This window comes from Actinomadura fulvescens, assembly GCF_039533225.1.
GTDB lineage: Bacteria > Actinomycetota > Actinomycetes > Streptosporangiales > Streptosporangiaceae > Spirillospora > Spirillospora fulvescens.
The window spans coordinates 341,856-399,170 of record NZ_BAAATD010000010.1 but is presented as its reverse complement, the minus strand read 5'-3'; the positions used below and the strand labels follow the sequence as shown (position 1 = coordinate 399,170).

The following is a 57,315-nucleotide window of genomic DNA, read 5'->3' as shown; positions in this document are numbered from 1 at the left end:
GTGGAGGTCGGGTCCGCTGCGGTGGCGGACTTCGACGGTGACCGGCACGCCGACATCGCGATCGGCCAGCGTTTCGACCCGGGCCACAAGGGCGGCCAGGTGACCGTGCTCAAGGGGTCGCCGATCGGCATCACGCCCGTAGCGCGGTATTCGATCGGCCTGGACAGCGCCGGGGTGCCGGGTGTCAGCGCCAACGGCAACCGGTTCGGCGCCGACGTGGCCGTGGGCGACGTCAACAGGGACGGGAAGGCCGACCTAGCGGTGGGTGCGCCGGGCGTCACCGGCGGCTCGGGTGCGGCGCTCGTCCTGTTCGGGCGGGCCACGGGCCTCGGCGGCGCGCAGTGGGTGTCGCAGTCGACCGGTGGCGTGCCCGGCGGATCCGAACGGAACGACGGGTTCGGCTCCCAGGTCTCTCTGCTGGACCACAACCGGGACGGCCACGCGGACCTCACCATTGGCGCGCCCACCGAGAACCGCGGCGAGGGCATGGTGACGTTCGTCAAGGGCCGCGCCTCCGGAGTCGTGCCGGTCTCCGGGGCGTTCGCGTTCGGGCCCGGCTCGTTCAAGCTGTCCGGCAAGGGCGCCCAGCTCGGCCTGCGCCTCGGCGCCTGATCTCGACTGGCCCCTCCACGTACGGCGTGCGTGGAGGGGCGAGCGGGTCTTTAGCGGTCCACGGTCTCCGCTATGGCGCGGAAGGTGGGGCAGGGCCAGCGCCACATGCAGGCGCGGCAGCGGCGGATCGGGCTGTCGGGATCGCTGGTGATGCCGCCGGCGTCCTGGGGCTGGTGCAGGTCGAGGAGGCGGATGCCGAGCTCGGCGAACGCGATCACCTCGTCGCGGGCCCCGGCCAGGAACGTGAGGTCCTCGCGGGAGAGCCGGGTGCGGATCGGTACGAAACCCGTCCTGTTGACCAGGCGGGACAGATACTGCGTGGACGAACGCCACGAATTGGACTTCTCTGAGCGGACTCTGATCGCCTCCAGGCGTTCCCGGAGCCGGGTCTCTCGTGGATCGGTATGCCGATCGGCCTTCATCCGCGGCGCACCCCCCGGTGTGCGACGGTCGTCGCGTGCCTCTGCCGCTGTCTCACCTGTTCAGGTTCCCTTACTTCGGACGTCGATGAGGGCCGAATCTCCGACTCGGACGGACCGGTGACGACCAAGTGTCGGGCCGGCCATCGGCATCGCCGAATCGTGGTCGTGATAGGGGTGATAGCAAGCGATATGGCCATCATCCGGGCAAAAACGCGTGTAATCCGCGAATCACAGCGCACACGCCCGTCCCCGCCGCCCTTGGCACAAGGAAGCGACACGGGAGTTGGCGAACTCCCTGGCCCGGTGGCCGTCAGCCCGATAGTGTGCCGGACGTGGAGCTAAACGTCTCGACTTCGTCGCAGGGAGGTCACGCCGTCGTCACAGCGACCGGCGAACTCGACCTGTACACCGCGCCCCGGCTGCAGACCGCGCTGGCGGGGTTGCTACGCGATCGAGTCGACCGCATCGTGGTCGATCTGAGTGGCGTCGAGTTCTGTGACTCGACCGGCATGAACGTGCTGCTCGCCGCCATGAAGCGGCTCAAGGAACAGGGCGGCACGCTCGAACTCGCCGCCCCCCGTCCCGCCGTCAAACGCATCCTGCAGGTCACCGGGCTCGACACGGTGTTCTCCGTGACCGACGCGGTGCCCGCCATGGACGCCGGCTGACCGTTCCGTACGTCCGGAGCCCGGCCGGCGCCGCCGACACGTCCGTTCGTCCATCGATTCACGACCCGCGGGGACCCGTCTCCCGCGGGTCGTCGCCTGTTCCGGTCATGTGCTCCGGGGCTGCGTCGCTACGATCGCCACTATGCAGGATGTAGCGGTGATCATTCCGGCCAAGGACGAGTCGGAGCGGATCGCGACCACCGTCAAGGCCGCCCTCGAACTGCCCGGCGCCGACCTGGTCGTGGTCGTCGACGACGGCTCGGCCGACGGCACCGGCCAGGCGGCGCGCGCGGCCGGCGCACGGGTCGTCCGGCACAGCCGCAACCGTGGCAAGGGCGCCGCGATGGAGAGCGGCGCCGAGGCGGTCCGGTTGCTGGACGAAGGCCGTGACCAGCCTCGCCACCTGCTGTTCCTGGACGCCGATCTGGCCGAGACCGCCCGGGACGCCGCGCCGCTCGTCGAGCCGGTGCGGGCGGGCGAGGCGGACATGACCATCGCGGTGTTCACCTCGACGGTCAAGCTGGGCGGCCACGGCTTCGTCATCCGGCTGTCGCGGGACGGCATCCGGCGCGCGACGGGCTGGGTGGCGACCGCGCCGCTGAACGGGCAACGCTGCCTGACCCGGGCCGCGTTCGAGGCCGGCCGGCCGCTCGCCGCCGGGTTCGGCGTGGAGACCGCGCTCACCATCGACCTGCTCCGTCAGGGTTTCCGGGTGCGGGAGGTCGAGGTGCCGCTCACGCACCGCGCCACCGGCACCGACTGGCGGTCCCAGCTGCACCGCGCGCGGCAGTTCCGCGACGTGGCGCGCGCGCTGGCCGTCCGCGACCCCGCCGTGGTCGCACGAGCGGGCCGCCTCCTCGGCCGCCGCCCGTGACACCTCCCGGACGCGCCCCCCGCCGCCCAGGCACAGCCAGACCAGACACGGCCGACCCGGGTGCGGGCGCGCCAGATACGGCCGGACCAGATACGGGCGACTCGGGTGCGGGCGCGCCAGATGCGGGCGCGCCAGATCCGGGCGTGCCGGGTGGGGGCGGCTCAGCTGCGGGCGCGCCAGGTACGGGCGCGCCAGATGCGGGTGGGCTAGGTGCGGGTGGGCTAGGTGCGGGCGTGTCAGGTACGGGCGGCTCGGGTGCGGGCGCGCCTGGTGCGGGCGTGCCGGGTACGGACGGGCCAGATGCGGGCGTGCCGGGTGGGGGTGGCTCGGGTGCGGGCGCGCCAGGTACGGGCGCGCCAGATGCGGGTGGGCTAGGTGCGGGTGGGCTAGGTGCGGGCGCCCCAGGTACGGGCGGCTCGGGTGCGGGCGTGCCGGGTACGGGCGCGTCTGGTGCGGGCGTGCCGGGTACGGACGGGCCAGATGCGGGCGGGGCGGGCACGGGTGGCTCGGGTGCGGGCGTGCTGGGGGCGGGTGGGCTTGGGGCGGGTGGGTTGATCGCTCTTGGGTCGAGCGTTGGGTGCTTTCTGCTTACTGCGTTGCTCGGACCCTCGGCCATGGAGCCCGCGCTGCCCGGTGAGCCGGGGCAGCCTCCATACTCGTTCGCCGCGCAGCCGTCGCCCTATCTGGTGATCGGCCTCGTGGTCGTGGGCATCGCGGCGGGGGTGGCGGGCCTGGGGCTCTGTTTCGCCGCTGTCCGGCGCGGCTGGCGGCCTCGGCCGTTCCCGCTGCTCGTCGCCGGTCTGCTGGCGACGGCGGCGTTCAGCTTTCTGCCGCCGATCGGCTCCGGCGACCATCTCAACTACGCCGCGTACGGGCGCATGGTGGTCACCGGGCACGACCCGTACACGACCCGGGCGGTGGACCTGCCCGGCGACCCGGTGATCGGCGCGGTGGAGGAGTGGCGGTCGACTCCGTCGGTCTACGGCCCGATCGCGACTGCTCAGGAGGCGTTCGCGTCCTGGGTCGGCGGCGGGTCGATGCGGCTGACCGTCTTCGTGCTGTCGCTCACCAACGCTTTGGCCTTCGTGATCACGGCCTTGATCCTCTATCGGAGCGCCGGAGGCCCGCAGCGGCGGCTGCGCGGCGTCCTGCTGTGGACGTGCAACCCGCTGCTGCTCTTTCACCTGGTCGCGGGCGCGCACAACGATGTCCTGGCGATCGCGCCGATGGTCGCCGCGGTGGCCCTCTACTCGGCCCGCCGTGGTAAAGCCGCCGGTGTGCTGCGCGTAGTCGCGACCGGTGCGCTCGTGGGCGCGGGGGCGGCGATCAAGCTGCCCGCCGCTCTGGTGGGCGGCGGGCCCGCGTGGGTGCTGGCATGCCGGGGCGTGCGGGGACGTGAGCGTGGTGCGCTGCTCCGGCTCGTGGTGCTCTTCGGCGCGGCTGCGGGGACGGCGCTGGGCGCGTTCGTGATGGCCGGGCCACACGCGTTCGACCAGCTTGAGAAGGCCAGCAACATGGTCTCGTTCGCCACGCCCTGGCACCTGGTGGACATGGTGCTGGGCAGTGGCGGCCAGCGCACGATCATCAAGATCGGCTTCGTGACTCTGACGGTTGCGCTGATCTGGCTGCTCGCTCGCGGTCTGCCACGTGACGGCCTTACCGGGGAGAGCAGGCGGATCGCGGCGGCGCTGGTGCTGGCGTGGCTGTTCGCGGCGCCGTACGAGCTGCCCTGGTACGACGGGTTCGGCTGGGCGGTACTCGCATTCCTGCCGTGGTCGCGGTTCGACTGGATCTTGCTGGCGCACACCGGCGCGCTGAGCCTCGCCTACCTGCCCGCACGCGACCCCAAGCTGATCGGCCTGCCGGACGGGCTGTCGTGGCTGTTCAGCGTGGTCAGGCCGGTGGTGGTCCCGCTGGTGCTGACCGGGGTTCTGGTCGCGCTGGTCCGGGAGTGCCGCCGTTGCGCGCGTCCAGTTCCAGCGCCCGGATGCTCGCCGCGAGCATCAGCGGGATCGCCAGGCTGAACGCCACCGAGATGATCACCACGCCGGAGTCGTTCACCAGCGTGCCGATGACGCCCACGGTCAGCGAGCAGATCAGCGCCGGGCGCATGGTCCCGCTGCGCACGTACGCCCGTTCCATCAGCGAGGCCTGGCGGCTCGTCGGCCGGATCAGGACGAAGAACAGGAAGGCGACCGCGACCGCCACGGCGATCGTGTAGGGCAGGCGGTCGAGGCTGCCCACCATGGATGTGAACTTGCGGGCGACGATGCCCCACGCGTCCCCGTTGACCAGGTCCTGCCAGAACCGCCCGAGATGGGTCGGGTTGGCGCTGCGCGCGTTCACGTACGAGATCAGCAGCACCAGCACCGCCGCCACCAGGCAGAACAATCCCACCTTCAGCGCCGAGACCCGGCGGCCCGAGAGCATCAGGCCGAGGATCGCGAACCCGGGCACCATCGCGAGAACGCCGCCGAAGTCGGCGCCCCAGGCGGGCAGACCGTCGATCGCCACCGCCAGCACGCCGATCCCCGCGACGAGGGCGACCGCGGCGAGCGTGCGGCCGGCGCGCAGCGGGTACTCGGCCAGCCACGCCGCGGTGAGGATGGACGCCACCGCGAACAGCGAGAACGCCTGGTTGCCGAAGCCGTAGAAGCGTCCCGCGACCGTGGCGGTGTAGCCCATCAGCGTGTCCATCTGCAGGCGCGACCCGGTCATCACGTCCAGTGCCAGGACCAGCGCGGTGGCTCCGGCGATCACCAGGCTGGGCGCGGTCACCGATCGCCGCCACGGCCCGGCCAGCGCGAGCGCGGTCAGCAGCCCGCTGAACCCGAGCAGCGTCAGGACGAGGACGGGCGACGGATGGCTCGCCTTCCACCACGGGACGAGCCCGCAGAGGAACGAGGCGCACGGCACCGAACCGCTGAACAGCGCCATGAACCTCGTCCCGGCAAGGATCTTGGCGCGGGAGTCGGGGGCCTTCCGGCGGCGGCGCAGCACCAGCGCCGCCAGCCCGTACCCGAGGAGCTGCGTGCCGCCCAGCACCCAGAAGTACAGGCTCTGGACGTTGCGGATCGCCTGCGCCGCGACGTCCTGCTCGATGAGCGAGTCGACCCTTTCGGCGGTGCCGCCCTCGCTGGGCTCGCTCCGCCAGACCGCCCCGACGGCGGCCTGCGGTTTGGGGAGCCCGAGCAGGTGCAACGTGGTCGCGGTGAGGTCGGTCAGCGTGATCAGGGCGGTCTGCCGGGTGGCGGGCGAGGTGAGGATGCCCGGCTTGTACGAGGAACCGGCGGCGATGCCTACGCGCAGATGGGCCCTGGGACCGACGTCGGCGAGCCCGGCGACCAGCACCGTGGCGTTCGCCGGAATTCCGGCCAGGACCTTGGAGACGTGCCGGTCGGCAGTGGCCGCGGCGGCTCTGCGCTTGGCAGCCGCGACAGGCACCTGGACGCCTTCGGAGTCGACCCCGGCCGACACGAAGACGCGGAAGACGTCGTCCACGTCGACGGCGGTGAGCGCGCACCTCGTCCAGTCTGCGGCGGTGGCCTTCTCAGCCGAGGTCACGTAGTGGTCGACCTTGCCGGAACCGTTGGCCAGCCCGAACACCGCGCCCGGCCCGACCGCGGTCGTGCACTGGCCGCCCTTGTGGGCGGCGTCGCCGAGGAGCCCGACCTGGGCGTGGTAGGAGCTGTCGGCGTTGTCGTTCTTGATCGACGGCCAGCCGGGCGCGAGGGCTCCGCCCGCGGGAGGCGCCACGCCGCCGGAGGTCTGGGGAGCGACGACGGGCACGGACGGCAGCGCGCAATCGGCGTTGGCGAGCCTGGCGCGCTGACCGGCGGACAACGTCAGCCAGCCGTCCATCGGGCATGTGTTGGGCCGGGTGGTGCGCACGCTGAGCGCGCCCGCGCCGCCCTTGCCGGTCAGCCCCCAGAGCGCCGGCGTCCCGGTCTCGGTGATGTCGTTCCACCGCAGCCCCGGCACCCCGATGATCACGGTGGGCACAGGTGCTCCCGGCCGGACGGTTCCGGTCGCGGCGGCGGGCGTGGTGGTTGAGGGGGGTGTGGTGGCGGGCGCGGCGCCGGCGTGCGAGGGGGCCGGGGAGTGAAGGATCATCGTGCCCAGCCCGAGCAGCGCGGCCAGTGCGATCATGTATCTGACCACGGAGGCTCTGTCCATGCCGATTTCCGCCCCCCGTCGCGCCATGCGTCAAGGGTAGTGGGCGACTTACGCCAGGATGGGAACATGCGTGCAGGCAACGGCGTCCGCGGGGAGCCCCCACCGCCGCGGGCACCCTGGCGGCGGGGCAGCCCGGCGGATCTGGCGATCCTGCTGGCCGGGGTGGCCATCGCGGTGGCGGCGATCACACCGATCGTCGTGCACTGGCTGACCAACCCGCCCGACCAGCGCATGGTGGACCTGGAGGTCTACCGGGACGGCGGGGCCGCGATCCTGCGCGGTGCGCCGCTGTACGAGGTGCTCACGCAACCGCCGCAGTTGCTGCCGTTCACCTACCCGCCGTTCGCCGCCGTGCTGGCCGTGCCGTTCACGCTGCTGCCCTGGCGGGCGGCGCAGGGGTTGTGGACGTTCCTCATGTACGCGGCGCTGGCGATCATCGTCTGCTACGCGTTCCGCGACCTGATCCGGCGGGCCGGACGCTGGACGCCGGTGGCCGTCGGCGCGCTCGTGGGCGCGGGCGCCTGGATCTGGCCCGCGTACGACCAGATGCGGTTCGGACAGGTCGGTTTCTTCCTGATGGCGCTGTGCCTGGCCGACTGCGCCACCCGGTCGGCCCGCTGGCCGCGCGGCATGCTGGTCGGGCTCGCCATCGCGATCAAGCTGGTGCCCGGCGTCTTCCTGATCTACTTCCTGATCACCGGCCGCTGGGAGGCGCTGCGCAATGCGGTGCTGACCGCCGCCGCCGCCACCCTCGGCGCGTTCGCGTTGTTGCCGTCCGACTCGGCCGACTACTGGTTCGGGGCGCTGCTGGAGGGCGGGGAACGGACGGGGTCGATCACGGGTACCACCAACCAGGCGCTCAACGGGATGATCGCGCGGATCATCCCCGAGGGGCCGGTGCGATCGCTGGTCTGGCTCGTTCTGCTGCTGGCCGTGGCGTACGCCGGCTTCAAGCTCGCCCGGCGCACCACCCTCGCCGCCGACGACCTGGCCGCGGCGGGGCCGTTCCGCACGCGCAACCCGCGCAACCTGCACAACCCGCGCAACCCACACGGCCCGCGCAACCCGCACGGCCCGTTCCGCCGGTTCAACGGCACCGACCTGTTGCCGGCCGCCGACCCCGCGGCAGGTCCCGCGGCCTACAGCCTGCTCCTCGGTGGCATCGCGATCACCGGTCTGCTGTCGGTCCTGTTGTCCCCTGTCGGCTGGATGCACCATCTCGTCTGGATGGTCGCGGTGCTCGGGGCTTTGATCGGGGACGGGCGGGACGCGCGAAGATGTCTGATCACCGTGGCCGTCTGGATCTATTTCCTGTTTCCGCTGCCTTGGTACGGTGCCGCGATGTCGGGCACCAATCACCGTCTCATCACACGTTTCTTCGGACGTATCGTGCAGGACGCCTTCGGTCTGGCGGCGGTGGCCATGATCGTACTTCTGGGGGTCTGGCTCGTCGATCGGCTGGTTGCGGACAAGGATCAGCCAGATCCTTCTCGATCGGAGCCTCCGGTCGGTACGCTCGCCCCGTGATGCTTGTCGCGGTGGCCGTCGCCGGTTTGGTCGCCGGGGTGGCCGGACTCTCCATCGCGGTGGTGGCCCACAACAGGGTGAACCAGGTCGTCGAGGAGTGCGCCCAGGCGCTCCGGCGGCAGCTGAAGGTCGTGGACAGCCCGGTGGACGGCCAGGCGCTCCGCGATCTCGCCATCGTGCACTACGACGCCCTCAAGGAGATGTCGGGGCACCGTTCGTTCTCGCTCGCCTTGATCAACGCGGCGGGCGACGGCGTCGTGGTCAGCTCGATCAACGGCCGCACCGAGACCCGCACGTACGCCAAGGTCGTCCGGGACGGCCACGCGATCGAGACGCTGTCCCCGGAGGAGAACCAGGCCCTCCGTGCGGCCCGCCTTGGCAAGGGCCCGGTGGTCACGATGGACGATCCGCTGCCCGACTTCGGCGGCAGCCGGACGCCGTCGCCGCAGAGCTGACGCGTAGACTCGCTCATCTCGACTCGATTCCCGCCTCACACCCGCCGTGCGGTCGCACAGGCGGAGGAGTAGACGTTCATGCGATACGCGTACCTCGGGCCTCAGGGCACCTTCACCGAAGCGGCGCTGCGTTCCCTGCCGGACGCGGCAGGCGCCGAGCAGCTCCCCTACGCCACGGTGCCCGCCGCCCTCGACGCGCTCCGCCGCGACGAGGTGGACGCGGCCGTCGTCGCCCTGGAGAACTCCGTCGAAGGCTCGGTCCCGACCACCCTCGACGAACTGGCCATGGGCGACCCGCTGCAGATCGTCTCCGAGATCCACCTGCCCGTCTCGTTCGCCCTCCTCGTCCGGCCCGGCACGGGCTTCGCCGACGTCAAGACGGTCGCCTCCCACCCGCACGCCCAGCCGCAGTGCCGCCGGTGGCTGGCCGAGCACGTGCCCGACGCCGAGTGGCGCGCCGCCACCTCCAACGCCGAGGCCGCCCAGCACGTCGCCGACGGCCACTACGACGCCGCCCTCGCCGGCTCGTTCGCCGCCGCTCGCTACGGCCTGGAGGTCCTCGCGGAGGACATCCACGACGTCGCCGACGCCGTCACCCGCTTCGTCGAGCTGCGCCGCCCGTGCGCGCCGCCCGCCCCCACCGGCACCGACCGCACCACCGTCGCCGCCTTCATCGGAGAGGACCACCCGGGTGCCCTCCTGGAGATCCTCAACGAGTTCGCGATCCGCGGGATCAACCTGACCCTCATCCAGTCCCGCCCCACCGGCGCCGGGCTCGGCTCCTACCTCTTCTGGATGGACTTCGAGGGCCACGTCGAGGACGCCCGCGTGGGCGAGGCCCTCATGGGCCTGCGCCGCGTCGTCGCCGACGTGCGTTTCCTCGGCTCCTACTCCCGCGCAGACCAGGTCCGCCCAGAGATCCGCCGCGGCACTCACGACGCCGACTTCACCGAGGCCGCCGCCTGGCTCACCGCCATCCGCCAGGGCCACCCCGAACCCTGAGTGATCAATTTGTGATCACCAGAACGGTAAACCGCGCATAGTGCCCCAACGTCACCTTCATGCCGCTCATCAGCATGGAGGTCACATTGCGGAGGCTCCTCGCCGTTCTCATCGCCTTGGCCATGGTGACCGTCGCCGCCCCATCGGCGTCTGCCACAGCCGAGGACCTGACCGTCCAAGCGGTGATCCGGGACTACAGCGGCACTGCGTGGTCCGACCACCTCCTTGTCCATGTCACTTCCGGCCATGACGTGACCCAGGTCAAGATCTGGATGACGCCGGCCGGGGCCACCGAGCCCGGCACCTCCGTCGAGGGCTCCCCCCAGTCCTCGGGCACCCCGCGTGACAGGTGGTGGAAGAGCAGGGAGAGGATGGAACTGCCCTGGGGCAGAGCCGACGTCACCGTCGAGGCCCACGACGCCTCCGGTGCCAAGGTCACCAAGAAGTTCCCCGGCGCGCTCCTCACGCTGGCCCGCGCTCGCTTCAAGGACTTCACCGTCACCCCCGGCCACCTCGGTGTCGACCATGGCCCGCTGACCTTCCGCGGCCGTCTGGTCTACGAGGACCGTGAGGGCGTCGAGCATCCGCTCGCCGGCGCCCGGGTGGTGTGGATGGCCAGTCTGGGCGTCGAGGCGACGACCCGCGCGGACGGGGGATTCAGCGGCACCACCTCCCTGAAGCGCGGCGGCGATGTCGAGATCAAGTACCTGGGGTACGACTACGAGCCTGGATACTTCTCCTCCGCGTACGCCGTCCAGAAAGTGACCGTGGACAACGCGGAGACACGGCTGCGTGCGGCCTATGACCGCAAACCCACCGTGGTCGGCCAACCCGTCACCATCTCGGGCAAGCTCGAACGCAAGTCGTCCACCGGCCGATGGCTGCCCCTTCGGGGAGGAAACGTCCAGGTCAGAGACGCCTCGGGCAAGTGGCTCGCCGCTCAGTACACCTATCCCGACGGCACGTTCCGAAGTATCAAGACGCGCGCCCGGACCAAGCTGACCGTTGTCTTCGACCCGCTCGGAGACTCCTTCGTGCCCGCGCAGGTGAACCTGCCGGCAGCGGGCACACTCGCTCTTCGTTATCGCCCCCGCCTGACGAACATCACCGTGACACCACGGCCGGTCGGCCAGGGCGCACGCCTGAACATACGCGGCAGGGTCCTCCGCCAGGGCGTCGACGGCTCCTCGGAGATCGCCCACCGCACGAGGGTCGAGGCGCAGTTCTCCACCGACAAGCGGACCTGGAGTACGCGCTCGGCCGGGATCGCCGGCGCGAAGGGCGACTTCAAGCTCACTCCCGTCGCGCACAAGGACGGCTACTGGCGCGTCATCGTCAACGACCGCCGTTACCTCCCGGGCCCCAGTACCCCGACATTCGTCGACGTGCGCCACCGGACGGCCTTCATCTCGTTCAACGCGTCCCCGGAACCGATCCGGAAGGGCGCCACGCTGACGGTCTCCGGCATGCTCAACCGCCACGTCGGCTCCTGGAAGCCCGGCTCCGGCGCCCCGATCGACGTCTACTTCAAGCCCACGGGCTCCTCGAAGTGGACCCGCATGGCCGTGGTGAGGACCGACCGGCGCGGACGCTTCCTCAAGACCTTCAAGGCCTTCCGCGACGGCACTTGGCTGGCCACCTACAAGGGCGGCCCAGCCTACCTCGCCGCCTGGAGCCCTACCGACTACATCGACGTCCGCTGACGGCCGATCGCACGTTTCGGAGTAACACGTTTGAAAACCCCAGTGCGCCGTGTGATCTCTTTGGCGCTGACGTTCACCCTGGCGCTCGTACTGCTTCCGTGGGGCACCGCCGCGGCGTCCGCCGAAGGGCTCCAGGTCCTTCCGCTGATCGCTCGCAACCCGCAGGGACATTGGATGAGTCATTTCGACGTCCCCTTCCATGTGGACGCGGACGTCGCTCATGACCGGCCTGTCGAGCGTGTGGAGTTGCGGCTGTCCCGGGCGGGCACCGGCGAGGTGGTTGCCACCACTTCGATGAACTGGGCCTACGACAACGGCGGCATCTCGTCCTACATGTCCCCGTCCATGGACCCGCCTGTCGGCGATTACGAAGCGGTCGTGACCGCATGGGACGACCAGGGGAGGAGTGCCGTCAGCCCCGCCTACCGGGTCAGGAAGCGGCTCAACGCGAGCTTGGTGGACATCGCGCATGACCGGGACTGGATCGATGTCGACCACGCCCGGGTCACGTTCACGGGACGGCTCGTCCACAAATCCAGCGACGGTTCGCAGCACCCCTTGTCCGGCTTCGTCGTTGAGCATCAGTCCGGTGAGCGGACCGAGACCGGAGCGGACGGGCGCTTTTCGCTGACCGCACGTACGACGTCCTCCACGGTGGCGATTGCGACCCTTGCCCGCGGTCAGTACAGGGGTGACGTGGCTTGGCTCACCCTCGAACTGCGACGGCGGCCCGTACGGCTGAGCGTGACGGATTCAGAGACCCGGCGGGTGGGTGACAAGGCGACCGTCGCCGGACGTCTCGAACGCCGGGACGCGGGCGGTGCCTGGCGCCCGCTGGGCGCCCGGCCGGTCAAGATTTACTTCATCGGCGGCGAGAGCGCCACACCCGTCGCGCAGGCGCAGACCGATGATGACGGCCGGTACAGCGCGCAGGTCCACATGCCAGGGACCGGACGCTGGGACGTACGGTTCGGGGAAGTCCAGTACGACTCGTGGTACGAGCCCGCCACGGCCGGCACTGCGGTTCGCAACGTCCAGCACCCGACGGTCATCAGGAACCTCGACGTCGGCCCGGAGCCGGTCACCGCTGGGAGCAGAGTCACCGCGAAGGGCGAAGTCGCGCGTCCCATGGCGGATGGCGCGCAGGCCATGGTCGTCGGAGGCCCGGTCGTCCTGCAGTTCTCGACCACCGGGCACACCTGGTCGGACTTGACTAAGGGCCGGACGGACGCCCACGGCCGCTTCTTCCTCCATGGCGTTGCACGCCGTACAGGCCACTGGAGGGTCGCCTACACCGGCGGTACCGAAGGCAACGCCTCGCCGACAACCCCGGACGCAGCGGTCACCAGTTGGGCGGACCGCGTCGATGTGAAGTACCGGACGGCCTTCGCCTCGTTGAACGCCTCACCGGAGCCGGTGCGGAAGGGCCGGACGCTGACGGTATCGGGAAGACTCAACCGCCTCGTGGGCTCATGGAAGCCCGCGGGTGGTGCCACGGTCTACGTCTATTTCAAGGCCAAGGGCTCGTCCAAGTGGACGCGGATGGCCGTGGTGAAGACCGGCCGTGGCGGTTGGTTCCGGAAGGGCTTCAAAGCGTCTCGCGACGGCACGTGGCTGGCCACATACAAGGGCGGCCTGACCGATCTCGGTGTCTGGAGTCCTTCTGACTATGTGGACGTGCGATGAGTCGTCGTCCATCAGCTCTCGTTCATGGAGTACGAATGCGTAGGTCGTTGTCGTTGGCCGCCGGTGTGTGCGTGCTGGCCGGTGGGCTCATCACGGTCGAGCCGGCCGCCGCCGAAACCGCGACGACCAGGCTGGCGCTCTCGATCACCCCCGGCGGTTTCGACGGCCGGGATGTCCGTGCGATCGTGCGGCTGGAACGCAGGTCCGGAGAGAGCTGGGTTCCGCTGGGCGGAAGGCCCGTCGTGCTCGGATTCGAAGGAGCCATCCCGGCCTCGGTGGCGGGCCAGACCTCCGCGTACGGTGACTACGCCTGGGAAGTACGGCCGAAGCAGGCGAGCCGCTGGTACGCGAGGTACGCCGGTGACCAGGACCACGCACCGGCGGAGGCTTCGGCAACGGTCGCCTACCCGTACAAGACCCAGATCGTCGATCTCCGTGCCCCGGCGAAGCCGGTCGGGCGGAGAAACTTTGCGTTCTTTCATGGAAGGGTCGTTCGGCCGGAGATCGCGCCCAGTTGGAACCAGGTCTACTCGGGGATCCTCAATCTGGAGTTCTCGCGTGACGGCAAGCACTGGACGTTCGTCAACGAGAGCCACGTTCCGGGCAGCGAGCCGTTCAAGCTCGGCGGAGAGGTGAAGGGGCGCGGGTTCTGGCGGGTCCGGCTCTGGGGCGAGCCGCACGACCAGCACACGGTCAGCGCATCCCGCTATGTCGACGTGCTCCCGGAGCGTTCCAGGATCCAAAGGTTCAACGCCGGACCCGAGCCCGTCCGCAAGGGCCGGACCATCATGGTCAGTGGCCGTCTGGTCGTACACGACTGGCTGCCCCTGAAGCGGCAGCCGGTGCGGTTCTTCTTCCGTCCGAAGGGTGCCAGAACCTGGTCGTACGCGGGTTCTGCCCGCACCGATTCCACAGGATGGTTTCACAAGGGATTCAAGGCGCGCCGCGATGGCTCGTGGCGAGCGCTCTTCGTGGGAGACCGCGACCACGCCCGGGTCATTTCGGTTTCCGACTACGTGGACGTGCGGTGATCATGATGCGACGCGGACTCCTGGTGCCTTTGACCGTCCTCCTTGTGCCGCTCGGGGTGCCCCATGCGAACGCCGACGTGGACAGGTCGGCCACCCGTTTCTCCGATTTCGCCGCAGATCTTGAAGTGGCGGCGGGCATGCCCCAGGCCCGCTATCGAGGGCGACTGGTCTTCACGGGCTCGAACGGCTCAGAGCAGGGCTTGGCGGGTGCATCGGTCCGTGTGGGCAGTGAGATCGCCCGTACCGACACGCAGGGATGGTTCGCGGGGCTCGTTCCGAACCTGCGGGCCGGCGAATTCAAGGCGATGTACGCAGGCGCCGCCGAGCATTCGGCCTCCGCTTCCGCACCAGTGCCGATCATGCCCGGCCCCCTGAAGACCCGTGTGAGCGTCAATGTTCCGCGCGGGCCGTTCGAAGTGGGACAACGTGTCACCGTGAGCGGGCGACTCGAGTACGAGGATCCCCGGAACGGGTGGCGAAACCTCCCGGGAGGCGCGCTGGACGTCGGTTTCTACAAGTTCCGCTCCAACTCGCACGTCGATCCCGTCAAGGTGACGACCGGAGTGGACGGTGCCTACCGGCTCGACTACCGGATCCCGGCCAGCGGCAACTTCAACATCATGTTCCGGGAATGGTGGGCCACCTGGGAACGAGCCTATGAGCAGTCCGACAGCGAGGACGCGGGCGACCTGACGGCCTTCCGGGATGTGAAGATCAAGCTGCGCAAGGACAGGCGGGTGGAGGCCAAGGGGCGCCTGGTCCGTCCTCGCAAGTCGGGCTCGACCTACTCGGTGGCGAACGGGATCGTCTGGCTCGAATCCGCCACGGACTTCTATGCCGCCAGCGTGCGGACGGACAAGAACGGCTACTTCCTGTTCCGCTCGCACTCGCCGGTGCGCGCCGCCTTTCGGGTCGCCTACTACGGCGGGAATTCGAGCAGCAACGCCTCACGCATTGACACGGACCTGCGGGCCTACAGTGCGTCCACGTTCCTTGATGCCCGCGAACCGACGCGCTTCGTCTCTTTCAACGCTGGGCCGGAGCCCGTCCGCAAAGGCAGGGCGCTGACGCTGACCGGGCTCCTCCAGTACTCCGATCGCGGCCGGTGGTTGACGGCGGACCACAGGAGGGCGGAGATCTGGTTCCGGCCACGAGGCTCCAAGAAGTGGGTCCGCGCCGCCCAGATCAGGGCCGACAACTCCGGTGTGTTCAGGAAGGTCGTCACGGCGAGGCGCGACGGTTACTGGCGCATCGTCTTTCGAGGCGATCTCACTTTCCGCCCTGTCTACAGCGCCATCGACTACGTGGACGTTCGTTAGCTGCTTGTCGTGGCCCAGGGCTTCTCTGGGCCGCGGCTTGTTCATGGGCTGAGGCGCGGGGTGGGATTAGCCTGCTGTGTGTGACGGACTTTGATGTTTATGAGCGGGAGTTGTGGGCTGGGCGGGCTCCGGCGTATGAGCGGGGGTTCGCTCGGCTGACCTCGTACACGGTGGGGCCGCTGCTGGACGCGGCCGGTGTCGGGGCTGGGGTGCGGGTGCTGGACGTGGGGACCGGGCCCGGGATCGTGGCGGCGGGGGCGGCTCGCAGGGAGGCCGTGGTCTCGGCGATCGACGCCGACCCGGGGATGGCCGAGACGGCTCGGCGGAACGTGCCGGGCGTGGACGTGCGGGTCGCGGTGTTGCCCGAGGTGCCGTTCGAGGACGAGACGTTCGACGCGGTCGTGGGCAACTTCGTCATCAACCACGTCGGCGAGCCCGAAGTGGCGCTCAAGGAACTGCGGCGGGTGCTGCGGGTCGGTGGGCGGCTGGCGCTGACCTGCTGGCGGATGCCCGGGAGTGGGGCACTGGCGGTCGTACGGGACGCCATGGAGGTGGCGGAGGTGCCGTGGCCCGATGACATCCCGGTGACGCCGTTCATGGAGTACGGGGAGCCCGAGGCGTTCAAGGAGCTGGTGGCCGGGGCGGGCTTCGCGGACGCCGTGGTCGACGAGGTCAGCTGGGAGCACGTCGCCGATCCCGAGGAGTGGTGGGAGACGGGGGCGCTGGCCAGGGTGGGGTCGAACGGGGTGATCATCAGTCGGCAGGCGCCGGAGGTGGTGGCGAGGGTGAAGGCGGCGTACGACGAGATCATGGCGCGGTACGCGGTGGGCGAGGGGAAGGTGTCGCTGCCCGCGTTCGCGCTGCTGGCCCACGGATCGCGATGATCCACAAGGGTGAGATGCTCGATGGGTGAGCGAAGAATCCCCCTTGCGCGGCGCCGATCTCTCCACGGTGCTGCCGATCATCACGACCGAGCACTTCAACCTGCAGACCGTCCGGTCGTCCACGACGTCGGAGGCGGTCGGGCGGGCCGGCATGTTCCTGGCGACGGTCTCGACGGCGCTGGTGGCGTTGAGCTTCGCCGGGCAGGTGACCGACTTCGGCGGCTCGTTCGCCGTGTTCGGCGCCGTGACGTTCCTGTCGTTGTTCTTCCTGGGCGTGGTGACCTTTGACCGGACGCTGCAGGTCTCGATCGAGGACATCCAGGCCGCGCAGCGCATGAACCGGCTCCGGCGGCTGTACTTCGAGGTGGCGCCGGGCCTCGCCGAATACCTGGCGCCGCCGGCCGACAGCGACGATGTCGCGGAGGTGCTGCGCAGCGGCGGGATGCGGGTGGCGCGAGGACAGATGCTGCTGACCGTCGCCGGCATGGTCAGCGTGGTCAACAGCGTCATCCTGGGCGTGCTGGTGGGCACGCTCGTGGCACGGATGGACTCGGACCTGATGTGGGCGGCGGTGGTCTCGGGCGCGCTGGTGTTCGTGGCGAGCGTGACGGCCCATCAGCGGATCCAGCACGTCCGGCGCTCCCGGTCCGAACGGCTCGTGCCGTAGGGCGATACTCGCGCGCGGAGGGGGCTCCCGGGCCGGTAGCCTCGGGTCTGTGATTGACCTGCGAGCTCTTCGAGAGGATCCCGAGCGGCTGCGCGCGTCCCAGCGCGCCCGCGGCGAGGATGAGGCCGTCGTCGACACGCTGCTCGACCTGGACGAGCGGCGGCGTTCCGCGCTGACCGGGTTCGAGTCGCTGCGCGCCGAGCAGAAGAGTTTCGGCAAGTCGGTGTCCAGGGCCCAGGGCGACGAGCGGCAGGCGCTGCTGGCCCGGGCCAAGGAGCTGGCGCAGCAGGTCAAGGAGGCCGAGGGGGAGGCCGACCGGCTGGCCGCCGAGCTCGACGGCGTGCTCAGGGTCGTGCCCAACATCATCGAGGACGGCGCCCCGGCGGGCGGCGAGCAGGACTTCGTCACGCTGGAGCACGTCGGGGAGGTCCCCTCGTTCGACTTCGAGCCCAAGGACCACCTGGAGCTCGGCGAGGGCATCGGCGCCATCGACATGGAACGCGGCGCCAAGGTCTCGGGCGCGCGCTTCTACTACCTGACGGGGGTGGGCGCGCGGCTCCAGCTGGCGCTGCTCAACCTGGCCATGGAGCAGGCGATCGAGGCCGGCTTCGTGCCGATGTACCCGCCGGTGCTGGTCAAGCCGGAGGCGATGGAGGGCACCGGGTTCCTCGGCGCCCACGCCGCGGAGGTCTACCAGCTGCCGCAGGACGACCTCTATCTGGTGGGCACCTCCGAGGTGCCGCTGGCGGCGTACCACATGAACGAGATCATCGACGCGCTGCCGCGGCGGTACGTGGGCTGGTCGTCGTGCTTCCGGCGGGAGGCCGGATCGTACGGCAAGGACACCCGGGGGATCATCCGGGTGCACCAGTTCGACAAGGTCGAGATGTTCTCCTACTGCGACCCGGCCGACGCGCACGACGAACACCTCCGCCTCCTCGGTTGGGAGAAGGAGATGCTCGCCAAGGTCGAGCTGCCGTACCGCGTGATCGACGTCGCGGCCGGTGACCTCGGGGCGAGCGCGGCGCGCAAGTTCGACTGCGAGGCGTGGGTCCCGACGCAGAACGCCTACCGCGAGGTCACCTCGACCTCCAACTGCACCGAGTTCCAGGCGCGGCGCCTGGCGGTCCGGCACCGTGACGGCAACGGCAAGACCCAGCCGGTCGCCACGCTCAACGGCACGCTGGCCACCACCCGCTGGATCGTCGCCATCCTGGAGAACCACCAGCAGGCCGACGGGTCGGTACGGGTGCCGAAGGCCCTGCAGAAATACCTGGGCCTGGAGGTCCTGGAGCCGGTCACACGCTGACGAACCTGGGCCCCGCCGAGCTGCGGCGGGGCCTTTCCTCGTTATCCGGACGCGCCTTCACACGGCGACGTGGACACCTATGTGAGGTATGGGGTGTACGAGTCGCCTAGGGTAGGTTTCCGCAGCACGGATGGGGCGCACTCGGGTGCGCGGAGGGGATGCGGGGAAGATCAGTATGCGGCGAGACTGGTAGGTGTCATGTCTGATCCCACGCCGCCGCGCCTGATCGCCACCGATCTCGACGGCACGATCGTACGCTCCGACGGGACCATCTCCGCCCGTACCGTGGCCGCCCTCGCCCGCGTCGAACGGGCCGGTGCGACGCTCGTCATGGTCACCGGCCGCCCGCCGCGCTGGATGCACGAGATCGCCAACGCGGTCGACCACCACGGCATCGCGATCTGCGCCAACGGGGCCGTGGTCTACGACCTGCACACCGAGACCGTCGTCCGCGCCCACATGATCGAACCCGATGTGATCGCCAAGGCGGTGGAACGGCTGCGCGCCGCCGTTCCAGAGCTGCGGTTCGCGGTCGAGTACCCGACCGGCTTCGTCTTCGAGGCGCGCTACAACCTGGGGCGCTGGGACGCCGAGGCGCTCGGCGGGCGGCCGGTCGACGGCGAGACCCTGGTCAGCCGCGGCGGCACCAAGCTGCTGGCGTTCCACCCGAACGCCGATCCCGACGCGCTGGCCCGGCAGGCCGTGGAGGCGGTCGGCGACCTCGTGACCGTCACGCATTCCTCGGGGCGCGGGCTGCTGGAGATGAGCGCGCAGGGCGTCACGAAGGCCAGTGCGCTGGCGGAGCTGTGCGCCGAGCACCAGATCGCCGCGAACGAGGTCGTCGCGTTCGGCGACATGCCCAACGACCTGCCGATGCTCACCTGGGCCGGAACGTCGTACGGCGTCGCCAACGCCCACCCGCTCGTCCTGGCCGCGGTCACCGGCACCACCGCCCGCAACGACGACGACGGAGTGGCCGAGGTCTTGGAACGCCTGTTCCCGTGAGCCTGGGTGGGGCACCCGCGCCTTCCGCGACGCGATGCGCCTCGATGCGCCGCGACGCGACGCAACTGGACGCGGCGGGACTGGACGCGGCGGGACGCGACGCGGGGCGACGCGACGCGGCTTGACCGACGTAACGCGCGGCGACGGCCGTGATCGGAGAGATCACGGCCGTCGCGCGTACGGGTTACAGGTAGGGGCCGGAGTGGCGTGGGTTTTGCTCGGCCGCCGCGGCCGCTTCGGGCGGGACCATCCCGGCGGGCAGGGCGCGGCGCATCTGCTCAAGCTGGGCGCGGGCGGCCATCTGCTGGGCGAAGAGCGTGGTCTGGATGCCGTGGAAGAGCCCTTCCAGCCAGCCGACCAGCTGGGCCTGCGCGATGCGCAGCTCCGACTCGCTCGGCACCGTGCCCTCGGTGAACGGGAGGGACAGGCGTTCGAGCTCCTCGACCAGCTCCGGGGCCAGGCCGTCTTCGAGCTCCTTGATCGACGACTTGTGGATCTCACGCAGTCGGGCACGGCTCGCCTCGTCCAGGGGCGCGGCCTTCACCTCTTCGAGGAGCTGCCGGATCATGCCGCCGATCCGCATCACCTTGGCGGGCTGCTCGACCATGTCGGTGATCGACTTTTCGTCCCCCTCGCCGTCCCCGGGACCCTCGAGCGCGATGCCGTTCGGGCCGACCACGAGAACCTGAGGCTCCTGCTCGGACTGGTTGTTCGAAGGCTCGTTCATGATTTCTCCAGTTTCACACGGTCAGCAGAATCTTGCCGATGTGGCCGCTGCTCTCCAGGAGGCGATGGGCCTCTGCGGCGTCCGACATGGGCAGCGTGCGATCCACCACCGGCCGCACGTCCCCCGACTCGATCAGTGGCCACACGTGCTCGCGCACGGCGGCCACGATCTCGCTCTTCTGGTCCAACGGACGGGATCGAAGTCCCGTGCCGTGCACCTTGGCCCGTTTGCCCAGCAGCTCGCCGAGGTCAAGTTCGGCCTTGGCGCCGCCTTGCAGGCCGATGACCATGAGACGGCCGTCGGCGGCGAGGGAGCTGACATTGCGGGCCAGGTACTTGGCACCCATGTTGTCGAGGATCACGTTGTACGGGCCGGACGAGACGAAGTCGTCCGTACGATAGTTGATCACGATGTCGGCGCCGAGTTCGCGGCAGCGGGCGGCCTTGTCGTCGCTTCCCACCGTGCAGGCGACCTCGGCTCCCTTCGCCCGCGCGAGCTGGATGGCCATGGTGCCGATACCACTGCCGCCGCCGTGCACGAGGAAGGTCTCCCCAGCTCTCAGCTCGCCAAGCATGAAGACGTTGGACCAGACCGTGCACGTGACCTCGGGCAACCCGGCGGCCTCGACGAGATCGACGCCCGCCGGTACGGGCAGCACCTGCCCGGCCGGGACGACGACCCGTTCCGCGTAACCGCCGCCGGACAGCAGCGCGCAGACCTCGTCGCCGACCTTCCAGCCGGTCACGCCCGGGCCGAGCGCCGCGACGCGTCCGGAGGCCTCCAGCCCGGGATGCTCGGGCGCGCCGGGCGGCGGCGGATAGAAGCCGAGCCGCTGCATGACGTCCGCCCGGTTGACGGCGCTCGCCACCACGTCGATAAGGATCTCGCCAGGTCCCGGCTCCGGATCGGGCACCTCGGTCCACTGGAGAACGTCGGGCTCTCCCGGCTCGCGAATCACGATGGCGTGCATACGGCTCACGCTACCGGGGAGGGCGGGAACGGTGGTCGACCACGGTGGGGCCGGGGAGCGCGGCGAACAGGGGGAAGTGCTCGTACGTCTGGGGATGCGTGGTATTGGACCACAGGTATCCTGCCGTGAGGCTATTGCCGAACAAACTCCGGAATGATCTACAGAGGCATGGCCGAGGGGAGAAATTCGGTGGCAAAGAACGATCACGACGGGCGTTCGCTGGAGGAGCGCCTGGCCTCCCTCGACGCGATGAACAGCGAGGCCGCGGGTCCTGCTGCCGCCGTGCCGCCCTCCCCGGGGACCGACGAGGACGAAGCCACCCCGACCACGGTCGTCAAGCGCTCCGGCTCCCCTCCGGCTCCGATGTCGCAGGACGCCGCGCCCGGCGAGCCCCAGGCGGACGATGCGGATGCCGAGCCGGCCGCCGGGTCGGGGCCGGAGCTGGAGACCACTCAGCCTCCCTCGCCGGGGGCTCAGGCGCCGCCTTCTGACGCGGAGCTCAACCCGTGGCTGGCCGCGCCGCCACTGCAGGAACCGGGTGGGGCCGGGCAGGCTCCTCCGCCGCCGGGGGCCGAGCCAGGCGCGATTCCGCCCCCGCCGGGCTTCCCTCCCTACGGCGAGCTGCCCGCACCGCCGCCGTACGGCGCGACTCCCCCGCCGTTCGAAGGCCCGCAGCAGCCGTATGACGGCAGCCCTATGCCACAGCCGTTCGACGGAGGGATGTTGCCGCCTCCCTACGGCGGGTTCCCGTCCTACGATCCGGCTCAGATGCCGCCGTACGCGTACGAGGGCGGCCAGGCTTCGCCACCGCCGCATGATGGCAACAACCAGCTGCCGCAGCCGCCGTATGAAGGCGGCCCGCAGCCTCCGTATGAGGGCGTTCCGCAACCGCCTTATGAAGGCGCTCCGCAGCCACCTTACGAGCGTGGGCCGCAGCCTCCATACGAAGGCGCTCCGCAGCCTCCGTATGAAGGCGCTCCGCAGCCGCCTTACGGGAATGCGCCGCAGCCGCCGTACGAGGGCGCTCCGCAGCCGCCGTACGAGGGCGTTCCACAGCCGCCTTACGACCCGGCTCAGCAGACTCAGTTCGATGGCGGGCCACCCGTTCCGCAGCCTCCCTATGACGGTGGCCAGCAGCCGCCGCAGCCGTACGACGGCCCGGGGGCGCCTCAGCAGGACGCGGCCGGCCAACCCGCGCCACCCCTCGACCCGCTTCCGGCCTATCCGCCGGAGCAGTTCGGCGCGCCCGACCCTCAGCAGCAGCCGTATCCCTACCAGCCCGGGGACGCCCCGCAACCGCCTGGCCCGCCAACTGGCGAGCCCCAGTACGGGCCGCCCGGCAATCCTGCATCCGCACCCGGATACGCCGGTCCCGGCCATCCGGGTCAGCTTGGTGCTCCCGAGGGTCATCTGTCTGGCCCGCCCAGGCCACCTGAGGGATTTGAGGGTTACGCGCCCGGCCCGGCCGAGGGGTATGTGCCTGGTCCGCCTGAGGGCTATCCGCCCGGGCCACCCGAGGGGTACGTCCAGGGGCCGCCCCCGCAGGGGCCGCCCGCCGCTTACCCGCCGCCTCCTGGCCAGCCGTACGGCCCTCCGCAGGGTCCGCCGCAGGGTCCGCCGCCTGGGTATGGCCAGGTGTCACCCCAGCACCAGTACCCCCAGCAGCCGCAAGACCCCGAGAGCCTCAGCTCCGAAAATCTCCTCGGAGAGCGGCGCATCGCCCCGTCCACCGGGTGGCGTCGCGCCGTCTACAAGGCCACCGCGGGCAACATCCATCCGGGCGAGTCGCAGGCCGAGCTGCGCCGCAAGGACCTCATCGGGCGCGCCCGTACCAACGTGGCAGGCGGTCACCACCGGGTGGCGGTCATGTCGCTCAAGGGCGGCGTGGGCAAGACCACGACCACGACCGGGCTGGGCTCGATGCTCGCGTCGATGCGCGGCGACCGGGTGATCGCGGTGGACGCCAACCCGGACCGCGGCACGCTGTCGGACAAGGTCAGGCTGGAGACCGCGGCCACGGTCCGCGACCTGCTCAACAACCGCGACAAGATCAGCCGGTACGCCGACGTGCGCGCGTTCACCTCGCAGAACGAGGCGCGCCTCGAAGTGCTCGCGTCCGACCGGGACCCCGCGGTGAGCGAGGCGTTCAGCGCCGAGGACTACTCCGCGGTCGCGGTCGTGCTGGAGCAGTACTACTCGATCTGCATCACCGACTGCGGCACCGGCCTGCTGCACTCGGCCATGGCCGGCGTGCTCGCGCTGGCCGACCAGCTGGTCCTGGTCAGCTCCCCGTCGGTGGACGGCGCCCGGTCGGCGAGCGCCACCCTGGACTGGCTGGAGGCGCACGACCACGGACACCTCGTCCGCAACGGCGTGGTCGTGCTTTCGATGGTCCGCAACCGCACCCGCAGCCAGGTCGACCTCGACAAGCTGCAGGCCCACTTCGAGAGCCGGTGCCGCGCCGTCGTGCGGATTCCCTACGACGACCACCTTGAGGAGGGCGCCGAGGTCGCGCTGGAGCAGCTCGCTCCGCCCACCCGGGAGGCCTACCTCATGCTGGCGGCCGTGGTCGGCGACGGCTTCGCCTACCAGCGCCCGACCGAGTGATTCAGCGCCCCTCGCTTGAGTACGCGTACTCAGGCAAGGGCCGCCTGGTCGCCGGATCATGAGAGGTATGTTCAGACGTCTTTCCGCGGCCGCCGCCGCCCGGTCCACCGGATGGTTCGGGATCATCGTCCCGGCCGTCTACGCCCTGCTGGTGATCGCCGTGGCGCTGGTGGTCCTCGTCGACAACCTGTTCCTCGACCACGAGGACGCCAGCCTCAGCGCGGTCTGGCTCATTCTTGTGACGGCGCCGCTCTCGGGCGTGCTGCTGTCGGGGCTGGCAGGCCTCGAAGGGTTGGTCGGTGAGCTGCCTCAGCCACTGGGAACCGGGCTCGTCTACCTGTTGACCATCGGCGCCGGGTTGGTCCAGGCCTGGCTGCTCCGGCTCGCTACCCGCGGACGCCTCCGCGAGGGTGCCGCCCGTTCCCACGTGCCGGTGCCGTGACCCACCCGGTTCACGATCCGCCGGGGGCGTGAGCTAGCGTCACGGGACGTGATGGATGGTGTGTACGTGGGGAAGGCCGCCGTCGACGCCGCTGGGGACGGCGGCTGGCTGCTCGGCCATTTCAAGCCCGAGGACGACATCCGGCACAGCGACGAGGTCGAGATCAAATGGGGGATGCACCCTCGCGGTGACCGGCGCGCGCAGTGGGCCACGGGCGAGAAGCGCACGGCCCTGCTGGTCCTGATCAGCGGGCGTTTCCGGATGGAGTTCCCCGAGGGCGACGTCGTACTGGCCGAGCAGGGGGACTACGTGGTCTGGGCCCGCGGCGTCGACCACTCCTGGTACGCCGAGGAGGAATCGGTGGTCATGACGGTCCGCTGGCCCTCCATCCCCGGCTACAAGGTCCCCGAGGCCTGAGCCGCAATGAGGTCGAAGCCAGTCGCACGCGCCCGCTATCGTGGTCTGCGGCCAGGAGAGTTCGCATAGTGGACTAGTGCAGTCGCCTTGAAAGCGACCACGGCTGGGGACAGTCGTCGTGGGTTCGAATCCCACACTCTCCGCGGGTCCACGCGCCCCCGGCAGGCTTCGGTGCCCGCCGGGGGCGCGCCGCGTTCCGGCTGGTAGCGTCGATGAACGTGGGGGAAATCGGGGGATCGACTCACGTGACGTTCCCGGCCGGGAGCGTGTCAGGACGCTCCAAGGCGCTCGCCGTGGTGCCTCTGGACGGCGGCGGCTTCGGTGTGGTCGCGGAGAGGACGCCGTTCCACCCGCTCGATCCCGGCTGGCCCGACCAGCCCGGCGACACCGGCTTCATCCAGGTCGACGACATCGTCCAAACCGTCGTCGACTGCCTGACCGGCGTGCTCCCGGCAAGGAGCGAAGGGCCTCTGGGGAGCGGCACGGGGCTGCTCGGGAGCGGTGGGTTGCTGCTCGGCGATGACATTCCGGCTCGGCGCGGCGACCCGGACTGGCACTGGCTGGTCGTTCACGTGGTCGAACGACCGGTGCCGGTCCAGGCCGAGATCGAGCTGACCGTCAACGCCGAACGGCGGCGGGCCTTCTCGGCGGGGCACACCGCCTGCCACCTGATGGCACTGGCCCTGAACGCGGCGCTGGCCCCGCGCTGGAGCAAGGACGCGCCCCGGACCGACGGCCTCGGGCGTCCCGATTTCGACGCGCTGGCGATCACGTCGTCGCGGATCGTGGCCCATGGCAGCCGGGACGTGTATCGGATCGGCAGGTCCCTGCGGAAGAAGGGGTTCACGGCCGAGGGCCTGGCGGAGTCGCTGCCCGAGGTCACGGCCGAGCTGAACCGCCTGCTCGCCGAATGGGTTTCCGCGGACGTTCCCATACGCGTCGAGGCGCCGTCGCCGGAGTTGACCGCCCGCCGGATGTGGCACTGCGAACTGCCTGAGGGAACGGCGGAAATCCCCTGCGGAGGAACGCATCTGAGGCGGTCGGGGGAGTTGTCGTCGATCACCGCCGGGCTTGAACTGCCGCCCGGCAGCGAGGAGCTCGTGGTCGAGACGAAGGCCGTAGAGGCGGAATCATCGGATGATCCGGCATGAAAATCGCCTAAACCATCCGTTACCCTCTGGGCCATGTCTCAGAACCCGCAAGATCCGGCAGGCACGACACAGCAGTTCCAGCGCTTCCAGCAGCAGGGGCAGACCGAGAGGTCCGGCCCCAACCTCGGCCTCATCATCGGCATCGTCGCCGTGGTGGCCGTCGTCGCGGTGCTCGTCATCGCCCTTCTCGCCCTCGGATGAGGACCTGAGCGCCGTCCGGACGTCCGTTCAGCGAAGCTCACTGCGAGCCCGCCGCCCACGTTGACGTGGGACCCCGTCGGCGGCAGCGGTTCAGCGGCCGCTGCTCGAGAAGTGCTGGTAGTCCTTGGTGCCGCTCCAGTCGCCGCCCCAGCCCCAGCCGATCGCCGCGAACGCCTTCACGACCTTGTCGCCCTTGTGAATGACGCCCGGGTCGCGGTTGGCGCGATTCTTGTACTTCACGCAGTCCTTGTGCGCGACCTCGCCGCCCGCGGTGACGTAGGGGTTCTCGCAGGGATTGATGTCGATCGCCAGCCCGTACGCGTGCTGTGACCAGTTGCCCGAGCCGGTCGCGTTCCGGCAGTTGAACGCCGAGGTGTTGTCGGCCTCGATCGAGTCGAAGTCGCTGCCCTTGTAGACGTCCACCGGCACCATGCGCCGGATCGGATAACGCTTGTCGAACAACGTCCGGAAGACCCCGACCAGGTCGTCGGCCGCCTTGGCGTTGACCACGAGCTTGCCGCCCTCGTGCGGCTTGCCGTCCATGCCCCAGTACGTCATCTCGATCATCCGCAGGCCGGACGGTCCCACCGGGCAGCCCTTGCGCCAGGAGTGCTTGAGGTCGGCGGCCGAGACCTTCTTCACCTCGGCACGGAATCGTTGCGACGTCTCGCTCGGCGAGGGCGCGGCCGACGTGGCGGACGCCGTCGCCGTCGCCGTGGGAGGCGTCGCTGACGCGGACGAGTCCGTCCCGGAATCAGACCCGTCGCCGCATCCGGTCGTCACGGAAACGAGCGTGGTCATGAACGCTGCGGAGCGCAGTAGCCGTCTGCCTGGCATTCGAGCAGGATCGCACGTCGGGCCGTTCACGTGTTGGACCTCGGGTTCGCTACGGTGCGTCTGTGGGCACGTCCGTCGTACAAGGGGACGGGGGCGGACGGGCCGCGCTGTTTGGCTGACCCCCCACCGGGCATTGTCCCGGCGTCCCCGGCGCAGGGAGCCGGCATGACGGAGCCCGAAAATCCGCCAAGTCTGGAGGACGAGATCTTCTCGGTGGCCTCCAGAGTCGAGGTCGAGAGCGCGAAGGACTCGGCGCCGCGCATCCGGCTGCCCTGGGACAAGGCCCCCCAGTTGCCGGGCGGCCGCTTCACCGGCATCGTCGCGGCGGGCTTCGGCACGTTCGTGCTCGTCGACGTCATCATGATGTGGGCCCCGCTCAAGATGGCCCGCCGTCCGAGCCTGCTGCCCCAGATGGTGATTTTGCTCCTGCTGGCCTTCGGCCTGGGCAGCCTGCTGATCTGGAAGGTCGGCGGCTCATGGCGTGCGTTCGGCATCGGCATGATGCTGGCCTGGGTCTTCCTGACCCTGGTCTCGGTCGGCTTCCTCACCGGCCTCACACTCTGACCGCCTTCAGCGACCGGCCGCAGCCGGACCCCGCAGCCGGACACCGGCGCCGGGCGGGGTCAGCAGGGGGCAGTCGGGGTCAGCCGGGTCAGCCGGGGTCAATCGGGGCAGCCGGGGGCAGTCGGGGTCAGCCGGCTTCGCTGATGCGCTTGTTGACCGCGGTGAAGGCGCGGCCGATGGCGGCCAGGTCGGAGGGGTCGATGATGTCGATGAAGAAGTCCCGGACGGTCTCGACGTGGTCGCGCGCGGCGCGGTCGAGGGCGTCGAAGCCCTCGTCGGTCAGATGCGCGTAGACGCCGCGTTTGTCGTTCGGGCAGCCGCCGCGGAAGACCAGGCCCTTGGATTCAAGACGGCTGCAGGTGTGGGACAGCCGGCTGCGCGACTGGCTCGCGTGCTCGGCCAGCTCGGCCATGCGGAGACGGCGTTCGGGGGCTTCGGACAGCCGCACCAGGATCTCGTACTCCGACACCGACAGGCCGTGCTTGGACTTGAGGTCACGGTCGAGAAGCTCGGTCAGCCGGACACTGCCGTCCACGAACGCCCGCCAGTCGCGCTGTTGGTCGGCATCGAGCCAGCGTGGTTCGGTCATGTCAGGCAGTATAGAGCACCTGTTGAAGCTTCAACCAATTCTGTTACCGTGTGGGCCACCAGGCACGGAGCCATGACGGAATAGTTTATCTTTCAATCATGTTCCTCCTGGCGCACGTCCTGGTGATCCTTGGAGGAGGAGACGAGATGCCTGCTGTGATGGCGGATCCGCTGACGCTGCCGCGGCTGCCGCGGCTTTCTGAGGAGGCGACCGGCTGGCGTCGGGTCGCCAAGGTCGTCACCGCTCAGCGCCACCTGGAGGGTGAGGGGTTCCAGGTGCGGCGCCCGTTCCCGGGTGTGGACCTGGCGCTGGCCGACCCGTTCCTGCTGCTCGACCAGATGGGCGAGGTCGAGTACGCGCCGGGCGAGGCCATGGGCACGCCCTGGCACCCGCATCGCGGGTTCGAGACCGTGACGTACATGATCGACGGCACCCTCGCCCACCACGACACCACCGGTGGCGGCGGTGTGATCACCGACGGCGCCACCCAGTGGATGACCGCCGGTGCCGGGATCCAGCACATCGAGCAGCCGCCGCCCGAACTGGTCGCCAAGGGCGGCCTGTTCCACGGCGTGCAGCTCTGGGTCAACCTGCCGCGCGCCCAGAAGTGGGTCAAGCCGCGCTACCAGGACATCGAGGCGCGCGACGTGAAGCTGCTGGCCGCCGACGACGGCTCCTCGCTCGTCCGCGTGATCGCCGGTTCGGTGGCGGGCTTTCAGGGTCCGGGTTCGACGTACACGCCGATCACCTACGTGCACGCGACCGTCGCTCCCGGCGCGCGGCTGACCCTGCCCTGGCCCCGGGACTTCAACGCGATGGTCTACTCCCTGTCCGGCCGTGGCACGGCCGGAGTCGAGGAGGTCGCGGTCGGGGACGGTCAGCTCGCGGTCTTCGGGGGCTCGCATCACAAGGGCGAGACCGACGGCCTGGTCGTGCGCGCGGCCGAGAGCCAGCCGCTGGCCAGCAAGAACGGCTGGGAGATCCTGATCCTGGGCGGCCTGCCGATCCGGGAGCCGATCGCCCGGTACGGGCCGTTCGTGATGAACACCCGTGAGGAGATCGTCCAGGCGTTCGAGGACTTCCAGTCCGGCCGGATGGGGACGATCCCCGCCGAGAAGGTCCCGCACCTCTCCTCGGCCGACGAGTCGCTGGCCTGACGGGGGGGCGTGGAGGCGCCGGTCCGCCGGTCCAATTTGCGTCATTCCCGGCACGCCGGGCGCGCCCCGTCATTATTCGAACGTATTGGCGAGACTCGCGTGACGGTCGATGGAGTCGTGCGCTACTGTGTTCGAACAGTCGAACAGAGATTCGACAGATTCGTTCGAATGCGCTCGTCCGTGTGAGGTCAAGCGAGGCTTGCCCGTTGCTGACGATGGGCCGGAGGTGAGGCGGCATGGTGGCGACGGTTTCCGCGGGCCGTCCGGTGGCCGGGGGCGGCCATGATCTCGGTGCGCCGACGTCCGGCCGGTGCGGAACGGCACGGCGGCCCGCGACACGCCGTACGAGTTTCTACGCAAATCTACGGCCACAGCTATATCGCCTCATAGAGTCCGAGACCGTGGACCCCGTGCGCAATCCCTATGCCCCAGGCGCCGGGCAGCGTCCCCCCGAGCTGGCCGGCCGCGACCGTGAACTCCAGCAGTTCGAGGTGGTGCTCGAACGGGTGGCCCGGGGCCGCCCGGAGCGCAGCATGATCGTCACGGGGCTGCGTGGGGTCGGCAAGACCGTGCTGCTCAACGCGTTCCGCTCGATGGCGATCCAGCGGCTGTGGGGCACCGGCAAGATCGAGGCACGTCCCGACCAGTCGATCCGGCGTCCGGTCGCGTCGGCGCTGCACATGGCCGTCCGCGAGCTCGCCCCACGGCATCGCGCCCCCGACCGGATCGAGGAGTTCCTCGGCGTCCTCAAGGCGTTCGCCCAGGCGGGCGAGGAGCCGGCCGGCAAGACCAAGGCGCGCGTGCACCGCTGGCAGCCGGGCATCGACGTGCCCGCCGCCCGCGGCCGAGCCGACTCCGGCGACCTGGAGATCGACCTCACCGAGCTGTTCGTGGACGCCGCGTCCGTCGCCACCGATGTGGGCGTCGGCATCTCGCTGTTCGTGGACGAGATGCAGGACATCCCGGCCGATGACGTCTCCGCGCTCTGCGCCGCCTGCCACGAGCTGTCGCAGAACGGCGGGCCGCTGATCGTCGTGGGCGCCGGACTGCCGCACCTGCCGGCCGTGCTGTCGGCGAGCAAGTCCTACTCCGAACGGCTCTTCCGCTACGCCCGCATCGACCGGCTCGATCGTGAGTCAGCCGACGTCGCGCTGCTGGCTCCGGCGGAGCGCGAGGACGTCACGTTCACCGAGGAGGCCCTGGACGCGCTCTACGGCGCGGCCGACGGCTATCCCTACTTCGTGCAGGCCTATGCCAAGGTCGTCTGGGACGTCGCGCCCGACAGCCCGATCACGGCCGACGACATCAAGGTCGCGGCGCCCGAGGCGGAGAGCGAGCTGGCGGTCGGGTTCTTCGGCAGCCGTTACGACCGCGCCACCCCGGCCGAACGCGACTACATGCGGGCGATGGCGACCCTCGGCGACGAGCCGGTGCCGACGTCCGCGGTCGCCGACGAGCTGGGTCGCAAACCCTCCAGCCTGTCTCCGGCCCGCGACGGCCTCATCAAGAAGGGCCTCATCTACAGCGCCGAGCGCGGGCTCGTCGCCTTCACCGTTCCGCACTTCGGCAAGTTCCTGAGGGCCCAGCCCGCCTAGCCCCACCGCCTAGCCCGGCCTACCCGTCCCACCCGCCTCGCCGTCCCGCCCGCCTCGCTGTCCGCCCGCCTCGCCGTCCCGCCCGCCTCGCCGTCCTCCCCGGCCCGCCGTCCGCCCGCCTCGCCGTCCTACCCGCCTCGCCGTCCCACCCGCCTCGCCGTCCTACCCGGCCCGCCGTCCTCCCCGCCTCGCCGTCCGCCCGCCTCGCCGTCCGCCCGCCTCGCCGTCCGCCCGCCTCGCCGTCCCGCCCGCCTCGCCGTCCCGCCCGCCTCGCCGTCCTACCCGGCCCGCCGTCCTCCCCGGCCCGCCGTCTCGCCCGCCTCGCCGTCCGCCCGCCTCGCCGTCCTACCCGCCTCGCCGCCTGCCTGTCTCGCCGTCTGCCTGTCTCGCTGTCCCATCCGCCTCGCCGTCCTACCTGGCCCGCCGTCTGCCTGTCTCGCCGTCCTGCCTGTCTCGCCGTCCCACCGTCTGCCCTGCTCGTCTTGATCGCCTCGCTCGTCCCACGTCCTGCTTGTCTTGATCGACCGACCGGCCGCTACACGGGTATACCGCTCTCTAGCGTTAGCGCTAGAGGCCTGTATAAGGCTGCATCGAAGCGGGCTCGTCATCAGAATCTACGGCTTCCTAGTGCTGGCTCTAGAGAGTCGTAGATTTGGCAAGCGATGTTCTCTTTCGTTCTCTAGTGCCCTATGGGGTCAGAGCTAGAGAGTGCAATAGGGTGGCAGAGAGTAGCCTCGTGTGCTCGTGGCCACACGCGGACACTGCCGAAACCGGACAAACAGGCCATCTTTTCCCTCTCGTGAAAGATCCTCGGAGAGCCGTCGCGCACGATCTCCCGAGGAGGTCTCATGGTCAGGAACCTCTCCCTCGTCGCCGGCGCCGTGACCGCGGCACTCCTCGCCGCCGCATGTGGTTCCAAGGGGGAGTCAGGGGGCGCCACCGGGGACACGCTGGTGCTCGGCGCCCCCTACTCCAACACCGGAGCGCTCGCCCGGGAGGGCCAGCTGACCAAGCAGGGCTACGACCTCTGCAAGGAGACGATCAACGCCAGGGGCGGCGTGCCGGTCGGCTCCCGCAGGCTCAGGATCGACATCCGCTACTCCGACGACACGTCCAAGGCCGACGTGGCCGCCCGCATCGTCGACCGGCTCAACGACTACGGCGTCAAGCTCGTCCTCGGCCCTTACGGCTCGGCGAGCACGGCGGCCGCCGCGCCGGTCGTCGAACGCAACAAGCAGGTCATGGCCGACGCCGCCGGAGCCGACGACAAGATCTTCCAGCAGGGTTACCGGCGGTCGTTCGCCGTGCTCTCCCCCGCCACGGAGTACGCCGCGTCGATGGTCAAGGCCATCGACGAACTCGCCTCGCCCAAGCCCAGGACCATCGCGTTCCTGTCCGCCGACGACGGCTTCTCCAAGACCGTGGCCGAGGGCGGCGTCGCCGAGGCCCGCGAGCGCGGCTACACCGTTCTCCCGACCGAGTACTTCCCCGCCCACGCGACCGACGTCAGCGCCGTGCTCACCAAGATCAAGGGAAAGAGGCCCGATGTCATCGTCGGGTCGGTCCATCTGGCCGAGGGCATCGCGATCATCAAGCAGGCCAACGAGCTCGGGGTGCGGCCCAAGCTGTTCGCCGAGTCCGTCGCGCCGCCCACGCCCGACTTCCGCAACACCCTGCGCAGCCTGGCCAACGGCGTGATCGGCTCCAGCCAGTGGACCGCCGAGGTCCAGGGCTCCGAACCGTTCTTCGGCACCGCCAAGGACTACGCGGCGGCGGTCCAGGCCCGGTACGGGCATCCCGCGCAGTATCACAACGCCGAGGCGACGGCGGCCTGCCTGGCGCTCGCGATGGCGGCCCAGAAGGCCGGTTCGACCGAGCCCGACAAGGTCCGTGACGCGATGGCCGCCCTCGACACCCCCTCGTTCTTCGGCCGGATCAAGTTCGACGCGACGGGCCAGAACAAGTTCAAGCCCATGTCGGTGATCCAGGTGCAGGCGGGCAAGGTCGTGACCGTGTGGCCCAAGGACGCCGCCGCCGCGAAGCTCATCTGGCCCGCCCAGTGAGCTCGTTCCTGCAGGCCACCCTGAACGGGCTGCTGCAGGGCGGGCTGTTCGCGCTGATCGCGGTCGGCTTCTCGCTCGTGTGGGGCGTCATGAACGTGATCAACCTCGCCCACGGCGCGTTCGTCGTGCTCGGCGCGTACATCGCCCTGGGCCTGTCGGACACGTTCGGCCTCGACCCGTTCATCGGCATGTTCGGCTCGGCCGCCGCCCTCTTCGTGCTCGGGTACGCGATCCAGCGCGGGCTGATCAACCTGGTGGTGAACGCGCCCATCTTCATCACGCTGCTGCTCACGTTCGGGCTTGAGCTCGTGCTCGTCCAGGGCATGAACATCGCGTTCACCGGGGACTTCCGGTCCATCCCCACCTCGTACGCCCCGCGCGGGATCGGGCTGCCGGGCGGAGTGCAGATCCCGCTCGGCCGCCTCCTGGCGTTCGCGATCGCCGTCGCCGTGGCGATCCTCCTCGTCGCCTTCATGAACCGGACCCGGACCGGCCTGGCGATCATGGCGACCGGGATGGACCGCGGTGCCGCCCGGTTGATGGGCATCAGGGCGCGGCACATCTACGCCCTCACGTTCGGCCTGGCCGCCGCGCTCGCGGGCGGCGCGGGCGCGATGGTCGGCACGATCGGCACCTTCCACCCCGCCGACGCCGGACGCTTCACACTGTTCAGCTTCGTGATCGCGGTGCTCGGCGGGCTCGGCAACATGTACGGCGCGCTGGCGGGCGGGCTCGTCCTGGGCCTGGCCGAGTCCTGGGCGGGCCAGTACCTGTCCGGCACCTGGGCCAACGCGGTCGCTTTCGCCGTTCTCGTGCTGGTCCTGGCCACCCGCCCCGCCGGCCTCCTCGGCCGGGCGTTCTACGAGGCCAGGCAGGAGGTGTGATGACCCGCCCGAGCGACGCCGACGAAGAGCACAACCGAGCCGAGCAGCACCGACGTGAGCAACCACCCGCCACCCGCGACCGCAGAAAGCAGCCTGGCGAGGGTCAGAGCAGCCGGCGACACGGCCTGCCTGGTGGAAGGAGGGATGGGCGAGGCCGTCAGCATGGCTGGGGCGGGCTTGATGGGGTGCGGAACGTGGCGCCTTGGGGTGCCGGGGCGGTGGCCGTGCTCGGTTGCGTGTTCTTGCAGACGCAGCTCTACACCGGGCAGGTACGGGTCGTCACCGCGGTGTTCATGTTCATCGTGCTCGCGCAGTCGTGGAACCTGATAGGCGGCTTCACCGGGTACGCCTCGTTCGGCCAGGTCGTCTTCTTCGGGCTCGGCGGTTACACGACCGCGGTGCTGATGTCCCATGCCAGGTGGCCGTTCTGGCCGTCGATGGCGGCCGCCGGGCTCGTCGCGGCGGCCTTCGCGGCGCTCATCGGCCTGCCGCTGCTGCGGCTGCGCGGGCACTACTTCGCGATCGCGACGCTGGGCGTGGCCGAGGGGACGCGCGAGCTGGTCATCAACGCGCCCGACCTCACCGGCGGCGGCGCGGGCATCACCATCCCCACGTTCGGCGCGGACGTGCCGACGCCCTATCCGGGCGTGGACGGCTTCTACGTGATCTTTCTCGTGCTGGCCACCGTGACGGTCGTGGTCGCGGCGCTGGTCACGCGGGGCCGGTTCGGGATGGCGATGCGCGCGATCCACCAGGACGAGGAGGCGGCGGCCTCCATGGGGGTCAACACCACCCGCACCAAGGTCGCCGCGTTCGCGCTCTCCGGGTTCTTCGCCGGGCTCGCCGGGTCGGCCTACACGTTCCAGCTGGTCACCGTCTATCCGGACCGGATGTTCGACGTCGAGATCACCGTGCTGATGGTGATCATGGTGGTGATCGGCGGGGCCGGGACCATCCTCGGGCCGTTGCTGGGCGCCGTCGGGCTGCAGTTCCTGTCCGAATGGCTGCGGCAGTCGTTCACCGAGTACCACACGTTCATCCTCGGCACGATCATCATCCTGGTCGTCGTCCTCATGCCCGAGGGAGTGGTGACGTACGTCCGGGACGCCTGGCGGACCCGCGACTTCTCTCCCCTGGCCAACATCCGGAGGTACCGGCTATGACGCCGCCCATGCTGGAGGTGCGCGGGCTCACCCGGCGGTTCGGCGGGCTGGCGGCGCTGTCGGAGGTGAGCGTGCGCGTGCCCGCCGGGCGGACGCTCGGCGTCATCGGGCCGAACGGCTCCGGCAAGAGCACGCTCATCAACGTCGTCACCGGTCATCTGAAGCCGACGTCCGGGACCGTGCTGATCAACGGCCGCGACCTCACCGGCGCCAGGCCGTGGACGGTCGCCAAGGCGGGCGTCGGCCGGACCTTCCAGGTGGTGAAGCCGTTCCGCGGCATGTCCGTCCGCGAGAACGTGATGGTCGCCGCCACCTACGGCGCGCACGGCCGGACCGCCGCCGACGCGGCCGGGCTCGCCACCGACGTCCTTGCCCGCGTCGGCCTCGCCGGCCAGGCCGGACGGGCCCCGGCCGAACTCTCGGTCGCCGACGCCCGCCGGCTTGAGCTCGCCAGGGCCCTGGCGCTCGAACCCCGGCTGCTGTTCCTGGACGAGGTGCTCGCCGGACTGCGGCCCGCGGAGATCGACCCTGCCCTGGACCTCATCCGCGCGCTGGCCGCCGAGGGCGTCACGATCGTGGTCGTCGAACACGTCGTCCGCGCGATCGTCGAGGTCAGCGACGAGGTGCTCGTCCTGCACGAGGGCAAGGTCCTGACGTCGGGGCCGCCCGACCGGGTCATGGCCGATCCGCGGGTCATCGAGGCCTATCTGGGCCACCGCTACGCGCGCCGCGGCGGTGCGTGATGTTGGAGGTGCGGGGCCTCACGGCCGGCTACGGCCGTGTCCGGGTGGTGTGGGACGTCGATCTGACCGTGGGCGAACGTGAGATCGTCGCGCTGATCGGGCCCAACGGTGCGGGCAAGACCACGTTGCTGCGGGCCCTGTCCGGCGTGCTCCCCGCAGCGAGCGGGACGGCCATGCTCGCGGACCGTCCGCTGACCGGACGATCGATCGAGGACATCGCGGGCCTGGGCGTCGCGCACGTACCGGAGGGACGGCGGCTCTTCCCCGGACTGACCGTACGCCAGAACCTCCTCCTCGGCGCCTGGCGGCACCGCACAGCCGAGATCGACCGCGTGCTGGAGCTCTTCCCGCAACTGGCGCCGCGCCTGAACCAGCTCGCCGGCAGCCTGTCCGGCGGGGAGCAGCAGATGTGCGCGATCGCCCGCGGCCTCATGAGCCGCCCCCGCCTCATGATGATCGACGAACTGTCCCTCGGCCTCGCCCCCATCATCGTCGACGAGATCGTGATGCGCCTGCCGTCCATCGCCGCCGGCGGCACCGCGGTCCTGCTGGTCGAGCAGGACGTCGACACCGCCCTGTCACTGGCGTCACGCGCGTACGTACTGGAAACCGGCCGCATCGTCCTACAAGGCCCAGCCGCCGACCTCCTGGCCGACAGCCGAGTCCAAGAGAGCTACCTAGGAATCCCTCCGCAACCATGACCCCACCCCCGACGCCAAGCCCGACCCGCACCCGGCGTCGGGTTCGCGGTTGGCGTTTATGTTCGGCCTGCTACTGGCGTTTGGGCCTCGACTGGGGTCGGGTCTGGCGTGGTCTCTATGGCTGGCGTTGGGGTCGGGGTTGTTGGTGGTGAGATTGCGGCTCGTACGGTTCTGTCGCGGGCGGCTGTGGAGACCGCGAACACGATCTCCACGTCGCGTTCGTCCGCTCGGGCGGGGAAGACCAGGAAGCGCCAGCAGCCCTCTCGCCAGATGTCCAGGGGCGCGGCGCTGGACACCGACTCCTCGTACCGCAGCCACTCGGCGCTGTCGTAGAGCGTCGCGTAGGTCTCCGCTAGCGGGCTGGCGCGCCGTTCGCAGGGGTCTGGGGGCTTGTGCCGCAGCAGGCAGTGCCGTTCCCGCAGGACCGACAGCTCCGGCGAGAGCGCGGCGAACAGTGCCAGCTCCAAGGCGAGGACCAGGGCGACCTGGGCCTGGCCGCTGAACAGTACGTCGGCACCGGCGTGCGGCGCCCAGAGCGAGGCGATCGCGGCCGCGGTGAACAACATCGTCCGGACGACGCTGCGCCGTCCTACGCGCTTGGTGCTCAGCCCGCCGAAGCAGCCGCATCCGGCGTCCGGCCGGTGCACGCGCAACTCCCCGACCGCCCACGTCGCGACGGCGAACGTCACCGTCGTGGCGACCCGCACGGATATGTGCGAGGTGACCAGCAGACTCACGCCGAGGATGCCCTCGGCTAGGCCGAGCCCCACGTTCACGGGCCTGCTCTGGCGCAGCGCCGTCGCTCGGCCGAGGCCCGCGGGCATCGGGACGCCGTGCACGTGCTCGGGCGCCGCGCCCGCTGGATGGCGGACCATCAGCTTGGCGAGGCACGCCGCCAGGAGCACGGCGGCGAGAAGCACGACCTGGGTGTTCAGTACGACGGTGATCACCGGTCGGCCCCCGTGGGACGTACGACCACGTTGAAGCATCCGCCGTCCAGGTCGCCGCCCAGGCTCACGAACGCGGCGGGTGTCAGCTCGACCACCCGCCCGCGCGGCGACGTGCCGCACTCCACGCAACGGTCGCAGTACAGGGCCGCCGCGCATCCGCACTCGGTGATCGGGACGGCCGCCGTGCGTCCCGTGCACTCGTTGCGGACCGACAGGACGCTGCCGACCGACAGGTAGGGGAGAGCGACGCATCCGGAGGGGGCGTCGGGGCACCCGCCCGCGTTCCCTTCGGAGTCGACCGCCGGATAGGCCGCGCCAATCGTGGCGTACGCGCCGGCGAGCGAACGACGCCATCCCCGGACGACGTTGGTATGGCTGCCATCTCCTCTCGTGTGGGATTGCTGGCCGACAATGCCGCCGAACCAGGTGGCCGTGCCCCGGATGGGATCGGGTACCGGGGTGCCCGGCTCCGGGGAGGCGAGGTCGTCGGCGCGGTAGCCGGGCTGCGAGGTGCCGGGGCGGACCGCCCGCGGCCCGTCGGGCGAACGGACGCAGATCGTGTCGATGAGGTAGCCGGGCTCCATCCGGGGATGCCGGACGAGGATTCGTCCGAGGGCGTGCGGGGGGATCACCACATGGGCCCGTCCGCGGTGCGGGCCCATGTCCACCTCCACGGTGTCCCGCCCGCACGCCAGGATCACGCCGGCCACCCGGCTGATGTCGACCCAGACGCGGTCGGCGCGCAGGCCGTCGGCCGCGGGCCGTACGACCACGTCACGTCCCGGCCGCAGCGAGCCGGGGCCGCCGCGGCCGCCGTGCCAGACGGTGGTCGCCTCGGTCATCGGCAGCCGCACCTCGCCGTCGGCCGTGTGCAACACCAGGAGGTGGGGGCTGGCGTCGAGGATGGTCCCGGCCACGGGACCGAGGGGCGCGCGGCTCGCGTCGGCGGGAGCGGTGCGCCGGATCGACGGCGCCCCGAGTACGGCCTCCTGCTGACTGCGACGCCTTGCTCCCTGGCGGGCAAGCGGCATGGCGGCACTCCGGCATCGAATCTTCACTCACGGCCACGGCTGTTAGGACAGTGAGTCAAGGGTCACGCGCGGTGACCCGGCTGTCGACGGATTTATCCGATAAGTCATCCAGCGGGTTGAGATTTACTCACCGAGGTGTTGTATTTATCCACCGGTTGACCCGAATATGTCTTTTCTGTTGACCCGCAATTACGATCTTCGTGCCATCGTCGAAAGCAACAGGATCTTGCCTGCCCGAGATCACACTATCGGCGGCCCGATGCAATCCCCGTAACCCCTGACTCGGTGGTGATGTGAACAAGACGCGGCACGAGGAGTTCCGCGAGTACGTCACGGCCCGCGGTCCGGCGCTGCTGCGCCAGGCGATGCAGCTGACCAGCGATCGCGCCGAGGCCGAGGACCTCCTGCAGGCGGCGCTCGCCAAGACCTATCTCGCCTGGGATCGCATCCATGATCGAGCGGCCGTGGACGGTTATGTGCGGCGGGCCATGGCGAATACGCAGATCTCCTGGTGGCGGCGGCGCAAACTGGAGATCTATCCGACCGACGAACTGCCCGACCAGCCGGTGGACGATCACACGCGGCGCACCGAACTGCACGACGCGCTGGGCCGTGCGCTCGACCGGCTGCCGGCGCGGCAACGGCTCGCGGTCATGCTCCGCTATTACGAGGACATGCCCGAATCGGAGATCGCCGAAGTTCTCGGAGTGAGCGTCGGCACAGTCAAGAGCACAGTTTCGAGGGCCGTCGCCAAGCTCCGTGACGACGCCGGCCTCGGGGGCGACTTCCCCGACGTCCCGTCCCAGCAGCCCTGACGCGGCGGAGCACGGTCTGGGAAACATACGTGGCAAATGCTGACAATGCGGGGCGAGAGCGGCAAGAATCCGGTTCTGGAATCCGCGAAGCTGCTGCTGGAGGCGCGCCGTGTGGAGCACGATGCAGGACTTCCCGCTGACCATCACCTCGATCATGCGCTACGGCACCGACGTGTTCGGCGCGAGCGAGGTGGCGACCTGGACGGGGGACGGCACCCGGCGCCGTACGTACGCCGAGCTCGGTGAACGGGCCGCCCGGCTGGCGGGGGCACTGCGATCCCTGGGCGTCGACGGCGACCAGCGCGTCGCCACGTTCATGTGGAACAACGCCGAGCACCTTGAGGCCTACCTGGCCGTACCGTCCATGGGGGCCGTGCTCCACACCCTCAACCTGCGGCTGTTCCCGGACCAGCTCGTCTACATCGCCAACCACGCCGAGGACGAGGTCGTCCTCCTCGACGGCTCCCTGATCCCGCTCATCGCGCCGATGCTGCCGCAGCTGAAGACGGTCAAGCACGTCATCGTCGTCGGCCCCGGGGACACCGCGCCGCTCGCCGCGGCGGGCAAGGAGCTCCACTCGTACGAGGACCTGCTCGCCGCCGAGTCCACCTCGTTCGACTGGCCGGACATCGACGAACGCCAGGCCGCCGCCATGTGCTACACCAGCGGCACCACGGGCAACCCGAAGGGCGTCGTCTACTCGCACCGGTCGGCCTACCTGCACTCGATGTCCACCTGCACCGGCAATTCGATCGGGCTGAGCGCCGCCGACCGGGTGCTGCCGGTCGTGCCGATGTTCCACGCGAACGCCTGGGGGCTTCCCTACGCCGCGGTGGCGGCCGGCGCCGATCTCGTCATGCCGGACCGGTTCATGCAGGCCGAGCCTCTCGTCCGCCTCATCGAGACCGAACGGCCGACGGTCGCCGGCGCGGTGCCGACCATCTGGGCCGACGTCCTGCGCCACGTACGCGAGAACGGCTCCGACCTCAGCTCGCTACGGCTGGTGCCCTGCGGCGGCTCCGCGGTGCCGGAGTCGCTGATGCGCGGCTTCGACGAGATCGGCGTCCAGATCGTCCAGGCGTGGGGGATGACCGAGACGTCGCCGGTGGCCACCGTCGCGCACGCCCCCGCCGGCACCGAAGGCGAGGAGATGTGGCGCCACCGGGTCACGCAGGGCCGGTTGCTGGCCGGGCTGGAGATGCGCATCGTCGGGGATGGGGACACCGTGCTGGCGAACGACGGCGAGGCGGTGGGCGAGGTCGAGATCCGCGGGCCGTGGATCACGGGTTCGTACTACCAGGACGAGGACCCGGCCAAGTTCCATGACGGCTGGCTGCGTACCGGCGACGTAGGCACGATCTCACCCGACGGCTACCTTGTACTCACCGACCGGGCCAAGGACGTCATCAAGTCGGGCGGCGAGTGGATCTCCTCGGTGGACCTGGAGAACCATCTCATGGCCCATCCCGACGTCATCGAGGCCGCGGTGGTCGGCGTTCCGGACGACCGCTGGCAGGAGCGTCCGCTGGCCTCGGTCGTCGTACGCGAGGGCGCGACGGTCACCGCCGACGAGCTCAAGGAGTTCATGTCGGACCGAATCGCCAAGTGGCAGCTGCCCGAACGCTGGACGTTCGTCGCCGAGGTGCCGAAGACCTCGGTCGGGAAGTTCGACAAAAAGGTGCTGCGACGGAAGTATGCGGACGGCGAGCTGGACGTGAAGCGCGTGGACTGACCCGGCTCCTCCACGCGGCGCGTTGGACTCGGCGGCGGGGGACTTTTTTGCCCTTCGGTTGACCCATTACCCTGCTGGAGTTGACTGATCACGTTGGGCATCGGCATCATCACTTTTCGTCTTCGTCATGTTCCATTCCGTCATTGGCCGCTGACATCGTAGGCAACACACTGCTCACCACCCAGTTACCCTTCGTCGCCATTTCAGAGGATCATGTGGTGCACATGGGGTGAATGGGTGTATGCAAGGTGGGCCGATTGTCCAGTTGGCCCGTGACGGACAGACTTGCCCGTCAGTGCCGGGAGCTCAAAAATGCCGAGGTGGTCCTCCTTCGACGTCGCCGCCGACCGCGCGTTGGTCCTGCGGCTCAACGAAGGTGACGAGGCTGCGCTGGGCGCGCTCTACGACGCGTACGCAGAGCGTCTCTACGACTACTGCCTGACCATGACCGGCGAGCCCAAGACCGCGGCCGATGTCCTTCACGACACGTTCATCGACGCTTTTCGCCGCGCCCCGCGAATGCGAGACCAACTGCGCCTGCGGCCCTGGTTGTACGGCGCGGCCCGGCGGCGTTGCCTGCAGCGGGGCCGTGTCCGTGGATTGACCTGGGAGAAGGACGGCGAATTCCCGGAGACCTCCGCTCTCGAACTGCGCGAGTTGCGGGAGACCGCACTGGCGCACCTGGGCTTTTCCGACCAGGAGACGTTGTTGCTCGCCATGCGGCACGGCCTGCGTTCGACCGAGCTCGGCGCCGTCCTCGGCCTCTCCGCCCGCCGCGCGGCCGCCCGGCTGACCCGCGCCCAGGCCCGCCTCCGCACCGCGGTCGCAGCCGAGCGCCTCCTCCTCGAACACCGCTGTGCCGAGGGCATCCACCCGGTCCGCGCAACCGAGGCCGCCGACGCCCACCGCGAGCTCAAGAGCCACGCCAAGACGCCCGACGACCATGCGGCCCTGGCACCCCAAACCCGCCGCCCGCCGCGCCGCACCACCCGCCAACCCCCCGCCAACCCCCCCGTCCACGAGGGCACTCCCGTACGCGAGGGCACTCCGGTACGGGAGGGCACTCCGGTACGGGAGGGCACTCCGGTACGGGAGGGCACTCCGGTACGCGAGGGCACTCCGGTACGCGAGGGCACTCCGGTACGCGAGGGCACTCCGGTACGCGAGGGCACTCCGGTACGCGAGGGCACTCCGGTACGCGAGGGCACTCCGGTACGCGAGGGCACTCCCGTACACGACGGTGCCCCCGTACACGCCCTCTCCGAAACCGAACGCCTCTCGTCAGCCGTTTCCTCCACGGCCGACGTAACTGCAGCTCGCGAAACCGGCCACAGCGGCGCAGCGCAGGGCGCTTCTATAGCACCCGCCACCCCCACGTCGGCGCCTAGCGTCGCGCCTGCAGGCGATAACACCGGCTACGCACCAGCTGCCTGGTCCAGCACCGCCAACGCGAGTCCGCCATTGCCTACGTCCTCTGACACCGCCAACGCAGGTCCGGCTGCAGGGGCTTCGGCTGTCGCCAACAGCACCTCCGCGTTCGGCTTGGCGGCTTCTGTGGGCGAAACCGGTCGCGGACCGGCAGCTTCCTCCAGCACCGCCACTCCGCCCGTTTCCTTCCCAACGAACGACAGCGCCGCAGCGCAGGGCGCCACCCCTACCTCGGCGCCACGCATGGCGTCCGGGGATGGCAACACTGGCCAGGCACCGGCTGCTTCGTCTGGCACCGGCAACGCCGGTGCGGCGCCGGGTGGTTCTTCTGCGTCCGCTGCCTCGGCGCCAGGCGTTGCGTCTGGAGGGGGCGACACCGGGCGTGCGGCGGCTGCTTCCTCCGCCATTGGTGCCGGGGGGGTCGAGTCTGGAGCGGTGCAAGGTGGGGTGCGGCAGGCGGGTGTTGGTGCGGAGCGCAAGGCGTCGTTGACCGATGGGTTGCTCTCGTCTGGTGGGGCGTCCGCGCGTCTTGACGAGGTGGCGGCATTGGAGCCGCATGCCGCTGACTGCACGAACTGCCGCGGGCGACGGCAGCTGGCACCGGTCGCGTTGCTCGTGATGGCGCCCGCGCCGGTGCTGCCCGCGGCGTTGCGGCATCGCGTCATCCACACGGGCTCCGATCCGGAGCTCGCCGGATACCGGACCGACATCGTCGCGCGTGGCGGAACGCTCACGCCGGACGGGTTGCCCAGCCAGCCCGACGTGCCGTCGCCGGTGACGCGCCGCTGGCTGTTCGCCGGGGGAGGGATGGCGGGGGCGCTGGCCACCGCCCTGGTCGCCGCGGTACTGATGGGCCCGGGCAATTCGATCATCGACTGGTCGCCGTTCGACATGCGGCCGCTGCCGGGCGTCACCGAGGACCGGCCGCCCTCGGGCGGGCTGGCGCAGGGGGAGCAGCCGGGGCAGGGGCAGACGCCGGGCAACGGCCATGGCGGTGGGTCGCACAACTCGCCGCACCTTGACGGAGAACGCAAGACCGTGCCGTCACCCACCCCGCCGTCGCCCAGGATCCCAGGCACGCCCAGGCGGCCTCCGTCGCCGCCCGTACAGCCAAAGATTCCGGGCCTGCTGACGGCCGTTCCCGGCAAGGTCGAGCTCTACGGCACCAAGACCGCCCGGGTCGTGCTGACCGCCCATCGCGGCCCGGTGACGTGGAGTTCGGCGACGTCGACCGGCCAGGTCACCGTGACGCCGTCGCAGGGCGACCTGCCCAAGGGCGGCACGGCCGAGCTGACCGTCAAACTGAGTACCGGCCTGGTCAACCTGCCCGGGAAGAGCACGCTCACGTTCACCGACACCGAAGGCCGCCGCCAGGAGGTCACCGTGGTCTGGGGCATCTCCCTGCTCTGACCGGATCAGCCTTCGGCGGCCGAAGGAGGCCTCTCGGCGGTCAGGTGGTCACGGATCAGTTCGAGTTGCGTGCCGAGAGCGGCCTGGACGCGGGCCTCCATCGCACGGGCGATGAACGGGTCGACCACCATCTTGACCAGCGGGCGCATGCGGCGGACCACGGCGGCGATCTCCGAGACCTCGTCGGTGCTCGGGTTCGCCTCGTCGTGCAGAGGCGTGAAGACGTGCTCGTACACGAGGTTCACGAAGCGGCCCGCGATGACGTCGCAGTCGTCGCGGATCTGGGCGGCGATGTCGAGGACCGAGTCGATGGGGATCCCGGCCGCGACGAGCTCGGCGCCGACGTGGAGCAGCCGCGGGCTCGGCACCCGGTAGTGGTCGCCCTCCGGCTCGATCAGCCCGAGCTCGATGGTGCGCTGGAGCGTACGCGCGATGGCCTCGTCGTCCAGCCCGGCGCCGAAGGTCGCGATCAGCTCCTCGACGCCGGCGGTACCGGGGATCTCGTCCGACCACGGATCGGTGAGGACCTTCTCCAGACCCAGCACCTCGCTCACGTCCTTGCCGGTCTCCCAGGCGGAGATGAGGTCCTTGATGATGGCGAACGTGTAGCCCCGGCCGAGCAGCTTGCCGATGAGCCGCAGCCGGGCCAGATGGGAGTCGTCGTAGATGCCAACCCGGCCTTCTAGGCGAGGTGGTGGCAACAGCCCGCGATCCTGGTACGCCCGTATGTTGCGTACCGTGCTGCCCGCCGCGTGTGCCAGTTCGTCGATTCGGTACTCGGCCATGCCCCGCCCGCTGGACTCGTCCACCCTTGACCGGCAAGATCTTACGCGCCACGATTGTGACATCAGTCAATGACCCATAAGAAGGCGGTCCTATGGCGGATCCCAGACTTCCCGTCGACCTCGAGGTGACCCTGCTCGGCGGGCCGCTTCGGTACACCCGCAAGGAGGTCGAGGAGCTTTCCGGGGTCGGCGAGGACTACGCGCACCGTATCTGGCGCGCCCTCGGCTTTCCCACTCCCCCGGACGACGAGGTCGCGTTCACGGACGGCGACCTTGAGGCGCTGCGCGAGATCAAGGAACTGCTCGCCCACGACCTCATCGACGACGACCTGGTGCTGCAGCTGTCGCGGGCGGTCGGCCAGACGATGGGGCGCCTGGCGAGCTGGCTCGGGGACGTCTGGCTGCAACGTCTCAGCGAGCAGTTCCCCGCCGACGAGTCGATCACCCCCGAGGTCGTCGTCGCCGCCCTCGCCGCGACCGAGGAACTGCGCGCCCCGTTCGAGCGGCTCATGCTGCACGGCTGGCGCCGCCAGCTCACCGCGGCGGGCCTGCGCGCCGCGGCCAGCACCGCGGCCGCGAGCTCCGACCCGGTCGCAGGGGTCGCCCAGCTCGCCGTGGGCTTCGCCGACGTCGTCTCGTTCACCCGCATGAGCCGCCGCATGGACGGTGACTCCCTCGCCGCGTTCGTCGAACGGTTCGAATCGGTCGCCACCGAGATCGTCGCCGAACTCGGCGGCCGCATGGTCAAGACGCTGGGCGACGAAGTGCTCTTCACCGCCGGCGACGCCCGCGCCGCGGCCGAGATCGGCCTCCAGATCGCCGAACGCTGCGAGGAGGACCCTGACTTTCCGCGGGTACGGGTCGGCTTGGCGTACGGCGAGGTCCTGCTGCGCCTCGGTGACGTCTTCGGTACGCCCGTCAACCTGGCCGCCCGCCTCACCGCCACCGCGTATCCGGGTTCGGTCCTCATCAACAGCGCCCTCGCCGCCGAGCTGACCGGATCCGACGCGTACGAAATCAACGCGCTCCGCCCGCGCCAACTCCAAGGCCTCGGCCGCATCCGCCCCCGCCTGCTGGCCCGCCCGTCGCCCCGCCGCACCCATCCACGCGAACAACGTTCGCGCCGCGTCAACGCCGTCCGCGCAGTACGTTCACGAAACATCCCACCAACCCACTAAACCACCGCCCCGCCACACGCAACCGCGCCACGCCACACTGCCCGCCGCTGCGCGGTGCTGCCATGCACCGGCTACGCCATGGCACTGCTCGCCGCCGGTCGCCGCTGCGGTGCGCCGCCGCTGCCCCGTGCTGCCATGCGCCGCTGCTAGGCCATGGCACTGCTCGCCGCCGGTCGCCGCTGCGCCGCGCCGCCGGTCGCCGCTGCGCCGCGCCGCCGGTCGCCGCTGCGCCGCGCCGCCGCTGCTGCTGCGCCGATTACCGCTGCGATGCGTCATCGCTTACCGCCGCTCGCGGCTGCGCCGCCGTTTGCCGCCGTTCGCTACTGCGGTGCGCTGCCATGCGCCGTTGCTATGCCGTGCTGTCGTTCGGCGTTGCTACGCCGCGCTGCTGCTGTGGTGGGGTGGCTGGTGAGTGTTGGTGGAATGCGGCGGGGCCGCCTGGTCTCCGGTGAGGGAGGGCAGGCGGCCCCGGGTTAGCGTTGGTGCTGAGGGTCAGCCGATGCGGGCCGTACCGCCGGCGTCGTTGGTGGCGCTGGGCGCGCGCAGGGGCGGGGTGAACGGCGTGAGGAACGACTGGATGCCCGCCTGGCGCTGCGAGCCGGGGAGGCCGTAGGTGTCCACGTACTTGTCGTTCGGGGAGCCGGACGCCCAGACGTACGGCGCGCCGTGGAAGATCGAGGCGTAGTAGCCGTCGCCATAGGCGCGGACCTTCTTGCTGAAGCGGCCCTTGCGGTCGGTCTTGGCCCAGGCCAGGTGGTACCAGGTCTTCTTGCCCTTGTAGCGGAAGATGATCCGGACCTTCTGGCCGCCGTACCCGACGAACTTGCGGTGCGTCGGGGAGTAGCGGACGAGCGAGCCCTTGGCCGTCACGTACTTCAGCCTGCGGACCTTGCCGGGCGACACCGAGATCTTCGACATCTTGGTAGTCCAGCGCCAGGTCTTGACCGACTTGCTCGTGGACGGCATCGCGTCCGAGGCCCCGGCGAACCGGAAGCGCCAGTAGCTCGACTGGTTGACGGTGAACCGCGTGCTGACCCGGCCATCAGAGTCTGCGCGCAGCGCCCTGTGCGTCCACCAGCTACGGCCGTTCCACGAGCGCTCCAGCAGGATCTGCTTGCCGTAGAACTCGCGGTACACGGTGCTGGAGGCGATGGCGCCGGAGGCCTTCACGAGCCCGTAGGGGTCCATGGTGACCTGGACGTTGCCGAAGAACGTGCGCGGCCGGACTTCGATGCCCTGGACCATGCTCGTGGTCGTCGTCTGGAACCACGGCTCGGAGACCGTGGCCTCGGCGTTGACGTTCGAGGTGCAGTTGAGCTTGGTCTGCACCGCGTAGCGGCCGTCCTTGCCGGTCGTCGCCGAGGGACTGTCGCTGCTGTCACCGCATTCGACGCCCGAGACCTTGAGGCGCACGGCGGCGCCGGCGAGCGGCTTCCAGCCGGTCGTGGACTCGGTGGACTCGTACTCGACCAGCCCGCCGATGGTGAACGGAACGCCCGCGTCGGCCCGGGGCTTGTCCGTTTCGAGCGACATCCGGGTCGTCGCCTTGGCGACGCGGATGGCGAGCGGGCCCGCGGCACCGGCCTCCAGTTCCGCGGTGGGGTCGGTCTTCGCGGTGATCTCGCCGTCGACGCCGGGCGAGCTGTAGGTGGCGGCGAACTTGCCCTCGGCGTCGGTCACCGGGTCTTCGATCTGCGGGTGGCCGGTCGCGGAAAGATCGACCTTCACACCTGCCACCGGCTTGTTCTCCGCGCCCGCGGTCACCAGTCCGCTGATCTTCGCGTCGCGGTGGTCGGCGTCGACGGTGGTCCGGTCGGCGCCCAGCGTGATGGTCACCTTGGCTGGGTCGGCGGCCAGGGCGGGGGGAGCGGCGATCACGGCGGACGCGAGGGTGAACGCGCCGGCGATGGCCAGGGTGGTACGTCTCAAGGGTCACCTCAGGAAAATGTCGCAACGCGAAACGATCATTCGCGTGAAGGAAGGACGCGCCGGTGACCGGGTGGGTTGACCGCTATAAGACCCGATATCCAGGTTGAGACGTTTCTGTGATCTTTCAGCTGCCGGGGAGGAGGGCGGCGGCCTGGTCACGTGCCTCCTGGAGCCAGGCTGCCCGTTCCGCGTCGGTGGAATCGGTGACGGTGCGGAACACCGTGCGCCGCACGTCCGTGACGCCCACGTACGGCAGCACGCAGGCCGCCCAGATCCGCTGCAGTGGATCACCGAACTCGTCGCGTTCACGGTCGGCGGGCGTGTCGGAGGTGTTGAGCACCAGGGCGCGGCCGGCGCGCAGCAGTCCGGCGGGCTCGCCGTCGGCGGTGCCGAGCTTGTACGCGACGCCCGGGGCGAGCACACGCTGAACCCATCCGGCGAGGATCGCGGGCGGCATGCCCCACCAGTTGGGGTGGATGAAGACGAACGCGTCCAGGTCGGCGATCTCCGCGCGGTAACGGGCCACGAGATCGTCGGTCGAGGACGCGGCCGCGTCGACCGTGCCGGTCTCGGCGGCGGGGAGTGCCGGATCGAAGCCCTCGGCGTACAGGTCGTGCAGGACGACCTCGGCGCCGCGCGCGCTCAGCTCGTCGGCGACGGCGCTCGCCAGGGCGTGGTTGAAGCTGTCCGGCCGTGGGTGGGCCAGGTAGACGGCGATACGCATCTGCGGGCTCCGGGGGTGCGCTGAGGACGTCGAGCTTGATCACATTAGCCGGTCGGGGGAACCGGCCGGAGGGGTCAGCCTGAAGGAGTCGGTCGGGACGAGCCGCCGCCAGCAGGAGTCAGCCGCGAGGAACCGCCGCGAGGAACCGCCGCTAGGAACCGCCGCTAGGACGGCCGCGAGGAACCGCCGCTAGGACGGCCGGGAGGAGCCGCGGCTAGGACGGCCGCTGGTAACCGCCGGGAGGAGTTGGCCGGTGATGACGCCGCGCAGCGTACGCGTCGCAACGATCGCCCAGGCGCCCAGCAACAGGACGTAGAGCCCGGCCGCGATCGCCGTCAACGCCCCGAGCTCCAGGCGGCGGGCCAGCGCGGAGGCGCCGGTGACGCAGGTGCCGAGCGGGAACGTGTACGCCCACCAGGTCATCGCGAACGGCATCCCGTCGCGGAGGGCACGCACGGACGCGGCCGCCGCGACGGCCAGCCAGAGGAGTGTGAAGCCGATCACCGGAATCCCGTAGAGAACGGCGAACGCGGCCATGGCGTCCGCGTACTGCGGCGTGATCGCGGCCGCCGGAGCGGCGTCGGCGAGCTGGTTGACCGCGGTGACCGACTGCCCGAGCGGCCCGAGTACCAGGAACAGCGTCGGCACGAGAGTGATCGTGAACGTGCGGTCGTGCGTCAGCCGGGACCAGACGCCCGGCAGGATCATCAGTGTGGCCAGCAGGCTCCCGCCGAACATCGCGTAGCACGCGTACACCATCAGGACCCGCGGCTCGCCCGCCGGCAGGTGCGGGACCAGTGCCGGGCCGAGCGCCGCGGCCACCATCGGCGCCACGACGGGCAGCAGCCAGGTGGGGTCGGCCTCGGTCCGAGGCCGACTGATCATGAGGTACGGGACGCCGAACGCGACGGCCAGGGAGTAGAGGGTCCCGGCCGTCCACAGCACGGCGTCCGTCCACACCGCGGCCGTGTCGCCGATGACACCGGGACCGAGCACGAGCGTGCCGTACCCGACCGCGATCAGTGCCATCGGTGGGCAGCCGTAGAAGACCGCGGTGGACGGGTCGGTCCGGGCCTCGTCCCGATACCGGACGAGATGTACGGCACGGGCGGCGGTGACCATGATCAGCAAGGCGAACGACGACATCCACACGACGACCGCGAACACGTGGAGTCCGGGCACCTGGACCGGCAGGGCTTCGGCCCCGTTGGCGACGATCGCCGTACCCATCACGCACGCGTACCAGTTGGGCCCAAGATGCCTGAGCCTCTCGAACGAAAGCCCCGCGCGGCCATTCGCCGGTGCCGGATGGACGTCCCTCGGAGATGGGGCGGCTGGAACGGGGAGGGCCGTGGTCATATCCCGACTCTCGTTCCTCGCCGGAGCCATCAGTAGAGGTCATCGGCCTATGGGTGCATAAGCTCAACTTATGTCCCACCCTGCGAGAGCCATGTCCCTGTCGCGACGCGTTCCCGAGCTGAGCGCTCTGGAACTGCTGCTGGCCGTCGTCCGGCTGGGCAGCCTGGGGCGGGCGGCGGACGAGATGGGGATCACCCAGCCCGCGGCCAGCGGCCGGATCAAGTCCATGGAACGCCAGCTCGGCGTGGCCCTCCTGGAACGTTCGCCCCGAGGTTCACGGCCCACCAAGGCGGGCTCTCTCGTGGCCGAATGGGCCCAGCAGGTCATGGACGCCGCGTACGCCCTGGATGCCGGAGTCGAGGCCCTGCGCGAGCGCCGCGACAGCCACCTGCGGGTGGCCGCGAGCATGACGATCGCCGAGTACATGATCCCCGGCTGGTTGCTGGCGCTGCGCCAGGCACGCCCGGACACCGCCGTCACGCTCCGCGCGGCCAATTCCGCGGCCGTGGCGGAGCAGGTGCTGTCCGGTGAGGCCGATCTCGGCTTCGTCGAGGGCACGAACGCTCCGGAAGGTCTCGGCGGCGCCGTCGTGACCACGGACCGGCTCCTCGTCGTGGTCTCCCCCGCCCATCCGTGGGCCCGCCGCCGCAGCGGTGTGGCCGCCGCGGAGCTCGCCGCCACCTCTCTGCTGCTGCGCGAAGAGGGTTCCGGCACACGCGAGGTGATCGATCGCGCGCTCGCCTCGTACGGCGGCACGGCCCCGCCCCTCCTGCAGCTCGGCTCGACCACCGCGCTCAAGGCCGCCGCCGTCTCCGGCGCCAGCCCGGCCGCGGTCAGTGAACTCGCCGTCGTCGAGGAACTGGCCGACGGCCGCCTGATCGCCGTCCCGGTGCCCGAACTCGACCTCAGCCGTCCGCTGCGCGCCGTCTGGCCGACCGGACAACGCCCCACGGGCCCAGCTCGCGACCTGCTGGCCCTAACCCGCCGCCCTCGCCGCTAACCACTGATCACGAACGCGACGAGGCGCGGCGGCCTAAGGACGGGTTGAGCCAGGCGTTGTCAGTCGGCTCTGGCTCCGCCCGAGGGGCGCACGGCCGCCTACCGCGCGTTCGTTCGCCGCCTACGAGCATCGGCGCGGCCGAGAGCGGCTTTCCCATTCAGGGCGTTCCCGAGGAGCGGGCTGCATCGAAGGTTCGCGAGACGAACGTTCTCCTCGGAGCCAGAGGTGGTCGGTGCCGGGCGCCTCGCCGGCTGGACCAACGCCCTTCCCTAATAGCGATGTTTGCCGGGTAGACCTACCTGCCAGGTAGGTTTACCCGGCTCTGCAGGAGGCCATTCGGCGTGTGGCGGTGCTTTGTTTCGTGTTGTGGCAAGCGAAGTCATTACTCGACTCCGAGTCTGTGCCGTCTTACACTTTGAGACGTGGTCGCCGATCGTGCGAGGGTGCCATGGTCGCCACGCGGGGAATCAGTGCGGAGGGCGTCGAAGGCACTTGTCGATTCGTGCACCAAGCATTCCTGTACGACTCGGATCACCTGTTCGTGGAGCGGGCGGGCGCCTTCCTGCGTGACGGCCTGGCCTGCGGTGAGCCCGGGTTCGTCGTCGTCAGCCCGCACAACACGGCACTGCTGCAACGCACTGTGCGAGATCCGGGCAACGTCACGTACATGAACGCGGCCGACTGGTACGCCTCGCCCGGCCGGACCCTCAGCGCTTTCCTTCGTCGCCTACGCGAACACCCCGGTCCCCAACAGCTTCGTGTGATCGGTGAGCCGAGATGGGTGGGCCGTACGCCGACTGAGATTCTCGCCTGGCAGCGCTACGAATCGGTTATCAATCTGACGCTCGCGACAACCCATGCATGGGTCTTGTGCCCGTACGACACCCGCGTACTCCCCCGAGACGTCGTGGCGGGGGCACGGCGTACCCATCCCGAGATCGTCAGCCGTGTGCGCACGTCCCGAAGCCACACCTACGTCGAGCCCGCCGCGTTCTCCGCCGAGTGTGATCAACGTCCTTTGCCGACGGCTCGTGCCCCGGTCACCACCCACCCCATCGGCGGTACCGAGCTGCGACGCACGCGGCGGCTCGTGGTGCTGGCCGCGCTCGACCGGGGGTTGAGGGGAGAACGTCTCGACGATCTCGCCGCCGCCTTCCAGGAGATCGCGACGAACGTGGTCGAACACGGCGGCGGCCACGGAACGGCCAGTGTCTGGTCGGACGGAAACGACCTCGTCTGCGATGTGACCGACCGTGGTGCCCCGTGGGACTACCACGTCGTCGGGCACCGCCCACCCGCCCCGGGCTCGACCAGCGGCCTGGGCGTGTGGATCGCCCGCCGCCTGTGCGACCAGGTCGAGATCCGGACCGGCCCGCACGGTTCGCTGGTGCGACTCCGCATGAGACTGACCTGACCGGTTTCAGATCGATGGACGTTCTTCACCAGCCAACGTGTGTCTAGCGTTTCCCAGCCCCTGCCTTGGCGCCCGTACTGCACGGAGCCGCAGGCCGTGAGACGGGGCAATGGGGCATGGTGTGCACTTCCTGCTGCACCGATTCGAACCGATATCGGCGGGGCCTCGTCGGTGACTGGGCGATGACGCGGGGACGCGGGCCGGCGGAGGGTCGAGCCTTGGCGGGCCGATCGTCCGCCGCGGTATCTCCCGAACGTGGGAGCAGGGTCGATTCGAGGCGCTGCATCAGCATCAGCAGGAGCAGGCCGGCTGCCGGGGTGAAGAGTGCTGCGAGGATCGGTCTCGCCTCCAGCCAGGACGATGGGTGATCCGGCACGTTCGCTGACGGTGCCGAGCAGGTGCGTGCTCGGCGTACCCCTGTGCACGAGGTGAAACATGCACCGGAGCGCAGATGAGCATTGTTTGGGGTGATTGTTTCTGGCATAAGGCTTTTGTGGCGGGGCACTACTCACGCACCCCTGGCGCGAACGGCCGATCCGTTCGCGACGTTCGTGAGGAGTACAGATGGCTGGCAAGTTCATGCTCAAGAAGGGCACCACTGGCAAGTACCACTTCAACCTCGTCGCCACCAACGGCCAGGTGATCGCAACGAGCGAGAGCTACGAGAGCAAGGCCGCCGCGTTGAAGGGCATCGAGTCCGTCCGCAAGAACGCCCCCGAGGCGAAGCTGGAAGACCAGACCGCCAGCTGAGAGACGGCGTCCACGGACGCCGCCCCGAAACACCAGACCCCTGATCGCCCACCACGCCACACCGAAGCCGGACCGAGCACCGCCCGCCCACCAATGAGGCGTCCCCACCATGGAGACGACCCCCGCCGGGAGGCAGCCCCGCCGGGGAGACCGGCACCTGCCGGGGGCGGCGCCGCTGGGGAAGAGACTGCCCCCCGCCAGTGAGGCGGCCCCTGCGGGGGAGGCGGCCTCCGCCGGTGAGACCGGCCCCCGGCCAGGTAGGCGGCGCCAGCCATGGAGGCGGCCCTGCCGCCGGGGGCGGCCCCCCGGGAGGAAGCCCGCCAGGGAGGCAGCCCCATCTGGGACATCGGCACCTGCCGGGGAGGCGGTCCCGTTTGGGACATCGGCACCTGCCGGGGAGGCGGTACCGCCGGGGAGACCGGCCCCGCCCGGAAGGCGACCTTCGCCAGGGAGGCAGCTCCGCCGGGGAGACCGGCCCCGCCCGGGAGCGGCCTTCGCCCGGGAGGCAGCTCCGCCGGGGAGGCGGCCCCGTTTGGGACATCGGCACCTGCCGGGGAGGCGGCGCCGCCGGGGAGACCGGCCCCTGCCGGGAGGCGGCGCCGCTCTGCCCCGGAACCGGCGCACCGGCCCGCCCAACCAGGTGGCCGCGTTCGCCCCGCCAAGGAGGCACGCCAGGGCGTTCCGCCAACGAGGCACGCCAGGGCGCGTTCCGTAGGCGCAGCAGAGGGCATCAGGAAGAACGTGAGGCGCCGCGGCCCGACATCGAACGCCAAGGCGGGACGGCCCCTCACCGAACCCGCCCACCGCGGAGGGCAGAGCACGACATCGATGGAGGTGAACGACCATGAAGATCATCTACAAGGCGCTCTCGCTGCTCTTCAGCGTTCTGGGAGGCCTGCTGGCCGGGCTGCTGTTCAAGCAGGCGTGGAAGCTGGCCGCCGGTGAGGACGACGCGCCCGACGCGGACGACCCCGACCACGGCTGGGCCGAGGTGCTGGCCGCCGCCGCCCTCCAAGGCGCGATCTTCGCCCTGGTGAAGGCGGCCACCCAGCGCGCCGGCGCACACGGCGTACGCAAGGTGACCGGCCGCTGGCCCACCGACTGATCAGCATCGCCGACCACGTGCGCAATCCAGACCAGTTGCCCAGCCATGCGAGCGGTCGATGAGCGAACCCAACGGCCTCTCGTGCACCGGCGCCAGGTCCTGTTCGGTGGATCGTGCGTTGGTCCAGAGGAGTGTGCTGGCCAGGCGGATCGCTGCTTGGTAGTGCCGGGCGAGTCTGTCGTAGCCGGCGCCTTGCCTGAGTCGTTTGAGGCAGCGTTCGACCAGGTTGCTGCCCTTGCAACGGCAGAATCGAAGGTGGACGGGGTGTCCGCCTCGGCTGCCCGGCCGGGAACGTTCGGCCTGTTGACAGTGCGTTCGCGGATGGATGCCACCGATACCGCGCCGACGCGGACAGCGTGGAACTGCAGGCCCTGTCACCGATGATCTGGCCGGGCCGGTGCGGGTCGTCCCCGGCCCGGTCCGCGGCACGCCGGTGGTGGCCACCACCGGCGCAAGGCCGTGCAGCCGATGACGTTCCGCTGATGATCACCAGCGCCGGCGGCAAGCCACAGCCATCAACGGCCAGGTGGGCTTCTGCTGCTCAGCTCGCCTCTGGGCCGAGCGCCTGACTCGTCCCCTCCTTCCGGGTGCCTGCCGCGCCCTGGTGGGCCCGCACGATCGCCGAATAGACACCGACCGACCAATCCACATCCCCGCCCGCATCGCCGTGAACCTGCACACGCCCCAGCAGCGCATCGAACGTGCCATCGGCCGCCCAACGGCGATAGCGCTCATACACCGTCTTCCAATTGCCATACCGCCCAGGCATATCCCGCCACGGCGCCCCGGTCGCCAGCTTCCACAAGATCCCGTTCAACACCATCCGATGATCCAGCCACCGCCGACCCTGCACAGGCTGATCAGGCAACAGCGGCTCGATCCGCGCCCACGCGGCATCAGTCAGTTCATGACGACGCACCACACCCGCCATCACACCCCAACCCGAAGATCGGCATCAGCCCAACACCAACATCCACCGGTGGCCTGAGGCTGTGCATGACGTGCATGGCTGATGGCGCTGTCGGTCAGAAGCTGTTCGGAATGATGCCGCCAGTACCGTTCCAGCGCCCAGCCCACACATTCACCTATTGTGGCGAGGATATTACTTTGAGTAAGGTTGGGCTGGGAGCGGACCGGCACGTCGAAAGGAACCACATTGCTGGGATCTTGTCTTGTGCGGGCGGTATCCCCCCGCGCGACGCCGGCCACGTCAGTGACCAGGATGGTCGCGATCCTGATGGTTATCGTCCTGGCCGCACTGCCGCATCCCGTACTCGCCGCGCCCAGCCCGGTCACGCCGGTTCGAGGCCTGGCTGTGCTCGACCTGGGATCGGGGCTCGATCTGGAAGGCCAGGGCATCATCGAGCGTCCCGTGAACGGCGCGATCCACGCTGCCGAAACCCCGAGCATCGATACCGACCAGGGTGTGACGTTCAAGATGGCCACGGGCAGCAACCTGCTCGCCCGCAACGGGCAGCTGACCGCCGGCACGTTCTCCTTCCAGGGCGGCGTCGAGCTGAGCAAGGGCAGAAAGAAGGTCGTCCTGCGCGCACTCACCCTCAACGTCGCGACCGGCCAGGTGACCGCGGTGCTGGGCTCCAAGACCCAGACCGTCGGCACCTTCCCCCTCCGCGATGTGGAGGTCTCCGCCAAGCGGCCCGGTTCCCTCGACGCGGTGATCACCTTCGGTGGGCCATTGACCATGAACGCGCAGACGGTGGCGGGCATGGACGCGGCCCTGGGGTCACAACTCGCTCAGGACGTGGACCAGGACACCGGCATCGAGGTCCCCATGCAGATCCACGCCGTCATGACGCTCACCTCCGATCTGGCCGCCGCCTTCGATCTGGACCTCGACGCCGTCCAAGACCTGGACCTTGATCTCGGCATCCATCTCCTCTAGCCGCCACGGCGCACCAACCTCCACAGACCAAGACGCCAGGGCGAGCCGCTCACCACAGGCGGCTCGCCCCGTCTTGGGGACATGCGCCGTCCGCACCGGCGGCTGAGACTGCGGGAGTACGGATACCCGAACTCGCAACCCGCATGCCGGACGGCATTCAGTGCTGCCGAAACCTGGCCGAGGCGTGTTTCCAGGTGAAAGCCATGGACCATGGGCGTCACTGGATTTGCCCGCTAGGCGATGGCGATGACGGCCTTGCCGCGCGAATGGCCTGACTGGAGCCGTCGGATGGCCTCGGGCGCCTCGCTCAAGGGATAGCTCCGGTCGATGACCGGGGTGACCTTGCCGTTTTCAAGAAGCGCGGAGAGCGTGTCCAGTTCCTCCTTGTGCGGCACGGAGAACATCGGGCGCAGTTTGTGGCGAACGAACGGGGACAACGCGGCGGCGTGGAAGGTCCGGCCCGACCCTCCCAGCAGTCGCCCTTCCCCTTCGCCTCCGACGAGGACGAGCGTTCCGCGCGGGGTGAGGGCGCTGCGCAGGTGAGACAGCGACCGCAGCCCCGCCGTGTCGATGATGAGGTCATAGCGGCGTGTGCCCTCGGTGAAGTCCTCGTGGGTGTAGTCGATGACCTCGTCGGCGCCCAGCGACGTGGCCAAATCCGTTTTGGACGTGCTGCACACCCCGGTGACGTGGGCACCGAACGCCTTCGCGAGCTGCACCGCGAACGTTCCCACACCGCCGCCCGCGCCGATGACGAGGACCTTCTGCCCCGCCTCTACCCTTCCCTTGTCGCGCACCGCTTGCAGAGCGGTGATGCCGGAGGTCGGTACAGCCGCGGCCTGCTCATGGGTGACGTTCGCCGGTTTCGGCACGACTTTGCCCTCGGCCGCGCATACGTACTCGGCGAAGGAGCCGTTGCCCACGCCGAAGACCTCGTCGCCTGGCTTGAACGAGGTGACCTTCGCCCCGGCCTCCTCGATGTGTCCCGCGAAGTCCCATCCGCGAACGCGCAGCTTGGGTTTGCGCAGTCCGAAGGCCGCGCGGACCAGGTACGGCCTGCCCGTCATCAAGTGCCACACGCTCGGATCCAGGCCCGCCACCTGCACCCGGACCAGCACCTCGCCGGCCTTCGGCACGGGTTTGTCGATGTCGTCCAGCACCAGAACGTCTGCCGAGCCGTATCGATCCTGGACGATCGCCTTCATCGGGTGCCTGCCCTTGCGTCAAGGTCATGGTCACTCACAGAGTCCCCGTCTGGCCGGGGCGCCGCAAGAGATCCAGGATCTACGTTGCAGCCGGGCTGCTCGTCCGCCGACACCCTCCGTTCATCATCGATCAACACCTGGACGCTCACGGTTTCCGGCGCTTTGCGATGAGCCCGTGATGGACTGCGGCTTTCACGCGGCTGGCAGGCCGTTGACGAGGGCCGGATCGGTGATGTCGCCGAAGGCGGAGGCGGGCGCGCCGGTCCAGGCGTGCACGATCAGCCCGGTCGTCGACATCGTTTTCAGCCGCTGGACGACACCGATCCTTTGGTCTCTCCACGCGTACGGCACGCAGCGTTTCGTCGAGTTGCGCCGCAACATCGGCGCCGTCACGGCCAAAGTGCTGACGCAGCGGCTGCGCCAGCTGGAGCGGGACGGTCTGGTGG

General features: G+C 70.0%; 51 protein-coding genes, 1 tRNA gene and 2 pseudogenes (2 of these 54 running past the window's edge). 40 read left to right on the top strand and 14 right to left on the bottom strand.

Translation table 11 applies throughout. The features are described from left to right. A protein-coding gene (locus ABD333_RS33755) for a hypothetical protein (protein WP_344546597.1) crosses the window boundary here: on the top strand, positions 1–612 show its 3' end. 846 nt of this gene lie to the left of the window's left edge; the window shows 612 of its 1,458 coding nt (coding positions 847–1,458); the start codon falls outside the window, past its left edge; it ends in the stop codon at positions 610–612. A 50-nt stretch (positions 613–662) separates the two neighbouring features. On the opposite strand, the gene ABD333_RS33750 is transcribed toward ABD333_RS33755, so the two are convergent. After that, positions 663–1,034, bottom strand: coding sequence for a hypothetical protein (locus ABD333_RS33750; protein ID WP_344546596.1), 372 nt, complete (start codon positions 1,032–1,034; stop codon positions 663–665). Positions 1,035–1,366: 332 nt separating this feature from the next. Between ABD333_RS33750 and ABD333_RS33745 the strand changes: the two genes are divergently transcribed. From ABD333_RS33745 to mptB, 3 genes and pseudogenes are all read left to right on the top strand, one after another. Further along, a complete protein-coding gene (locus ABD333_RS33745; protein ID WP_344546595.1) occupies positions 1,367–1,702 on the top strand; it encodes an STAS domain-containing protein in 336 nt (111 codons plus the stop codon). 142 nt (positions 1,703–1,844) lie between these two features. After that, the gene (locus ABD333_RS33740) at positions 1,845–2,576 is read left to right on the top strand and encodes a glycosyltransferase family 2 protein (RefSeq protein WP_344546594.1); all 732 of its coding nucleotides are present in this window, start codon (positions 1,845–1,847) and stop codon (positions 2,574–2,576) included. A 614-nt stretch (positions 2,577–3,190) separates the two neighbouring features. Continuing rightward, a pseudogene (mptB, locus tag ABD333_RS47840) lies at positions 3,191–3,937 on the top strand (polyprenol phosphomannose-dependent alpha 1,6 mannosyltransferase MptB); the annotation flags it as partial. Positions 3,938–4,469: 532 nt separating this feature from the next. On the opposite strand, the gene ABD333_RS33735 reads toward mptB, so the two are convergent. Next, positions 4,470–6,752 (bottom strand): hypothetical protein, encoded by a 2,283-nt coding sequence (locus ABD333_RS33735; protein WP_344546593.1) that lies wholly within the window; start codon positions 6,750–6,752, stop codon positions 4,470–4,472. Between the two features lie 66 nt (positions 6,753–6,818). Between ABD333_RS33735 and ABD333_RS33730 the strand changes: the two genes are divergently transcribed. The 11 genes from ABD333_RS33730 (at position 6,819) to ABD333_RS33680 (ending at position 19,340) form a co-directional block, all read left to right on the top strand. Next, positions 6,819–8,279, top strand: coding sequence for a glycosyltransferase 87 family protein (locus ABD333_RS33730; protein WP_344546592.1), 1,461 nt, complete (start codon positions 6,819–6,821; stop codon positions 8,277–8,279). After that, positions 8,279–8,734, top strand: coding sequence for a DUF4446 family protein (locus ABD333_RS33725; protein ID WP_344546610.1), 456 nt, complete (start codon positions 8,279–8,281; stop codon positions 8,732–8,734). Before ABD333_RS33730 ends, ABD333_RS33725 begins: the two co-directional genes overlap by 1 nt. Before the next feature lie 78 nt (positions 8,735–8,812). Further along, a complete protein-coding gene (pheA, locus tag ABD333_RS33720; RefSeq protein ID WP_344546591.1) occupies positions 8,813–9,736 on the top strand; it encodes a prephenate dehydratase in 924 nt (307 codons plus the stop codon). A 59-nt stretch (positions 9,737–9,795) separates the two neighbouring features. After that, positions 9,796–11,439: a hypothetical protein gene (locus ABD333_RS33715; RefSeq protein ID WP_344546590.1), complete on the top strand. Its 1,644-nt coding sequence runs from the start codon at positions 9,796–9,798 to the stop codon at positions 11,437–11,439. Positions 11,440–11,490: 51 nt separating this feature from the next. Then, positions 11,491–13,125, top strand: a complete 1,635-nt coding sequence (locus tag ABD333_RS33710) for a hypothetical protein (RefSeq protein ID WP_344546589.1) — start codon at positions 11,491–11,493, stop codon at positions 13,123–13,125. Positions 13,126–13,160: 35 nt separating this feature from the next. Beyond that, the gene (locus tag ABD333_RS33705) at positions 13,161–14,156 is read left to right on the top strand and encodes a hypothetical protein (protein WP_344546588.1); all 996 of its coding nucleotides are present in this window, start codon (positions 13,161–13,163) and stop codon (positions 14,154–14,156) included. Positions 14,157–14,200: 44 nt separating this feature from the next. Further along, positions 14,201–15,475, top strand: coding sequence for a hypothetical protein (locus ABD333_RS33700; RefSeq protein WP_344546587.1), 1,275 nt, complete (start codon positions 14,201–14,203; stop codon positions 15,473–15,475). Positions 15,476–15,555: 80 nt separating this feature from the next. Then, positions 15,556–16,359 carry a class I SAM-dependent methyltransferase gene (locus tag ABD333_RS33695; protein WP_344546586.1) on the top strand — a complete coding sequence of 268 codons (804 nt, stop codon included), beginning with the start codon at positions 15,556–15,558 and terminating at the stop codon, positions 16,357–16,359. A gap of 25 nt (positions 16,360–16,384) precedes the next feature. Next, on the top strand, positions 16,385–17,026 hold the full coding sequence (locus ABD333_RS33690) for a hypothetical protein (RefSeq protein ID WP_344546585.1): 642 nt from the start codon (positions 16,385–16,387) through the stop codon (positions 17,024–17,026). Positions 17,027–17,075: 49 nt separating this feature from the next. Then, positions 17,076–18,335, top strand: coding sequence for a serine--tRNA ligase (serS, locus tag ABD333_RS33685; protein ID WP_344546584.1), 1,260 nt, complete (start codon positions 17,076–17,078; stop codon positions 18,333–18,335). Positions 18,336–18,533: 198 nt separating this feature from the next. After that, entirely contained in the window at positions 18,534–19,340 is an 807-nt protein-coding gene (locus ABD333_RS33680; RefSeq protein WP_344546583.1) for a Cof-type HAD-IIB family hydrolase, read from the top strand. Positions 19,341–19,524: 184 nt separating this feature from the next. Here the strand turns inward: ABD333_RS33680 and ABD333_RS33675 are convergent, their stop codons facing one another. Together ABD333_RS33675 and ABD333_RS33670 are read right to left on the bottom strand one after the other, a co-directional pair. Beyond that, positions 19,525–20,067 carry a bacterial proteasome activator family protein gene (locus ABD333_RS33675; protein WP_344546582.1) on the bottom strand — a complete coding sequence of 181 codons (543 nt, stop codon included), beginning with the start codon at positions 20,065–20,067 and terminating at the stop codon, positions 19,525–19,527. Positions 20,068–20,080: 13 nt separating this feature from the next. Further along, positions 20,081–21,037: an NAD(P)H-quinone oxidoreductase gene (locus ABD333_RS33670; protein ID WP_344546581.1), complete on the bottom strand. Its 957-nt coding sequence runs from the start codon at positions 21,035–21,037 to the stop codon at positions 20,081–20,083. A gap of 189 nt (positions 21,038–21,226) precedes the next feature. Here ABD333_RS33670 and ABD333_RS33665 point away from each other — a divergent pair, with 189 nt between their 5' ends. From ABD333_RS33665 to ABD333_RS33640, 6 genes are all read left to right on the top strand, one after another. Beyond that, positions 21,227–23,644: a nucleotide-binding protein gene (locus tag ABD333_RS33665; RefSeq protein ID WP_344546580.1), complete on the top strand. Its 2,418-nt coding sequence runs from the start codon at positions 21,227–21,229 to the stop codon at positions 23,642–23,644. A gap of 67 nt (positions 23,645–23,711) precedes the next feature. Then, complete coding sequence (locus ABD333_RS33660) at positions 23,712–24,086, top strand: SCO4225 family membrane protein (protein WP_344546579.1); 375 nt, start codon at positions 23,712–23,714, stop codon at positions 24,084–24,086. Between the two features lie 51 nt (positions 24,087–24,137). Further along, complete coding sequence (locus ABD333_RS33655; protein ID WP_344546609.1) at positions 24,138–24,503, top strand: cupin domain-containing protein; 366 nt, start codon at positions 24,138–24,140, stop codon at positions 24,501–24,503. A 54-nt stretch (positions 24,504–24,557) separates the two neighbouring features. Beyond that, a tRNA-Ser gene (locus tag ABD333_RS33650) sits at positions 24,558–24,646 on the top strand. A 102-nt stretch (positions 24,647–24,748) separates the two neighbouring features. Beyond that, positions 24,749–25,654 carry an alanyl-tRNA editing protein gene (locus ABD333_RS33645; RefSeq protein ID WP_344546578.1) on the top strand — a complete coding sequence of 302 codons (906 nt, stop codon included), beginning with the start codon at positions 24,749–24,751 and terminating at the stop codon, positions 25,652–25,654. Between the two features lie 33 nt (positions 25,655–25,687). Beyond that, positions 25,688–25,855, top strand: coding sequence for a hypothetical protein (locus ABD333_RS33640; RefSeq protein WP_344546577.1), 168 nt, complete (start codon positions 25,688–25,690; stop codon positions 25,853–25,855). Between the two features lie 90 nt (positions 25,856–25,945). Here ABD333_RS33640 and ABD333_RS33635 read toward each other — a convergent pair whose 3' ends face one another. Continuing rightward, positions 25,946–26,638, bottom strand: a complete 693-nt coding sequence (locus tag ABD333_RS33635) for a M15 family metallopeptidase (RefSeq protein WP_344546576.1) — start codon at positions 26,636–26,638, stop codon at positions 25,946–25,948. A gap of 219 nt (positions 26,639–26,857) precedes the next feature. Between ABD333_RS33635 and ABD333_RS33630 the strand changes: the two genes are divergently transcribed. After that, the gene (locus tag ABD333_RS33630; RefSeq protein WP_344546575.1) at positions 26,858–27,256 is read left to right on the top strand and encodes a hypothetical protein; all 399 of its coding nucleotides are present in this window, start codon (positions 26,858–26,860) and stop codon (positions 27,254–27,256) included. A gap of 127 nt (positions 27,257–27,383) precedes the next feature. On the opposite strand, the gene ABD333_RS33625 is transcribed toward ABD333_RS33630, so the two are convergent. After that, the gene (locus tag ABD333_RS33625; protein ID WP_344546574.1) at positions 27,384–27,845 is read right to left on the bottom strand and encodes a MarR family winged helix-turn-helix transcriptional regulator; all 462 of its coding nucleotides are present in this window, start codon (positions 27,843–27,845) and stop codon (positions 27,384–27,386) included. Positions 27,846–27,991: 146 nt separating this feature from the next. Here ABD333_RS33625 and ABD333_RS33620 point away from each other — a divergent pair, with 146 nt between their 5' ends. From ABD333_RS33620 to ABD333_RS33590, 7 genes are all read left to right on the top strand, one after another. Then, positions 27,992–29,002, top strand: coding sequence for a pirin family protein (locus tag ABD333_RS33620; RefSeq protein WP_344546573.1), 1,011 nt, complete (start codon positions 27,992–27,994; stop codon positions 29,000–29,002). Between the two features lie 410 nt (positions 29,003–29,412). Further along, complete coding sequence (locus ABD333_RS33615; protein ID WP_425546955.1) at positions 29,413–30,597, top strand: ATP-binding protein; 1,185 nt, start codon at positions 29,413–29,415, stop codon at positions 30,595–30,597. A gap of 848 nt (positions 30,598–31,445) precedes the next feature. After that, on the top strand, positions 31,446–32,660 hold the full coding sequence (locus ABD333_RS33610; RefSeq protein WP_344546571.1) for an amino acid ABC transporter substrate-binding protein: 1,215 nt from the start codon (positions 31,446–31,448) through the stop codon (positions 32,658–32,660). After that, complete coding sequence (locus tag ABD333_RS33605) at positions 32,657–33,544, top strand: branched-chain amino acid ABC transporter permease (RefSeq protein WP_344546570.1); 888 nt, start codon at positions 32,657–32,659, stop codon at positions 33,542–33,544. The genes ABD333_RS33610 and ABD333_RS33605 overlap by 4 nt, the downstream gene beginning before the upstream one ends. A gap of 194 nt (positions 33,545–33,738) precedes the next feature. Next, positions 33,739–34,707, top strand: a complete 969-nt coding sequence (locus tag ABD333_RS33600; RefSeq protein ID WP_344546569.1) for a branched-chain amino acid ABC transporter permease — start codon at positions 33,739–33,741, stop codon at positions 34,705–34,707. After that, positions 34,704–35,450 (top strand): ABC transporter ATP-binding protein, encoded by a 747-nt coding sequence (locus ABD333_RS33595; RefSeq protein ID WP_344546568.1) that lies wholly within the window; start codon positions 34,704–34,706, stop codon positions 35,448–35,450. The genes ABD333_RS33600 and ABD333_RS33595 overlap by 4 nt, the downstream gene beginning before the upstream one ends. After that, positions 35,450–36,151, top strand: coding sequence for an ABC transporter ATP-binding protein (locus ABD333_RS33590; RefSeq protein WP_344546567.1), 702 nt, complete (start codon positions 35,450–35,452; stop codon positions 36,149–36,151). The genes ABD333_RS33595 and ABD333_RS33590 overlap by 1 nt, the downstream gene beginning before the upstream one ends. A gap of 56 nt (positions 36,152–36,207) precedes the next feature. On the opposite strand, the gene ABD333_RS33585 is transcribed toward ABD333_RS33590, so the two are convergent. Both ABD333_RS33585 and ABD333_RS33580 read right to left on the bottom strand, forming a co-directional pair. Beyond that, on the bottom strand, positions 36,208–37,101 hold the full coding sequence (locus ABD333_RS33585; RefSeq protein WP_344546566.1) for a MauE/DoxX family redox-associated membrane protein: 894 nt from the start codon (positions 37,099–37,101) through the stop codon (positions 36,208–36,210). After that, positions 37,098–38,132: a hypothetical protein gene (locus tag ABD333_RS33580; RefSeq protein WP_344546565.1), complete on the bottom strand. Its 1,035-nt coding sequence runs from the start codon at positions 38,130–38,132 to the stop codon at positions 37,098–37,100. Before ABD333_RS33580 ends, ABD333_RS33585 begins: the two co-directional genes overlap by 4 nt. Before the next feature lie 293 nt (positions 38,133–38,425). Here ABD333_RS33580 and ABD333_RS33575 point away from each other — a divergent pair, with 293 nt between their 5' ends. The 4 genes and pseudogenes from ABD333_RS33575 (at position 38,426) to ABD333_RS33560 (ending at position 43,517) form a co-directional block, all read left to right on the top strand. Beyond that, positions 38,426–38,947, top strand: coding sequence for a SigE family RNA polymerase sigma factor (locus ABD333_RS33575; RefSeq protein ID WP_344546564.1), 522 nt, complete (start codon positions 38,426–38,428; stop codon positions 38,945–38,947). A gap of 109 nt (positions 38,948–39,056) precedes the next feature. Continuing rightward, entirely contained in the window at positions 39,057–40,679 is a 1,623-nt protein-coding gene (locus tag ABD333_RS33570) for a long-chain fatty acid--CoA ligase (protein WP_344546563.1), read from the top strand. Between the two features lie 312 nt (positions 40,680–40,991). Continuing rightward, a pseudogene (locus ABD333_RS33565) lies at positions 40,992–41,441 on the top strand (RNA polymerase sigma factor); the annotation flags it as partial. Positions 41,442–42,653: 1,212 nt separating this feature from the next. Beyond that, positions 42,654–43,517 (top strand): hypothetical protein, encoded by an 864-nt coding sequence (locus ABD333_RS33560; protein ID WP_344546611.1) that lies wholly within the window; start codon positions 42,654–42,656, stop codon positions 43,515–43,517. A 5-nt stretch (positions 43,518–43,522) separates the two neighbouring features. On the opposite strand, the gene ABD333_RS33555 is transcribed toward ABD333_RS33560, so the two are convergent. After that, positions 43,523–44,302, bottom strand: coding sequence for a MerR family transcriptional regulator (locus ABD333_RS33555; RefSeq protein ID WP_344546562.1), 780 nt, complete (start codon positions 44,300–44,302; stop codon positions 43,523–43,525). 92 nt (positions 44,303–44,394) lie between these two features. Between ABD333_RS33555 and ABD333_RS33550 the strand changes: the two genes are divergently transcribed. Next, positions 44,395–45,480: an adenylate/guanylate cyclase domain-containing protein gene (locus ABD333_RS33550; RefSeq protein ID WP_344546561.1), complete on the top strand. Its 1,086-nt coding sequence runs from the start codon at positions 44,395–44,397 to the stop codon at positions 45,478–45,480. A gap of 492 nt (positions 45,481–45,972) precedes the next feature. On the opposite strand, the gene ABD333_RS33545 is transcribed toward ABD333_RS33550, so the two are convergent. The 3 genes from ABD333_RS33545 to ABD333_RS33535 all read right to left on the bottom strand — a co-directional run bounded on the left by ABD333_RS33545 (position 45,973) and on the right by ABD333_RS33535 (position 49,492). Next, complete coding sequence (locus tag ABD333_RS33545; RefSeq protein WP_344546560.1) at positions 45,973–47,409, bottom strand: hypothetical protein; 1,437 nt, start codon at positions 47,407–47,409, stop codon at positions 45,973–45,975. A gap of 124 nt (positions 47,410–47,533) precedes the next feature. Further along, positions 47,534–48,133, bottom strand: a complete 600-nt coding sequence (locus ABD333_RS33540; protein ID WP_344546559.1) for an NAD(P)H-dependent oxidoreductase — start codon at positions 48,131–48,133, stop codon at positions 47,534–47,536. 189 nt (positions 48,134–48,322) lie between these two features. Continuing rightward, positions 48,323–49,492: a TDT family transporter gene (locus ABD333_RS33535; RefSeq protein ID WP_344546558.1), complete on the bottom strand. Its 1,170-nt coding sequence runs from the start codon at positions 49,490–49,492 to the stop codon at positions 48,323–48,325. A gap of 91 nt (positions 49,493–49,583) precedes the next feature. On the opposite strand from ABD333_RS33535, the gene ABD333_RS33530 reads away from it, so the two are divergent. The 4 genes from ABD333_RS33530 (at position 49,584) to ABD333_RS33515 (ending at position 53,761) form a co-directional block, all read left to right on the top strand. Continuing rightward, entirely contained in the window at positions 49,584–50,492 is a 909-nt protein-coding gene (locus ABD333_RS33530; RefSeq protein ID WP_344546557.1) for a LysR family transcriptional regulator, read from the top strand. 502 nt (positions 50,493–50,994) lie between these two features. Then, entirely contained in the window at positions 50,995–51,906 is a 912-nt protein-coding gene (locus ABD333_RS33525) for an anti-sigma factor RsbA family regulatory protein (protein WP_344546556.1), read from the top strand. 564 nt (positions 51,907–52,470) lie between these two features. Continuing rightward, positions 52,471–52,656 carry a YegP family protein gene (locus ABD333_RS33520; protein WP_344546555.1) on the top strand — a complete coding sequence of 62 codons (186 nt, stop codon included), beginning with the start codon at positions 52,471–52,473 and terminating at the stop codon, positions 52,654–52,656. 844 nt (positions 52,657–53,500) lie between these two features. Beyond that, positions 53,501–53,761 carry a DUF4235 domain-containing protein gene (locus tag ABD333_RS33515; RefSeq protein ID WP_344546554.1) on the top strand — a complete coding sequence of 87 codons (261 nt, stop codon included), beginning with the start codon at positions 53,501–53,503 and terminating at the stop codon, positions 53,759–53,761. Positions 53,762–54,302: 541 nt separating this feature from the next. Here the strand turns inward: ABD333_RS33515 and ABD333_RS33510 are convergent. Then, positions 54,303–54,692, bottom strand: a complete 390-nt coding sequence (locus tag ABD333_RS33510; RefSeq protein ID WP_344546553.1) for an IS5 family transposase — start codon at positions 54,690–54,692, stop codon at positions 54,303–54,305. A 306-nt stretch (positions 54,693–54,998) separates the two neighbouring features. Here ABD333_RS33510 and ABD333_RS33505 point away from each other — a divergent pair, with 306 nt between their 5' ends. Beyond that, on the top strand, positions 54,999–55,664 hold the full coding sequence (locus ABD333_RS33505) for a hypothetical protein (RefSeq protein WP_344546552.1): 666 nt from the start codon (positions 54,999–55,001) through the stop codon (positions 55,662–55,664). Positions 55,665–55,897: 233 nt separating this feature from the next. On the opposite strand, the gene ABD333_RS33500 is transcribed toward ABD333_RS33505, so the two are convergent. Beyond that, positions 55,898–56,869: an NAD(P)-dependent alcohol dehydrogenase gene (locus tag ABD333_RS33500; protein ID WP_344546551.1), complete on the bottom strand. Its 972-nt coding sequence runs from the start codon at positions 56,867–56,869 to the stop codon at positions 55,898–55,900. A gap of 232 nt (positions 56,870–57,101) precedes the next feature. Here ABD333_RS33500 and ABD333_RS33495 point away from each other — a divergent pair, with 232 nt between their 5' ends. Further along, positions 57,102–57,315 carry the 5' portion of a winged helix-turn-helix transcriptional regulator gene (locus ABD333_RS33495; protein ID WP_344546550.1) on the top strand. Its footprint extends 179 nt past the window's final position, so 214 of the gene's 393 nt are visible here — the first part of the coding sequence; it begins with the start codon at positions 57,102–57,104; the stop codon falls past the right edge of the window.

Coding starts and splice junctions, on each gene's coding strand:
- pheA (WP_344546591.1), top strand. CDS start 8,813: ATGCGATACGCGTACCTCGGGCCTCAGGGCACCTTCACCGAAGCGGCG.
- ABD333_RS33595 (WP_344546568.1), top strand. CDS start 34,704: ATGACGCCGCCCATGCTGGAGGTGCGCGGGCTCACCCGGCGGTTCGGC.
- ABD333_RS33735 (WP_344546593.1), bottom strand. CDS start 6,752: ATGGACAGAGCCTCCGTGGTCAGATACATGATCGCACTGGCCGCGCTG.
- ABD333_RS33505 (WP_344546552.1), top strand. CDS start 54,999: ATGGTTATCGTCCTGGCCGCACTGCCGCATCCCGTACTCGCCGCGCCC.
- ABD333_RS33640 (WP_344546577.1), top strand. CDS start 25,688: ATGTCTCAGAACCCGCAAGATCCGGCAGGCACGACACAGCAGTTCCAG.
- ABD333_RS33515 (WP_344546554.1), top strand. CDS start 53,501: ATGAAGATCATCTACAAGGCGCTCTCGCTGCTCTTCAGCGTTCTGGGA.
- ABD333_RS33610 (WP_344546571.1), top strand. CDS start 31,446: ATGGTCAGGAACCTCTCCCTCGTCGCCGGCGCCGTGACCGCGGCACTC.
- ABD333_RS33500 (WP_344546551.1), bottom strand. CDS start 56,869: ATGAAGGCGATCGTCCAGGATCGATACGGCTCGGCAGACGTTCTGGTG.
- ABD333_RS33705 (WP_344546588.1), top strand. CDS start 13,161: ATGCGTAGGTCGTTGTCGTTGGCCGCCGGTGTGTGCGTGCTGGCCGGT.
- ABD333_RS33730 (WP_344546592.1), top strand. CDS start 6,819: ATGCGTGCAGGCAACGGCGTCCGCGGGGAGCCCCCACCGCCGCGGGCA.
- ABD333_RS33670 (WP_344546581.1), bottom strand. CDS start 21,037: ATGCACGCCATCGTGATTCGCGAGCCGGGAGAGCCCGACGTTCTCCAG.
- ABD333_RS33530 (WP_344546557.1), top strand. CDS start 49,584: ATGTCCCTGTCGCGACGCGTTCCCGAGCTGAGCGCTCTGGAACTGCTG.
- ABD333_RS33580 (WP_344546565.1), bottom strand. CDS start 38,132: ATGCCGCTTGCCCGCCAGGGAGCAAGGCGTCGCAGTCAGCAGGAGGCC.
- ABD333_RS33740 (WP_344546594.1), top strand. CDS start 1,845: ATGCAGGATGTAGCGGTGATCATTCCGGCCAAGGACGAGTCGGAGCGG.
- ABD333_RS33555 (WP_344546562.1), bottom strand. CDS start 44,302: ATGGCCGAGTACCGAATCGACGAACTGGCACACGCGGCGGGCAGCACG.
- ABD333_RS33510 (WP_344546553.1), bottom strand. CDS start 54,692: ATGGCGGGTGTGGTGCGTCGTCATGAACTGACTGATGCCGCGTGGGCG.
- ABD333_RS33620 (WP_344546573.1), top strand. CDS start 27,992: ATGCCTGCTGTGATGGCGGATCCGCTGACGCTGCCGCGGCTGCCGCGG.
- ABD333_RS33675 (WP_344546582.1), bottom strand. CDS start 20,067: ATGAACGAGCCTTCGAACAACCAGTCCGAGCAGGAGCCTCAGGTTCTC.
- ABD333_RS33680 (WP_344546583.1), top strand. CDS start 18,534: ATGTCTGATCCCACGCCGCCGCGCCTGATCGCCACCGATCTCGACGGC.
- ABD333_RS33725 (WP_344546610.1), top strand. CDS start 8,279: ATGCTTGTCGCGGTGGCCGTCGCCGGTTTGGTCGCCGGGGTGGCCGGA.
- ABD333_RS33590 (WP_344546567.1), top strand. CDS start 35,450: ATGTTGGAGGTGCGGGGCCTCACGGCCGGCTACGGCCGTGTCCGGGTG.
- ABD333_RS33540 (WP_344546559.1), bottom strand. CDS start 48,133: ATGCGTATCGCCGTCTACCTGGCCCACCCACGGCCGGACAGCTTCAAC.
- ABD333_RS33520 (WP_344546555.1), top strand. CDS start 52,471: ATGGCTGGCAAGTTCATGCTCAAGAAGGGCACCACTGGCAAGTACCAC.
- ABD333_RS33750 (WP_344546596.1), bottom strand. CDS start 1,034: ATGAAGGCCGATCGGCATACCGATCCACGAGAGACCCGGCTCCGGGAA.
- ABD333_RS33625 (WP_344546574.1), bottom strand. CDS start 27,845: ATGACCGAACCACGCTGGCTCGATGCCGACCAACAGCGCGACTGGCGG.
- ABD333_RS33535 (WP_344546558.1), bottom strand. CDS start 49,492: ATGACCACGGCCCTCCCCGTTCCAGCCGCCCCATCTCCGAGGGACGTC.
- ABD333_RS33550 (WP_344546561.1), top strand. CDS start 44,395: ATGGCGGATCCCAGACTTCCCGTCGACCTCGAGGTGACCCTGCTCGGC.
- ABD333_RS33715 (WP_344546590.1), top strand. CDS start 9,796: ATGCCGCTCATCAGCATGGAGGTCACATTGCGGAGGCTCCTCGCCGTT.
- ABD333_RS33630 (WP_344546575.1), top strand. CDS start 26,858: ATGACGGAGCCCGAAAATCCGCCAAGTCTGGAGGACGAGATCTTCTCG.
- ABD333_RS33655 (WP_344546609.1), top strand. CDS start 24,138: ATGGATGGTGTGTACGTGGGGAAGGCCGCCGTCGACGCCGCTGGGGAC.
- ABD333_RS33660 (WP_344546579.1), top strand. CDS start 23,712: ATGTTCAGACGTCTTTCCGCGGCCGCCGCCGCCCGGTCCACCGGATGG.